Source organism: Thioalkalivibrio sp. ALMg9 (assembly GCF_000380625.1).
Taxonomy (GTDB): domain Bacteria; phylum Pseudomonadota; class Gammaproteobacteria; order Ectothiorhodospirales; family Ectothiorhodospiraceae; genus Thioalkalivibrio; species Thioalkalivibrio versutus.
On the sequence record NZ_AQYC01000007.1, the window covers coordinates 228,012 to 285,074 of the forward strand.

Sequence of the window (57,063 nt, forward strand, 5' to 3'; positions counted from 1 at the left end):
GCACCCTGTCCAGTGCCGTGGCCGCCGGCATCGAGGGCTTCCACGTGGATGGCAAGGTGGACGGCTTCATCTGGCTGAATGACCGCCCGATCAACGGTGAACTGCCGCCGCACCTGCTGCACGACGAAGTGACCCCGTTCCCCAATATGTTCATCCGCAACAACGGCGTTCCTCCGGAGAAGGCCGGGATCGACGCATCTGCATGGACCCTGACGGTCCACGGCGAAGCGGCGAACGAGGAGAAGTCCTACACCATCGCGGACCTCAAGGAGAAGTTCGAGCACCACACCCTGCAGATCTGGATCGAGTGTGGTGGCAACGGGCGTGCCGCGTTCGAGCCGTCCCCGCGCGGTAACCAGTGGGATCTCGGTGCGGTCGGCTGCCCGACCTGGACGGGTGTGCGTCTGCGCGACGTGCTGGAAGACGTCGGTTACGACGCCGACAAGGCCGAGTACATTGGCTTCAAGGCGGGTGACGCGCACCTGAGCGGCCGTGATGATCTGGATGCGCTGTCGCGTGGCTGCCCCATGCGCAAGGCCGTGGAAGACGAGACCCTCATTGTCTGGGCGATGAATGGTGAAGACATCCCGGAACAGCACGGCTATCCGCTGCGCCTGATCACTCCGGGCTTCCCGGGTTCCGCCAGCGGCAAGTGGCTGACCGAGATCCTCGTCCGTGATCGCGAGCATGACGGTCAGGGCATGACCGGCCACAGCTATCGCGTACCGCGTCATCCGGTGGAGCCGGGTGCCGACGTCCCGAACGAGGACATGGTCGTCCTCGAGGAAATGCCGGTGAAGTCCCTGATCACCTATCCGCAGACCGGTGCCGAGACCTCCGTTGGCAGTACGCTGAAGGTTGCGGGCAAGGCCTGGGATGGTCACGGCGATGTCGAGGAGCTTCATGTCTCGACCGACTTCGGGGTGACCTGGCAGAAGGCCGACCTGAAGCGTCCGGTGAACAAGTTCGCCTGGCAGACCTGGGAAGCGGATATCGAGTTCTCCGAACCCGGTTTCCATCAGGTGTGGGCCGTGGCCACCAACAGCAAGGGCGATCGTCAGCCGATGGTGCTGCCGGGCTGGAACCCGCGGGGCTACGGCAACAACAAGGCCCACCACATCGATGTCCGCGTCAAAGCGTAAGGAGCACCAATGAAGCCGAAGATGGTCCTGTTGTTGCCGGCCATCCTCGGCCTCCTCTGGGGGGCGCCTGCATTGTCGGGCGACCACGTCGAGGCTGCCGAGGAGTACAAGACCGACTCGGAAACCGGGCTGATCAAGGCCCCGGGATTCGATACGGTCAAGAACAATTGCACGGTATGTCACTCGGCCCGGTTGTTCACCAGCCGTGGGTACACGCGCAAGATCTGGCTGGAACAGATCCGCTGGATGCAGGACACCCAGGGGCTCTGGGAGTTCTCCCCCGAAGTGGAGGAGGAGATCCTGGATTACCTGGAAACCTTCTACCCACCGCGTTGATCGTGACACGGTGAAGACAAAACGCCCCGGGGTTTCCCGGGGCGTTTTTGTGTGTGTGCCCTGTGCAGGGCTGGGCGCCGTTGCCCTCGGCGGCCAGCCCCTCTAGCCGCGGCCTGCGTGCGTGATGGCCCAGCAACGATGGGGCGGGGGCGGGCGTCGGTAGTCCTCGTCCAGCGTCTCGCGCGTGATGTCGCGGGCCTCGAGTCCGGTCAGGGCCTCGTGGTCCAGCTCGAAGCGGCGGCGGTTGGTGGAGAAGTAGAGCACGCCATCCGGGGTGAGCAGGCGCGCGGCCAGGAGGATCAGGTGGGCATGGTCGCGCTGCACCTCGAAGTCGTCCTCGGTGCGCTTGGAGTTGGAGAAGGTGGGCGGGTCCAGGAAGATCCGCTCGAACACCATGCCGGGGGTGTCCGTGGCCCCTTCCAGCCAGTGGATCACGTCCTCGCGCAGCAGGGCGTGGGTGCCGGGCTGGCGCCGGCTGCGGCCATCGCGGATCTCGGCCTCCAGACCGTTGGCGCGGAAGTTGTCCTCGGCCCACTCCAGGTAGGTGTTGGACAGATCGACTGATACGGTCTGGCGTGCGCCGCCCACCGCGGCATGCACGCTGACCGCGGCGGTGTAGCAGAACAGATTCAGCAGGCGCAGGCCACGGCATTCCTGTTGCAGGCGCAGTCGCATCGGCCGGTGGTCCAGGAACAGCCCGCTGTCGAGGTAGGCATCCAGGTCGACCCACAGGCGGCAGCCGTGCTCGTGCACCGGAAACGGAGCGGGCTGGGCGGTCTCCGCGCGCTGGTACTGCGAGCGTCCCTTCTGTGCCCGGCGCTGCTTGTAATGCAGGTGGGCGGGCTCGACGCCGGTAACCTCCAGCATCGCGGCCAGTGCGCCGCGCAGACGCGCCTCGGCGCGTGCGGGATCGACGCTGGCGGGCGCGGCAAACTCCTGCACATGCAGGTGAACCGTGCCGTCCTCGGCCTCGTAGCGGTCGATCTGCAGGGGGTATTCGGCCAGATCCGTGTCGTAGATGCGATAGCAGGTGATCTCCTGGCGCCGCGCCCAGCGAGCCAGGTGACGCAGGTTCTTCTGCAGGCGGTTGGCGAAATCCGGCGCCGGGGCCGCGGCCGGCTCGTCGCGCCGATGGATCTCGAACTGCAGCAGGTGGCAGGCAAGGGTGCCGTTGTAGAAGCGGTGCTTGTGGCTGGCGCGCAGGCCCAGGCGTTGCGAGTCGGTGGTGTCCGCCACCAGCAGGGCGACATGCCAGCCGCCGAAGGCGCTGCGCAGGCGCTCGCCCAGCAGGCTGTAGAGCTTGATCAGTTCCGGGGTGTTGCCGATGCGCTCGCCGTAGGGCGGGTTGCTGACCAGCATGCCGTGGTCGGCCGGGGGCTCCAGGGTCAGGGCCTCGGCCTGCTCGAAGCGCGTGCAGTCGCGCACGCCGGCGGTCTGGGCCGCCTTGCGGGCGGCGGCCACCGCCCCCCGGTCGCGGTCGCTGCCCCGCAGCGGCGGGCCCTGCCAGGGGCGCACCGCGTCCCGCGCCTCGGCCACGCAGCGGTCCCAGAGCCCGGCATCGTGGCCGGACCAGCCGTGGGGGCGGAAACCCTCGCGCAGCAGGCCGGGGGCGGTACGGGTGGCCATCAGGGCGGCTTCGATCACCAGGGTGCCGCTGCCGCAGAAGGGGTCGAGGAACTGCGCGTCGGGATGGGTCTCCAGGTGTTCCGGCCAGCCGGCACGCATCAGCAGCGCGGCGGCGAGGTTCTCGCGTAGCGGGGCCTCGCCGCCGCTGCCGCGATAGCCGCGACGGTGCAGGCCACCGTTGCCGAGGTCCAGGCTGATCTGGGCCTGTCGGCCCTGCAGTTGCAGCAGCACGCGCACGTCCGGATCGGCGGCGTCCACGTCGGGGCGTTCGCCGGTGGCGTCGCGGAAGGCGTCGGCGATGCCATCCTTCACGCGCACCCCGGCGAAATGGGTATGCCCGATGTGCGAACTCTTGCCGGTCACATCCACCGCAAAGGTGGCGTCGAGCCCGAACAGGGCGGGCCAGTCCAGGGCCCGGCTGGCGACGTAGCAGGCATCGCCGTCGGGTTCGTCGAAGCGTACCAGCGGCAGCAGGATGCGGCTGGCCACGCGGCTGCCGAGCAGGCAGCGGTACAGCGTGGCGAGATCCGCGTGAAAGTGGATGCCGGCGCGGTCTTCGCGCAGGTCCAGGGCACCGAATCCCTCCAGCTCGCGAGCGACCAGCGGGGCGAGCCCGCCGGCGGCCGTGGCCAGATACTCGCGGTGGTCGGCCGTCGGGTCGAAGGGGGCAATCGGTTCGCCGGAGGGAGACTCGGTCATCGTGGGCTCGGGCTGGCTGGGAAGCCCGACATTCTGGCACAACCGGGTGCCGTGCCGGAGCGGGACTGGAGACTCGCGGCGTTCAGCGCAGCAGGCGCCGGCGGATCAGGTAGGTGGCCAGGATGATGGCGCTCCCGCCGTAGGCGGTAATCACGGCCAGGTGCGGCAGCCAGGCCGCGGGCCAGGTGCCGGTCATCAGCGGACGCACGATCTCCAGTACATGCGCCAGTGGCAGGGCCAGGGCCAGGCCCTGCACCCAGCCGGGCAGTTCGGTCAGCGGAAAGAACACCCCGGACAGCAGCAACATCGGCGTGACGGCCAGGGTGAAGTAGTAGAGGAAGAAGTCGTAGCTGCGCGCCAGGGCGGTGATGACCAGGGCCAGCGCGCCGAAGGTGAACGCGGCGAGGAAGATCACCGGCAGCGCGAGCAGGGCGCGGGCATCGGCCACCAGCCCCAGCACGCTGGCGACGATCAGGATGGTAATGGCGCTGATCAGGCCCTTGGTCGCGGCCCAGACGGCCTCGGCGAAGACGATGTCGTCCAGCGTGAGCGGGGTGGCCAGCATGCCCAGCCAGGTGTTCTGTTCCGCCATGCGGGTGTAGGCGGAATACATGCCCTCGAAGCTGGCGGTGAACATCGCGGAGGAGCAGATGATGCCCGAGGCGATGAACACCATGTAGCGCATGCCGTCGAGATCGCCCACCAGGCTGCCGAAGCCGTAGCCGAAGGCCAGCAGATACAGGATCGGTTCGCCGAAATTGCCCAGCATTGAGGGCACGATCAGCTTGCGCCAGACCAGAAGGTTGCGCCGCCAGACGGCGACGAAGCGCAGGCTGGGGCGGGGCAGGATGGGGTGGTCGCCGGACATGGGCTCAGTCCCTCAGCTCGTGGCCGGTGAGTTTCAGGAAGACGTCTTCCAGATCCGCCTCGCGCAGGGTGGGCTCGTGGCCGAGCGCGCGCAGGCGCTCGCGCAGCCGGTCCGGCTCGGCGGTGTAGACCAGCCAGGTGTCGGCGACCTGGTGGGCCCGGTCCTTCGGGCCCAGCTCGCGCTGCAGGACCTCGCCGGCGTCCGTGCCGCCAACGGTCAGGACCCAGGGCTCGATGTGTTCCGCGATCAGCCGGCTCGGGGCATCACAGGCGATGATGCGGCCGTGGTCGATGATCGCGATGCGGTCGCACAGTTCCTCGGCCTCTTCCATGTAGTGGGTGGTCAGCACGAGGGTGACGCCCGAGGCACGCAGCGCCCGAAGCTGGCGCCACAGATGATGCCGGGCCTGCGGGTCGAGACCGGTGGTGGGCTCGTCCAGCACCACCACCTCGGGTTCGTTGATCAGCGCACGGGCCAGGGTCAGGCGCCGCTTCATGCCGCCGGACAGGGCATTGATGCGCGCGCCGCGCTTGTCGTTCAGGTTGACCTGCGCCAGTAGCCGGTCGATGCGCGAATCCACCTCCGGCCCGGCCATTCCGAAATAGGCGGCGTAGGTGCGCATGTTCTCGATCACCGTGAAGTCGGGATCGAGGGTGTCGAACTGGGGCACGATGCCGAGGCGTTCGCGCACGGCGCGTTCGCCTTCCGGCATGGGCAGGCCCAGGACCTCGACCTGCCCGCCGTCGATCGGCGTCATGCCCAGCAGCATGCGCAGGGTGGTGGTCTTGCCAGCACCGTTGGGACCCAGCAGGCCGAAGAACTCGCCGGGGGCAATCTCCAGATCCACGCCGTCCACGACCGCAACGCCGTCGTACGCCTTGTACAGCTGCTGAATGCGGATGGCGGACACGGCGGGACTCGTGGCGGATGGAGAGTGCATACCATACCGATTCGCGGCGGCACCCCCAATGTCCCCCTGTGATGCCATGAAAAAGGCCCGGATCTCGCGATCCGGGCCGATCTTTCGGCACGTTTTCGGAATCTGTTAGGGCCGGCTGTAGGTATAGCCCTGGTGTTGCAGCCAGGAGATGTGCGCCACGCCGCTCGGGATTACGTCGTCTTCGGAGGCGTCGAAGAGTTCTTCGAGGGCGATATTGCGTCCGCGCAGGGTGTTCGCACAGACCTGGAACTCCACGTTCTGCATCTTTAGGTTCTCGATGCGGCCGCGCAGGTTCTCGTTGGTGTTGGCAGTTTGCAGCAGCCCGAGGCCGTCCCCGTGCATCACCACCTTGATCTCCATGTTGTCGGCGCCCACGGCGTTGATATGGTTCTGGATGTTGCCCATCGCGGCCATGTAGCGCCGCTCGTCGTCGTAGTTCACGTGGTAGATCACTTTGTGCGTGCCATAGTCGAAGTCGCTCGCGGCCGCCAGGCCGGGGATGCCGAGCACCATGGCGAGCAGGGCGGGAAGGAGCAGTTTCATTGCGTTCATTGCACAGGTTCCTCCTGAAACAACAACGAACCCGGGCGGGTTTGAGGTGCGCCACGGGGCCTTGCGCCGGGGTTGGCGCGCTGCGATCGGGGACTTCGCGGTGAAGGCGATCGACAGGTATGAGTAAGACGCATCAGCCATGCGCCTATTCCCGTCTGCAGCGCCACAAAAAGGGTCATGTGCCGTGTAGGGCGGGTTTACGAGAGGAGTCTAGTTGCACAAAGAAAAGGGCCCGGGAGACCCGGGCCCGAAGCGACGACCGGGAGATGGCGGTCGCCGGGTCCTTGCTGCAGGGGTATTACGGACGCACGTAGGTGTAGCCCTGCTGCTGCAGGTGCGACAGGTGGGCCACACCGCTCGGGATGATGTCGTCCTCGGACGCGTCGTAGAGATCGTTGGCGACATCGATGTTCCGGCCAACGACGGTGTTGTTGCACACCTGGAAGTCCACGTCCTGCATCTTCAGCTGATCGACGAAGGCCTTCAGGTCCTCGTTCGACTTGGCGTGCTGCAGCAGGCTGAGCCCGTTGCCGTGCATCACGACCTTGATGCTCATGCGGTCGGCGCCCACGGCGTTGATGTGGTTCTGGATGTTGCGCATCGCGCCGATCTGCCGCTGTTCGTTGTCGTGGTTCACGTGATAGACGACTTTCTGCTCGGAATAGTAGCTATCCGCGAGGGCGGTACCCGGCAGGGCGAATACGGCGGCGGCCATGGCCAGCGGAAGGATGAAGCGTTTGTTCATGATCGGGCTCCTGCGTTTGTTCCCGTGTTTTGTTTTCGATACGCCCGGGGCGTATGCCGCGTTGCAATCAGAGACCGGATCCAGGGCGGCGTCCATGCCTCTGGTGTCCGGTTATGGGTAAGACGGGAACCGTTGGCGATTATTCCGATCAAATGCAAGATAAGCATTTGATATAAAGTCGAAAATTAGAATATTAGAGTGAGCTTTATTGGTGCATTGCCCAGGTTGCATGCACGGCCAGGGTGAGCAGGACCAGGCCGCCGGCCAGTAGCGTGAGGGTGCCGGGGGCCTCGGCCAGGAACAGCCAGACCCAGAGGGTGCCGAACACCGCCTCCAGCACCAGGAACAGGGCTACCTCGCCGGCCGGCAAAAAGCGGGTCGACAGGGCGATCAGGGTCAGCGCCAGGGGGAGCTGGACGAGGCCCATGATCGCCAGGACTGCGAGGCTGTCGAGCCCGACCGCGAGTGGCGTCGCCAGCGGCCATGCGATCAGCGCGGCCAGCATCCCGCCCGCCGCGATCACGGCCAGCCGGTCCACTCGGGGCGCGCGGCGCAGCAGGGTCAGGTTGATGCCGACCACCAGGGCCGCCAGCAGCGCCAGGGCGTCGCCCAGCCAGCCCCCGGCCTCCAGCGAGCCGGCCAACACCACGGCAATCCCGCCGATACAGATCAGCATGGCGATCCAGGTCCGCAGTGGCACCCATTCGCGCAGCAGCAGTCCGGAGAACACGGCCGCGAACAGCGGCGAGGCCGCCAGGATGACCACCACGTTGGCGACCGTGGTGTGCAGGATGGCGAGTACGAACAGGATGGTGGTCGCCGCGAACCCGGCCGCGACCCAGCCGGCATCGCGCCCGCCCAGTCGCAGGTGGGTCCAGGCCCAGCGCCCGTCGAGGATCCGCAGCAGCAGGGTCAGGGCGAGGGCCATCAGCAACCCGCGCCAGAAGACGATATCCATGCCCTGGGTGTTGGCCAGGCGCACCAGCAGTCCGTCGAAGCTGAGCGCCATCACGCCGGTGAAGGCGAGCAGGGAGCCGTGCAGGTGTTCGCGTTGCATGATCCGGTTCACCCTCCATGTGCCGCGGGTTCGACGGGATTGCTGGGGAAACACGCAGCAATGTAACCACTCGCGTGGGTGCCCCAGGTTTTCCGAGACTAGGCGTGACGCGTGGCGGGTAGGGGTTCTACTCGCCCGTTCTCGATCTATTCGGGGCGCAACGCAGCACCGGGGAACCTGGGGCACCAACCCAAGGGCCTCGGCCGCCCGTTGTTGATGAAAACAGGCGCGCGAATGGCGTTGCGGGTCGCATATGCAGCTCGGCTACACTGCGCCCACCGCGCCTTGTTCGCACGCAGAAGCGACTCGAGCGCGCGTGGTTGCATTGCTCGGTGTTTCCCTTGTGCCCGATATTGTTCCAGGAGAGTCGCATGTCCGTATCCAGCCTGCCGCCCGAACTCCAGCCGATCGGGGCCATTGGCCTCGGCATCATGGGGGCGCCCATGACCCGCAACCTCCTCGCCGCCGGGGCCGACGTCCAGGTCTGGGCGCGCCGGCCGGAGACGGCGGAAGCACTCGCGCAGGATGGGGCGCAGCCATGCACGAGCCTCCCGGAGCTGGTTCGCGGCGTGAGGGTGCTGGTGCTGAATGTCTCCGATACGCCGGATGTCGAGGCGCTGATGCTGGGGCCGGACGGGGTCCTGGAGCACGCCCGCCCCGGCCTGATCGTGATCGATCACAGCACCATCGACCCGATGCGCACCCGCGCCATCGCCCGCGCGGCTGCCGAACGCGAGGTGACCTTCGTGGATGCCCCGGTTTCGGGCGGGGAGCCGGGCGCGCGGGCCGGGACGCTGAGCCTGATGGTGGGCGGGCCGGTCGATGTTGTCGAGAGGCTGCGACCGATCTTCGAAGTGGTGGGCTCCACCCTGACCCACGTGGGCGACAGCGGCGCGGGGCAGATCGCCAAGGCCTGCAACCAGCTGGTGGTGGGCGAGACCCTGGTCGCGGTGGGCGAGGCCTTTGCCCTGGCGGAGCAGTCCGGTGTCGACCCGGCGCGGGTGCGCGAGGCGCTGATGGGCGGGTTTGCCTCTTCGCGCATCCTCGAGGTGCACGGGCAGCGCCTGCTGGACGGCGACTTCGAGCCCGGGTTCCAGGTCGGCCTGTACCACAAGGATCTGGGGATTATCGCCGATCTGAGCCGCGACCTCGGGCTGGCGACGGAGGGGCTCACGCCTGTGCGCGAGGCCGTGGATGCGGCGCTCGAGGCCGGACAGGCGCGGCACGACGTGGCCATCCTGGCGCGATTCTGTGTGCGTGCCAGCGAACCGGCTGCCTGACGAGCTGCCCCGGCGCTTCAGAGCCCGAAGCGCCAGACCAGCCAGGCCAGCGAGAACCCGCCGAGGAAGACGAGGCCGGCCCAGGCCAGGCCACGCAGGCCGGGACCCGGTTTCGCGGCGGCCGGCACGTCCGGTGACATCACCGCGCGGAAGGTGAGCCAGGCGAGGATCGGAGCGGACAGGAACGACAGGGTGGTGGCGATGTCGACGAAGCGCGTGAACTGCTCGCCGGCCAGCCAGATCAGGGCCAGCGCTCCGGCCGCGACGATCAGCAGGGCGATGCGATAGCCCCACCAGTCCAGCCCGCGCTCGCCCCGGGGGGCGGGTTCCATGTCCTGCGCCTGGTGGCCGTTCTCTCGCAGGGTGCGGATGATCGCCATGATGACCCGCGGATAGGCGTCGGTGACCGCCAGGGTGGTGGAGAACATGGTGGTCAGTGCCGCGATGGCGATCAGGGATCGGCTCCACTCGCCCAGGCTGTGGGCGTAGAGATCCACCAGCTGCGCCGAAAAGGCGGCGGCCCCCGGGGCGAAACCGACGCCGGTGCCGTACATCAGCAATGCCCCCAGCAGCATGAATGCAAGCGCCAGCAGGGTCGCCCCGAGGTAGCCCAGGCGGAAGTCGAAGACCGCCTCGCGCACGCTGGGATGGTGCCCGGTCATGCGGGCGCGTTCCTGGGTCCAGACCGAGTGCCAGGCGGCGACATCCAGCGGGATCGGCATCCAGCCGAGCAAGGCCAGAACGAAGGCCAATCCGGCCAGGGTCCACAGGTTCGACCATTCCGGTGCGCCGGATAGGGCCTGCCAGTCCGGCGCTTCCTGAAAGGCGAGCGCGACGGCGACGACGGTGGAGATGCTCAGGGCAGCCATGATGACCTTCATGCCCAGGTCCAGGCCCTTGTAGGCCTCGATCATCAGGAACCCGATACAGGCGGCCAGGATCAGCGCGGACAGTGCGACCATCGACAGGTCCAGCCCGAACACCAGCGCGAACAGGCCTGCGGTGGTCAGCGTCACTACGGCCTGAATGATGAACAGCGTCCCCAGGGTGACGGCGATATAGAGTCCCAGGGCCCAGTTGCCAAGGCGGTGGTAGCCGGTGAGCAGGTTGTGTCCGGTGGCCGCGGCGTAGCGCGGGCCGAATTCCAGGAAGGGGTACTTGAACAGGCAGGCCAGCAGCACGATCGGGATCAGCAGCAGACCGTATTCGGCCCCGCCCCGGGTGGCCTGGACCAGATGCGAGACGCCCACCGCCGCTCCGGCCATCAGCAGGCCCGGTCCGATGGCGGCGCGCAGGGAGGCGCGGGTGGTAGCGGTCATGGGCCTGGGTCCGGGGGTAAGGGTGTGGGGGTACGGATTCTAGGGAAACACTGATCAATGTACACGTGCGTTTGGGTGTCCCATGTTCCCGATCCTGCCTCGGTTCTGATGGATGGACAGCGGATCGCAGGACGCCAAGGCCCGCACAGCGCGCCTTGTCTCGAGAAACTTGGGGATCAACGCGACTCATCAGCGTCGCCCAGGGAAGACGAGGGCGTGCCCTGACCGCGCCCGCCACGCTTCAGAGCGATAGCGGGACGCGACGGTAGACTTGCGGTGCGTTGGGGATATGGTCGCTGCTTGCGGGGAAGCGCTGGATCAACTTGTCGTAATAGCTGCGAATGTTCTGCACGTAGAGCACCGGCTCCCAGCCGCGGGCGTAGCCATAGCGGGTTTGCTCATGCCATTCGCGTTCCGCCAGGCGTGGCAGCCACTGCATTACGTCCAGCCAGCGATCCGGATCGTCGCCGTTGGCATCGGCCAGGCGCCGGGCGTCATGCAGGTGCCCCAGCCCCACGTTGTAGGCCGCCAGCGTCATCCAGGTGCGGTCCGGTTCCGGGATGCGTTCCGGTAGGCGCTCACGCAGGTCCAGCAGGTAGCGGGTGCCGCCGTCGACGCTGGATGCCGGATCGGTGCGGTCCTCGACGCCGAGGCCGGACGCGGTGTTCTGGGTCAGCATCATCAGCCCGCGCACCCCGGTGGGGGAGATGGCCTCCGCGTTCCAGTGAGACTCCTGGTAGGCCACCGCGGCGATGAAGCGCCAGTCCAGGCCGTATTCGGCGCCGGCGCGTTCGAACAGGCCGCGAAAGCGATCCAGCTGGTTATCCACGCGCCGGGCGAAGGTCAGGGCGTCCACCAGGTCGTGGGTCTCCAGATGGCCCAGGTAGCGGTCGATCATCAGTTCCAGGTCACGGTTCCCTCGCAGGCGGTCAATGTAGGCCTCCGCCGCGTCGATCAGGCTGCGGTCGAAGCCGGCCGGGAACAGCCAGGTGACGGCCACCCCGCGCTCGAATTCATAGGCGGTACGCAGATCGGGATGCAAGCGTTGCAGCCGGCCGAACTCCAGGGAGCTCATCAGGGCATAGTCGATTTGGCCCGCGGCCAATGCCTGGCGTTGCGCTTCGGCGGTCCCGATGGGTACCAGCTCGACCGGCGGGTCTCGCGGCTCGTACCCGAGGGTCTCGAACAGGCCCGGATTCGGGGTCTCGGACTCCGGATCCCCTGCCCGGACCGATACCTGTTGCCTCGCCGCGTCGGCGTGGGCCAGATGGGCCCGCAGGCGTTCCGGCAGCGGCGACTGTGCGGTGAGTCCGAGTCGGGTTCCGGCGGGCAGGCTGGCGAGGGCGGGCAGTGCAGCGGTGGATTCGTTGCCGCGCCAGAAGGCGAGAACCTGCTGGATGGCGAGGATCTCCGGACCGCGTTCGATCGTCGGTTCATCGGGGTCGACCAGCAGCCCGGCGGCCAGGTCCGCCCGGTGTTCGCGCAGGCGGCGGTGGGCCTCGGCGGCGGTCTCCACGCGGGTTACGCGAATGCGCGTGCCCAGTTCCTTCGCGAAGCCATGCAGCAGGGCCAGTTCCAGTTGGTCGTGGCCATTAGTGGCCGCCAGCTCCGAGCGCCCCAAAGGCGCTTCGACCAGCACTACCTGCAGTTCCTCGCGGAAGGTCAATTGCTGCAGGGCCGAGGGCGGCTGGAACCAGACCCGCAGGCCGATCATCACCAGCAATACGATGAACACGCCGAGCTCGATCTGGCGCCAGGTCGAACTCGGGGGGCGAAGGTGGAGGTGCGGGAACATGACCCGATGATACCCAATCGGCCGTGCAGGCAGTGCTAGCCGACGACCGGCGCAGGGCGAGATGGTGACCCTATCGCCAGTTCAGGACCAGGCCCTGGGCGCGGAGGATCTGCAGTGCGGGGTCGACACAGGTATCGATGAAGGCGGCCCGGCGTGGGTTGTCGCGCGCCAGACGGCGGTAGTGAGGGCCCGCGGGCAGGCCCGCGAGCTGGTAGATATCCGCCGTGGGGTAGTAGAAGGCGTGCACGAACTGGCGGAACACCCGCCGCATCAGCGGGCGATAGGCCGCCTTCTGCCAGGCCGGAAGGGTATCCAGGTAGCTTTCCAGCGTGTCGCGGGCATGTGCCATGTGGCGCGCTTCGTCGATCATGTGGGTGGAGACGACGTCATGCACCGTGGGGCTGATCTGGTCACGGCGCTGGTGGATCAGACGGTTCATCCGGTCCGGGACCTCCTCGCCGATCATCACCGCGATCCAGAAGATCGAGGACTCGAAGGGGGCAAAGCGGCCGACCAGGGTGGCGAGCCTTGGTTTCGGGAAGCGCCGTTCCGGCAGCTCCAGCCCGCTGCGGCGCATGAACTCGATGAACATCAGGCTGTGACCGGCCTCTTCGCGCAGCTCGTGCAGGCGGTAGTTCAGCCGGTCCAGGCGGCCGGTCGAGTGCATGGAGATGCGCGAGATGCGTTCCATGAACAGGCCTTCCAGCCACAGCGCGCCACTGATGAAATAGAGAAATTCGTACTGCGAGAGGCGCCGCTTCTGCTCGCCCGACAGCGCGGAATATTCGGGCGTGCCGAACAGCGAGATGGCCTCTTCCGGGATCCAGTAGTCCTCCGAAGACAGCGCATCCCAGCGAACCCGCATGAGCGGATCCTGGTACGGCGAGCTGTTGCGGCTCAAATGATCGAGCAGCTCCTGGGAGGAATTCATCGTTGGCGTGCCGGGACCCATGCGGATAACGCCCGGAATCATACCGACTCTGGCGCTCCGGACCAACGCCAACCCGTTGCAATCTGCGGTTGCTCCCCCATGATGGAGCCCATGGACAAGAATCTGCGGTACCGAATCAATTTTCTGAACAACGGAAAAACGTACGAGCTGTACGCCCGTGACGTTTACCAGGACGAGCTTTACGGTTTCGTCACCATCGAGGGCCTGCTGTTCGGCGAGCGCACGCAGGTGGTGGTGGACCCCTCGGAGGAGCGCTTGCGCACCGAGTTCGAGGGTGTGGAGCGCTTCCATGTGCCGATGCATGCGTTGATCCGGATCGACGAGGTCACGGCAGTGGGTACCCCGCGCATTCACGATGCGGGAACTGCCGGGGGCAATGTGCACGCTTTTCCCGGTCTGCCGGGCAAGGGCGGTTCCTGATCCCGCAAGCTGCTGTTTTTCGTCCCCTCCATTGCGCCGCTGCCGCGCCTGGTTTAGGATTCCGCGCTTCGTGACCGTCCAGCGGTTGCGGAAAACGGAGAGGTGGCCGAGCGGTCGAAGGCGCACGCCTGGAAAGTGTGTATACGGTAACCCCGTATCGAGGGTTCGAATCCCTCCCTCTCCGCCAGATTCAAGCAAAGGGGCCAGGTTGGCCCCTTTTGCATTTCCAGCCCCTGGCGTATCGGGATTCGAACCCTCGATCGATCAAGATGGATGATGGTTCGACGGGTGCCGTGCAGCGGTACCTTTCGCATCTGCGGCCTCGGGGATCCTGCTTGTCCGTGGGTGGCTGGGTCCTGGTTCGTCCTCCGGTGTTTACGGTGCCTTCGGTCCGCCGCCTGCCTTGTTGTGGCTGGCCCCGGTTCGTCGTTGGGTGTTTACGTGCCTTCGTCCGGCCGCCTGCCAGGCGCTGTCTCGCCAGCGCGCCGCGAGGTACTTTCTTGCTTGCCCAAGAAAGTACCCAAAGAAGGGCCCCCGGATTTCGCCCCGGAACCTTGCTCCAGGGCCCTCGGGCCGGCGGCGCTGAACTCGCTGCGCCTTCGGCTCCGCTCAGACATCCAGCGCCTTCTTCCGGCCCGAGGACCCTTCCGCAAGGGGCTCCATACGGGAGGGGAAGGTCAAAACCAACGGTACCCCGTAGGGTGCGGTTGAGCGCAGCGAAACGCACCGTTCCCCACGCCGTGCGACACCCTGATGCGATTCGCTACGCTCATCGGCATCCTACGCTCCCCGGCGCCCGCTACACGGGCGCGGCACGCAACGGCCAAAGGCCGAGCGTGCCGAAGATGTCCGAAAGCCTAGCCATCATCCACTGGCAAGAACGCCGGGATCGCCGTTGTTTGGACCTGCCTCCCCGTTGTCGTCGCGCCGAGTGGAGAGGCTTTTCGCGGGATTCAAGGCGCTGGATGTCTGAGCGGAGCCGAAGGCGTAGCGAGTTCAGCGCCGCCCGCGAAAAGCCTCGGAGCGAGGGAAACCCCGGCCCGCGCAGCGGGCCGGGGTCGCGGCAGTCGGGCGTGTTTCTTGGTTACTTCTTTGCACGAGCAAAGAAGTAACTCGGGGCGCGCTGGCGAGTCAGCGCATGGCAGGTGGCGGACCGAAAGTACGGAAACACAGAGGACGAACCGGGGCCAGCCTGACCGGGCAGGCGGCTGGATGGAGGCACGTAAACACTGGCGACGAACCAGGGCCAGCCACCGCAGGTGCAGGTGCAGGCGAAAGCGATCGGGGCTCGAAAAATGGCCGTCCAGTGCCCGGGGGCTAGCTGCGGGGCTTGAAGCCGGGTGGGTGGCGGGCGATCCAAGCGATAAAATCCTGTACCACTGGTTCGGCGAGGAGCGCCTCGCGGGTGTTCAGGCGTTCCGCCAGGGTTTGTTCGTCGAAGTGTTTGTGGATGTGGTCATGGCAGGGGCGGCAGACCCACAGGATGCGGGCCGCGCGCTCGGCGCGGCTGAATCGCCGGCGGATGCGCTTGCGCCGGTGCTGCTTGCGCGGGATCAGGTGGTGGCGGGTCAGCGCGTCCATCTTGCGGCCACACAGTTCGCAGGCGGCCGCGGGTCCCGGTTCAGGCTCGCCGGATCCGATCACGGCATCTGCAGGCGGCAGCGCGGCGGCGGCCGGGTGATGGCGTAATCGGGTTCGGCCAGGTCCATGAGGCAGGGCGCACCCTCCGGATCAATGATGCGCGTGGCGATGGCACGGATCGCGTCTTCACGCGGGCCCGTCTCGCGGACCTGGCGGCTGGTGATGGGTTGCCAGTCGCCGTCGCGTTCCTCGGCGATCTCGAAGCCGAAGGGGAAGTAGCCGGGTGCGCCGAGGCGCAGGTCGGTGACGACCAGCCGGTCGGGGGCGTCGGTGTGCTCGGCCCGGTGGAAGCGCAGCAAGTCGCCGGCGAACCATTGCAGACGCTGGCCGTCCTCCAGGGCCAGGGCCTCGTCCTGCAGGTGCGCGCCGCGCTCGAAGGCCTCGAAGTCCGGCCGGATCGGCTGGTCGAGGATGCCCACCCATGCCTCCAGGAATTGGTCATCATCCACGACGGTGATGCGCCACAGCAGGAGGTTGAACGGGGTAGGCTGCACCATGCGGGGCTGGTCCTGCAGGTCCATCGCGATGAGGGTGGGCTGGATGCGGTGGTCGATCCAGGCCTTCAGCGCCAGGCCCGAGCCCGCATAGGCGGTGGACAGGACCAGCCCGGCCACCAGCAGCCTGGGGGCGAAGCGGTAGAACAGCGCGCCGATCGCGGCGACCAGCAGGGGCAGGGTGTAGAGCGGGTCGATCACGAAGATCGAGGCTGTCCCCACAGGTCCGGCGAAGGGCCACAGGAGTTGGGTGCCGTAGGTGGTGAGCGCATCCAGCAGCACATGCGTGGACAGCACCAGGAACAGGAACCACCACCAGCGTCCGAAGCCGATATCGCGGGTGGCCGGAATGCGTGCGAGCAGGCCCGCTACGCCCGTCGCGACCAGCAGATGGACCAGCAGGGAGTGGCTGAAGCCGCGGTGATGGATGAAATCGGAGACGTCGTCCCCGTAGGCTATAAGCACGTCCAGGTCCGGGACGATGGCCACGGTGGCGCCCAGCAGGATGGCCTTGCGGCCCAGGCGTGATCCGAGGGTCAGGCCGCCGACAACGGCGCCCAGGCTGGCTTGGGTGACGGGATCCATGCGGGAGCATTTCCTTTTAGGTGACGCGCTTGCGACTGGCGCGCGGCGCCCGAGTTCACGTGATCAAACCAGAGCGGCAAACATGACTCAAGCCGGAACCGACAACCAATGGCAGTTCTGGGTGGATCGCGGCGGCACCTTCACCGACCTGGTCGCACGCGACCCGGAAGGCCGCCTGCATACCCGCAAGCTGCTGTCGGACAACCCGCAGGCGTATGCCGACGCCGCGGTGCAGGGCGTCCGCGACCTCCTCGGGCTGGCCGCCGGCGCCGCGATACCCGCCGGGGTGATCCACGAGCTGCGCATGGGCACCACGGTGGCGACCAACGCGCTACTGGAGCGCAAGGGCGAGCCGACCCTGCTGGTGATTACCGCGGGGTTGGAGGACGCACTGGCGATCGGGCACCAGGCGCGGCCGGAGCTGTTTGCGCGCGTCATCCGCCTGCCACAGCCGATCTATGCGCAGGTGGTCGCGGTGCGCGAGCGGTTGAACGCGGCCGGGGAGGTGCTGCAGCCAGTGGATCTCGAGGACCTACGGCCGCGTCTGCAGGCGGCGCTGGACGACGGTATTCGCGCGGTGGCGATCGTCTGCATCCACGGCTATCGCTATCCGGCGCATGAGCAGGCCATCGCGGCGCTCGCGCGGGAGATGGGCTTTGCCGAGGTGGCGACCAGCCACGCGACCAGCCCGCTGATCAAGCTGGTGCCGCGTGGCGAGACCACGGTGGTGGATGCCTACCTGTCGCCCGTGCTGCGCCGCTATGTCGATCAGGTGGCCGGCGAACTGGGGGATGTGCCGCTGCGCTTCATGCAGTCGCATGGCGGGCTGGTGGACGCGGTACATTTTCGCGGCCGTGACGCGATCCTGTCGGGGCCGGCCGGCGGCATCGTCGGTGCGCTGAAGACCGCCGCGCCGCTCGGCTTCGAGCGCCTGATCACCTTCGATATGGGCGGGACCTCCACCGACGTCGCACACCTGGCGGGCGAGCTGGAACGCCGCCAGGAGAGCGAGGTGGCGGGTGCGCGTCTGCGCGTGCCGATGCTGGATATCCATACCGTGGCCGCTGGCGGTGGGTCGGTCTGCCGCTTCGACGGCATCCGCCTGCGGGTCGGGCCGGAGTCCGCCGGGGCGCAGCCCGGTCCGGCCTGTTACGGCCAGGGTGGGCCGTTGACGGTGACCGATTGCAATGTGCTGCTGGGGCGCTTGCGACCGGAGTATTTCCCGGCCGTGTTCGGCCCCGAGCGCGACCGTCCGCTGGACCCGGAGCCGGTCCGGAAGCAGTTCGATGAGCTGGCGGTTCAGGTCATGTCGATGACGGCTGAACGGGTGACGCCGGAGGGGCTGGCCGAGGGGTTGTTGCAGATCGCGGTGGAGCACATGGCCCAGGCGATCAAGACCATCTCGGTGCAGCGGGGCCATGACGTGTCGCGCTATGCCCTGGTCTGCTTTGGCGGGGCGGGTGGGCAGCATGCCTGCCGGGTCGCGGAGCAATTGGGCATGCGCCACATCCTGTTCCATCCGCTGGGGGGCGTGCTGTCCGCCTACGGGATGGGGCTGGGGGAACTGCGGGCTCTGCGCGAGCGCAGCCTGGAGTGGCCCCTGGACGAGGAGCATGTCGCAGCGATCGAGGCCGCGCTGGACGATCAGGCCACGGCGGCGGCCGCGGCCCTGGCGGAACAGGGGGTGGAACCTGGGGGCATGCGCATCGAGCGGCGGTTGCATCTGCGGCTAGCCGGCTCGGATACGGCGCTGGAGGTCCCGGCCGGCCCCACTCATTCTCTGATGGAGGCCTTCGCTGCGGCTTATCGCGGGCGCTACGGCTTCGCCCCGCCGGATCGCGAGCTGGTGGTGGCGGTCGCAGCGGGCGAGGCCATCGCCACCGGGACCGAGTTGCCGCCGGACCGGGTACCGGAAACGCTGGTCGAGCGTCCCGCACCGGAGGCGGATACGGTCGCAATGGTCGTGGCGGGCGAGATGCGCGACGTACCCCTGTACCGGCGCGAGGCCCTGGGCCCCGGGATGACGCTGGCAGGGCCGGCACTGGTGATCGAGGCCACCGCCACGCTGGTGCTGGAGCCGGGCTGGCGGGGTCGCATCGAGCACGAGGGCACGTTGCGCCTGGAGCGCGAGGTGGGCGCCGGTCGGCGGGGGGCAGCCGAGACAGCCGAGACCACCGATGCGGACGCGATCCCGCGCGACCCCATCCTGCTGGAGGTCTTCAATAATCGCTTCATGGCGATCGCCGACCAGATGGGGTTCACCCTGCGCAATACCGCCCATTCGGTGAACATCAAGGAGCGCCTGGATTTCTCCTGTGCGCTGTTCGATGCCAGCGGGAACCTGGTCGCCAATGCTCCGCACATGCCGGTGCATCTGGGCTCGATGGGCGCCAGCGTGCGCGCGGTGGTCGCGGCGGCGGATGGAGATATACGTCCCGGAGACGCCTGGGTGCTGAACGATCCCTACAACGGCGGCACTCATCTGCCGGACATTACCGTGGTCACACCGGTCTTCGTGGGCCCCGGGGATGCAGTGACGGAGGATCCGCAGGCCGGGATCGCGCAACCGGCGTTTTTCGTGGCCTCGCGCGGCCACCATGCCGATGTCGGCGGCATTACGCCGGGCTCGATGCCGGCCTTCTCCCGTCGGCTGGAAGAAGAGGGCGTGCTGATCCCACCGACCCTTCTTGTGCGCGATGGGCGCTTCGCGACCGGGGAGATGCGGACGCTACTGGGATCGGGCGAGTGGCCGGCACGCAACCCGGAGCAGAATCTGGCCGATCTGGAGGCCCAGGTGGCGGCCAACCGCAAGGGGCTCGAAGAGCTGGGCCGGCTGCTGGACGAATATGGTGCGGCCACGGTGGCGGCCTACATGCGGCATGTGCAGGACAACGCCACCGAGGCGGTACAACGGCTGATCGCGGGCCTGGAGGGTGGCACGTTCACCTATGCGCTGGACAACGGGGCCGAGATCCGGGTGGCCGTGGCCCCCGATCCGGGAGCGCGCCGCCTGCGGATCGATTTCGCGGGGACCTCGCCGGCCCGCGAGGACAACTTCAACGCCCCGGGCTCCATCGTCCGTGCGGCGGTGCTGTACGTGCTGCGCACGCTGCTGGAGGACGAGATTCCCCTGAACGATGGCTGCCTGGCGCCGGTGGATCTGGCGATCCCGGGGGGGTGCCTGCTGAACCCGGCCCCACCCGCTGCCGTGGTGGCGGGTAACGTCGAGACCTCGCAGGTGGTGACCGACGCGCTGTTCGGCGCCCTCGGCGTGCAGGCCGCGGCCCAGGGCACGATGAACAACCTGACTTTCGGCGATGCCGAGCGGCAGTACTACGAGACCATTGCCGGTGGCGCCGGGGCCGGACCCGGCTATGACGGGGCCAGCGCCGTACAGACGCACATGACCAATTCGCGCCTGACCGATCCCGAGGTGCTGGAGAGTCGTTTCCCGGTGCGGGTGGAGCAGTTCGGCTATCGCCGGGGCTCCGGTGGCCGGGGGCAGCGCCGGGGTGGCGACGGTGTGATCCGGCGGCTGGGTTTCGATGCGGCGATGGAGGTGGTGTTACTGGCCAATCGGCGTCGCGTGCCCCCGTTCGGGCTGGAGGGTGGCGAGCCGGGGGCGCTGGGCGAGGATGCCATCCTGCGCGCGGATGGCACGCGCGAGTCGATGGCCGGCTGTGATCGCCAGTCGGTGGCGCCGGGGGATGCGGTGGAGATCCGGACTCCGGGCGGCGGCGGCTACGGGCGCGTCAGGGATTAGGCCCCCCCCCGCAGCACGGGGGCGTCAGTCGTCCCAGCGCTGGGGTACGCGCTGGATCTCGTCGGTGTCGTAGCCGAGCTCGTCCAGGTAGGCGAGGATGGCCTGGTAGTCGTCCTCGGGCATCGCCGGCTCGCGCGCCATGATCCAGACGTAGTCGCGCTTGCTGCGGCCGATGACCGTCTGGCTGTAGGCCTCGTCGAGATAGACGATCAGAAACTCGGCCTTGAACGGCCACAGGAAGCGCATGCCCCATTCGGCGTTGTCCTCGCTCTGCACGAAGCCCGTCGGGTTGTACTCGCGGCGCGGCCCGTCAAAGCCGCCCTTGTTGAACGAGAAGGTGGTGGCGATGGTCCCGTCGTCGTTCAGCGCGTACTGCTCCAGCGCGTTGTAGGCATCGCGCTCGAGGAAAGTCGGGATATTCGCGATCACGTACCAGTCGCCCATGTAGCGGTCGAGGTCGACGTGGTCCACGGTCGGCATCTTCTGCGGGCTGCTGCATCCGGTCATCAGGATCCCCAGTACCAGGCCCGCGAACAGGGCCGCTAGTGAGCGCGTCATCGGTGTCGTCCGTATGGTCCTGGAAGATGGACCGCCGCGGCGCGGGAAAGGTCCGCGTGGATCCACCGTTTGGGGCGGCGGGCACTCAGGCGGTCTGGCCGAGGCGCTGGTCCATCAGGTGATCGAACAGCGATTCTTCCGGAATGATCTGGGCGCGCCCGCTGCGGAATTCGTGCGCCAGACCCTGAATACTGTGCTGGCGCTTGGCCCGTCCGGCGGCATCAGTGAACAGCAGGCGTCCGGCGTGACTGCCGCGCCAGACCAGCTTCATGCGCGTGACCTTGGTGCCGGCGGGGGAGGTGAACTGGATCCAGGTGCCGGAGATCAGGTTGTCGGCATGCTCGACATGCTCGTCGTCATGGTCGCGCATCAGGGACGGGTCGTCGTCCGGATGGCGCGGTGAACTGCCGAAGATGGAACCCGGGCGGGCGCTGGCTCGCTTGCGCGCCGGCTGCTCGGACCGTTCTTCGCTGGTGCCAGACTCGCCGGTTGGCCCAGTCGGCGCCTGTTCGGCTGGCGACTGCCGATCGGCGGTGGCGGAACGGCGTTTCCCGGCGGCGACCAGGTGGGCACTGACCAGGTCCTGCTTGATGCGGGCGCGCTCTTCCTTCGACAGCGGGGCGCGATCGAGGAAGGCGCGGATGCGGGCCAGGAGCGGGGCGGAGGACTGGAAGTCCGGCTCCTTCTGCATCAGCGCCAGCAGTTCGTGCAGCAGAGCCATCCCATCGTTGTCCGGGTTCGCCGGGTCCGCGGGGGCATCAGAGGACGCCGAAGTCTCGGCGTCTGCGGTCTTCTGGGCCGTCATCAGGGGTACCCAGGCATCCATCAGCTGCTCGCGCGCCTCGTCGGGGATGTCCTGGCCCATGGAGATCACGGTGCGCTCCACCGTGGATTCGACGCTGTAACGGATCTCCAGCGTGCGCTCTTCCTGCTGTGCCTCGGCCTGCTCGCTTGCTGCCTGGTGAACGATCTGCTCCTCGGCTGTCGCGAGTTCGTCCCGCAGTCGGTTCAGGGCCTCGTCAAAGGCAGCGCTGTCGCTAAGACCACCGTTGCGCACGCGCTCCACGTTCTCGAACACCAGGCGGGTGAGCGGCAGCTGTCGGGCCTCGTCCAGGGGCAGGTCGGGGTCGATGCGCAGCGCGATGTTCAGTAGCAGGCCGGTTATCTGGCGCGCCGGGTGTGTGCGATCGCGGAAGAAGTGGGTTTCGCGCATCGCGATACGCACCAGTGGCAGCTGCAGGTCGGCAAGCGGTTCGCGCAGGGCCGGGTTGAGGTCGTCCCGTTTCAGGATCAGGTCGAACAGACCCTGCAGCAGATCCATGATGAACGGTTCCAGCGTGCTGGCCGGGGATGTGTTCAACACGGTCGTGATGGCCTCGACCGGGCTGCCGGCGGGCACCTGTCCGGTTGCAGTCATTACCTGGCCGGCGAGCGGTACCTGGTACCCGAACTGGCCCCAGTGGCCCGATGCGGTGCCGGTCCCGCACAAGTCGGTCCCCGGCGGGGCGCCGGTGGGGGCGGTTTGTCCCGCGTTGGGGTCGCTGCGACCGGCCGGCCTGCGTGTCGTCTGGCGCACCTGGGGAACCGTGAAGCCGGCCTCGCGGAAGTCCTGCAGCAGCGCCTGCATTTCGGGCTGCATTTCCCGGAGCATGTCACGATCGAACCAGTGCAGGAGCAGCAGGCATTCGTCGGCGGACAGCGGGACGGCCTCCATAGCCTCGAGGAACGCCTCGCCCAGTGCGTGGGGGTGCCAGGGCGCGGCTTCGGGCGGCGTGGCCAGGTCATAATCCCGAGTGACCGTCTCCAGCGCGTCGATCTCCTCGGACAGGCTGGAGCGCGCGCTGGTGACGAGCTTGCGCAGGGCAACTTCACGTTCGGTGTCGGCGTCATCCATCAGGGACAATTCCAGGCCGTCACCGGTGAGGTCGCCTGCGCCCTCTGTTTCGTCAACAGAGATCAGGGCCGCGTGTAGTCGCTCGCGGAAGTGTTGCCTGATCGTCGAGCTCCCCATTCGAACCTGTCGCGACAGGGCGAAATTCTGGGCCGCCCGCTGCGAATCGATGGCCCGTTCGGAGGCCTCCATCAGGCGGTCGTCGAGGTCATTCAGAAAGGCGTCGTGTCGCTCCTGGACCGCCTTGAAAAAAGGTGCCCAGATGCGGTGGAGGGTGCGGGCCGGGATCCGTTGGGGTTGCGCCATGTCGGTTCAGTAGCTGAGATCAAGGTTGCCAATCTAGCACCCCGGCAAGCAAAGGTGTCAGTCACCCGCGACGTGTCCCTGGCTTGACGGGGAAACGCATGTTGGGCCCCGGGTCAACGAGGTTGATGTTGATTCATTCGCACGTTGGCGTTGATCCTTCTATCTTTCTACAAGCCCCGGCGCGGCGGGTGCCGGAGCTAGCACGCAAGGCCGACTCGAACGCCAAAGTGCGAACGGGTCAGTGTCTCCCTGAATATTGCAACAGAGGCCGACAGATGCAGCGGATGATCGAATGGGCGGAACAGGGACGGGTGCCGGACCCGCTCGTGCGGGCGGGGATTCGTCGGCTGCTGGCCGAGCGGCTGCGCGCGAGTGGTGCCCCGGCCGAAGAGGCGATGGAGCGGCGCTATGCGTTGATCGAGGCGATGCGCGCCGCGCCCGTGGCGTTGTCCACCGAGGTGGCGAACGAGCAGCACTACGAGGTTCCGACCGAATATTTCGAGCGTTGCCTCGGGCCGTGGCTGAAATACTCCTGCGCCTGGTGGCCAGAGGGCGTGGATGACCTGCGCGGGGCGGAGGCGGCCATGCTGCAGCTGACCTGCGAACGGGCAGGCCTCGAGAATGGGCAGCAGGTCCTGGAGTTGGGCTGTGGCTGGGGTTCGCTGTCGCTCTGGATGGCGGAGCAATACCCGCGGTCGCGCATCGTCTCGGTGTCCAACTCGGCGACCCAGCGGGCCTCGATCGAGGCCCGGCGGGATGCGCGCGGGCTGGAAAACCTGACGATCATGACCGCGGACATGAACACCTTTGCGCCGGAGCAGACCGGGTTCGACCGCGTGGTGTCGGTGGAGATGTTCGAGCACATGCGCAACTGGCCCGAGCTGTTGCGGCGCGTGGCGACCTGGTTGCGTCCGGGCGGGCAGTTGTTCATGCATGTCTTCGCCCATCGCGAGTTCGCCTACTTCTTCGAGAGCGAGGGCAAACACGACTGGATGGGGCAGTACTTCTTCCGCGACGGGTTGATGCCATCGGATGATCTGGCGCGGCATTTTCAGGAGGATCTGCGCGTGGTGCGCCAGTGGCGGGTGAACGGCCACCACTACGCGCGCACCCTGAACGCCTGGCTGGCGCGCCAGGACGCCGCGCGGGACGAGCTGATGCCATTGTTCGAACAGACCTACGGCGCACAGGATGCCGCGCTGTGGTTCCAGCGCTGGCGCATGTTCTACATGGCCTGCGCCGAATTGTTCGATTATCGCGGCGGGAACGAGTGGTTCGTGTCGCATATCCTGTTTCGCCGGCCCGAGGCCTAGCGGATGGCCGGTTGGGTGATGTTCCTGGTCGGGTTCGGCGCGGCGCTGGCCCTGATGACGGGGGTCTGGGCGACGAGCGTGCTGCGGCGCGACGCGAGCCTGGTGGACCGCTACTGGGGTCTGGGTTTCGTCCTGGTCACGCTGGTGTGGTGGGGGCTGGCCGGGTGGCCTCTGCTGGGGCTGTGGATCGTGATCCCGGTGCTGTTGTGGGGGCTGCGGCTGTCCGCCTTTATTACCTGGCGCAATTGGGACCACGGCGAGGACGGGCGTTACACGGACATGCGTGCGGGCCGAAGCGAGGGTGCCTTTGCCGCGCGCAGTTTGGTCACGATCTTCTGGTTGCAGGGCGCACTGGTGGCGGTGATCGGTCTGCCCATGCTGGCCGTGGTGCGGGCCGAGGTGGTGTGGTGGCCGCTGGCCGTCGCCGGGTTGCTGTTCTGGGCGGTGGGACTTTTTTTCGAGACGGTGGCGGATGCGCAGATGGCACGTTTTCGCGCCGATCCGGGCAATCGCGGGCAGGTGATGGATCGTGGCCTGTGGCGCTACAGCCGTCACCCCAACTATTTCGGGGAGATTGTGGTCTGGGTCGGGTTCGGCCTGCTCGCCCTGGCGGCGGGCGGCTGGTGGGCCGTTCCCTCGGCGGTGCTGATGATCCTGCTGATCCTGCGTGTGTCCGGTGTCACGTTGCTGGAAAGTCGTCTGCATGAATCCCGCCCCGGTTATGCCGACTACGTGCGCCGCACCAACACGCTGATCCCGGGCCCGCCGCGCAGCTGATGTGGCGGCAGGAGTGATCCCGCACCCTTGCTGTGCTTTCCCTGTCCGCGCTATAAAGCGCACGTCCTGTCCGGCGCTCCAGATGCCGGACGCCGCCCCTGTTTTGTGCACGTCACCGCCAGCGAGCCAGCCGATCCGATGAGCGCGTCCCCGAGTTCTGTCCAGGCCATTGAATTGAAAGGCCGCATGATGCTGGTCTCTGTGCTGCGCGTGTACCAGACCGATCCGCAGGTTCTGGGCGAGGTGCTGGCCGCGCGGCGCGACCAGGCCCCGGATCTGATGCGCGACATGCCCATCGTGCTCGATTTGGAGGCAGTGGCCGAGAGCCCGGAGTCCGACCTGCAGGCAACCATCGAGCGCGTACGCGCCGAGGGCTTCAAGCTGATCGGCCTGCAGGCAGGCGCCGCCGCCGAGCGCCTGCAGAGCTATGCCGAACTGTTCGACGTCCTGCCGGTGCTGCAACTGGGCGGGCGTGGCGGCGCACCCTCCGGCGAGGTGCCGCTGGAAGACGAGCCCCCGGCGCAGGACAAGGCCGTCGAGCCCGAGCAGGAACGCCCGCCGACCGCCGTGGCGGCGGTCCACAGCGCGACTCGTATCGTCGATCAACCGGTGCGTTCCGGGCAGCAGATCTACGCCCGCGGGGGGGACCTGATCGTGACCGGCGCAGTCTCGCCGGGCGCCGAACTGCTGGCGGACGGGCATATCCATGTGCTGGGTCCGTTACGTGGGCGTGCGCTGGCCGGGGTGCGCGGTCTGGTGACCGCGCGTATCTTCTGTCGGCGCCTGGACGCCGAGCTGTTGTCCATCGCCGGACACTACCGGATCGCCGAAGACATCACGGAAGCCGAACGCGGCGAGAATCGGCTGGTGACACTGGACGACGAAAGCCTCAAGATCGCGGAGATCTGACCGGCCACCTGCCGGTCACGAATGACAGGAACCCGTCCGCACGCCCCGGGAACACCGGGCGCGTGCAAGACGACAAGGAGCTACCGCCAACATGGCACGTATCGTAGTGATTACCTCCGGCAAGGGCGGGGTGGGCAAGACCACCACCTCGGCCGCGATTGCCACTGGCCTGGCCCAGCGCGGTCACAAGACCGTCGTGATCGATTTCGACGTCGGTCTGCGCAACCTCGATCTGATCATGGGCTGCGAGCGGCGCGTGGTGTACGACTTCGTCAACGTGATCAACGGCGATGCGAACCTGAAGCAGGCCCTGATCCGCGACAAGCGTGTGGACAACCTCTACATCCTTCCCGCCTCGCAGACCCGCGACAAGGACGCCCTGAGCCAGGATGGCGTGGAGCGCGTGCTGAACGAATTGTCCGGCGACTTTGACTTTATCGTCTGCGACAGCCCGGCCGGGATCGAGCGCGGCGCACTGATGGCCGCCTACTTTGCCGACGAGGCGATCGTGGTGACCAACCCCGAGGTTTCCTCGGTGCGCGACTCCGACCGCATCCTCGGCATCCTGGCGAGCAAGACGCGCAAGGTGGAGCAAGGCGGTGAGCCGATCGAGGGCAAGCTGCTGCTGACGCGTTACTCCGCCGAGCGCGCCGAACGCGGCGAGATGCTGAGCATCGAGGATGTCGGCGAGATCCTGGCGATCGAACTCCTGGGCGTGATCCCGGAATCCCAGGCGGTGCTGAATGCCTCGAACGCCGGACAGCCGGTGGTGCTGGACGAGGAATCCGACGCCGGGCAGGCCTACCAGGACGCGGTGGACCGGTTCCTGGGCGAGGAACGCCCGCTGCGCTTTGTCGATGTACCGAAGAAGGGCTTCTTCGGGCGCCTGTTCAAGGGTTGATCATGGGGATTTTCGATTACTTCCGTCAGCCGCGGCAGAAGAGCGCCAGCGTTGCCAAAGAGCGCCTGCAGATCATCGTGGCGCGCGAGCGTGCGGCGCGCTCCGGGCCCGACTACCTCCCGGCCATGCAGCAGGAGCTGCTGCAGGTGATCCGCAAATACGTTCAGGTGGACGACGAGGCCGTGCAGATGAACGTGGACCGCGAAGGGGACTGCGAGGTCCTCGAGCTGAACATTACCCTGCCGGACGACCAGGACTAACGCGATGAAAGTTCTTGTGACCGGCTCGGCCGGCTTCATCGGCAGCGCCCTGAGCCTGCGCCTGCTGGAGCGTGGCGACCAGGTGGTCGGCGTCGACAATCTGAATGACTACTACGACGTCTCGCTGAAGGAGGCGCGCCTGGCGCGCACCCAGGACCACCCGAACTTCACCGAGGTGCGCGAGGACATCGCCGATCGCGCCGCGATGGAGCGGGTGTTCCGCGAGCACCGCCCGCAGCGGGTGGTGAACCTGGCGGCCCAGGCCGGCGTGCGCTATTCGCTGGAGAACCCGGCGGCCTATGTCGACACCAACCTGGTCGGTTTCGGCAACATCCTGGAAGGCTGCCGGCATAACGGCGTCGAGCACCTGGTCTATGCCAGCTCGAGCTCGGTCTACGGCGCCAACACCACCATGCCGTTCTCGGTGCACGACAACGTCGATCACCCGCTGAGCCTGTACGCCGCCAGCAAGAAGGCCAACGAGCTGATGGCGCATACCTACAGCCATCTCTACGATCTGCCGGTGACCGGGCTGCGCTTCTTCACTGTCTACGGCCCCTGGGGCCGCCCGGACATGGCGCTGTTCATGTTCACCAAGAAGATCCTGGCGGGCGAGCCGATCGACGTCTTCAACTACGGCCACCACCGGCGCGACTTCACCTACATCGATGACATCGTCGAGGGTGTGATCCGCACCCTGGATCACGTGGCCCCGCGCAACCCCGACTGGAACGGGGCCGAGCCCGACTCGGCCACCAGCGCAGCCCCCTACCGCCTGTACAACATCGGCAACCACGAGCCGGTGGAGCTGATGCGCTACATCGAGGTGCTCGAAGAGTGCCTGGGCAAGAAGGCCGAGAAGAACCTCCTGCCGCTGCAGCCGGGGGATGTGCCGGACACCTATGCCGATGTCGAGGCCCTGCGTCAGGACGTGGGCTATGCCCCCGCGACCGCGGTGGAAGATGGCATCGCCCGCTTCGTCGAGTGGTATCGCGAGTACTACCGCGTCTGATGCCCAGCCCGCGGCTATCCGGCCGCGCGGTTCTTCGGGTCTCTCGTTTGCTTGATCCTTCCGCGTCTGTTTTTCGCCGTCAGACTCGCTGCTCGTTCACCCAGGCCTTGCACACCAGGAACCTGTAGCCGGCCGGCGAGTCCACCGGAGACATGGATGCAAGGAGACAAGGGATGAGCCAGACGATTCTGATGGTAGTAACCAGTCACGGCGAGATCGCTCCAGGCCAGGCGACGGGCGTATGGTTCGACGAGTTCGCCGAGCCTTATGATCGCTTTCGCAAGGCGGGTTTCGAGGTCAAGGTGGCCAGTCCGAAGGGCGGCCCCGTGCCGCTGGATCCGAAAAGCCTGGAGGCCAGTCATGCGGGCCCCGCGGCGGTGGCCGCGCAGGAGGCCCTGGATGACACCATCGCGCTGACTGAGCACACGAACCATGGGGCCTATGCCGCGATCTTCTTTCCCGGCGGTCACGGCACCATGTTCGATCTGCCGGACAACCCGCATGTCCAGCGGCTGGTCGCGGAATTCATGGACAACGACAAGGTGGTTGGCGCCGTCTGTCACGGGCCGGCCTGTCTGGTCGGTGCGATGCTGGCGGATGGCACTTCCGCGGTGAAGGGGCGCAAGGTGGCGGCCTTCACCAACAGCGAGGAGAAGGCGGTCCAGCTGGACACTGCGATGCCGTTCCTGCTGCAGGACAAGCTGCAGGAGCTCGGCGGCGAGGTGGATACCGCCGACGACTGGGCCGATCACGTGGTGGTGGACGGCAAGCTGGTGACCGGGCAAAACCCGCAGTCCAGCAAGAGTGTCGCCGACGCGATCGTGCGGCTGTTGCGCGAGACGGGCTGAATACTCGAATCGGGGGGCCGGGGCATGCTGTCCCCGGCCTTTTTCGGGACCTAACTCGAATCGGGTTCAAAAAACGTAGTGGGTTCGATATGCTGAGCGCCATGACTACCGGGGATCGCAAACGCCGCGAGCGCGAGACGCGCGAGGCGCTGTTCATCGAGCGGGCGCACGAGCGCATCCGCGAGGAGGGCCTGCTGGCCCTGCAGATGTCGAAGCTGGCGGCGGACTGCGAGTATGCGACCGGTACGCTGTACCAGCACTTCGAGTCGAAAGAGGATCTGCTGGCGGCGGTCGCGGCACGCACCACGCTGCAACGGGCGGCGCTTTTCCGGGCCATCCCCGAGCTCTCCCTGGGCACGCGCTCGCGCATGCTGGCGATCGTGCTGACCGACATCGATTTTGCCGCGCAAAACCCCGACTACTATCGCCTGACCCAGTACCTGGTGACCGAGGTGGTCTGGGCGAATGTGTCGGCTCCGCGCCGCATGGCATTGCTGGAGGCCGGGAAGCCGATCAGCGAGGCGGTGCATGCGGTGGTGGCCGAGGCGCGTGACCGCGGCGACCTGCCGCCGGCCCGCGAGATCTCCGAAGACGAGATGGGGCTGGGCCCCTGGGCGCTGAACGTGGGGATGCAGAGCCTTGCCAATGCGCAGGGGTTGCTGGATGCCTACGACATCCATCGGCCCTATGACCACCTCATCCGGCATTTCCATGCCCTGATGACCGGCTGGCGCTGGGAGCCGCGGCTGGATCCGGACGAGCCCACGGTGGTTCGGGCGGAGACGGCGCGCGTGCGTGCCGCCCTGCGCGATGCAGGTCTCTGCGACCCGGGCGCTGTTTAGAGTCCGGCGACGGGCGAGTCTGTTGAACTCATTTCATGATGCCGGTGGGAATGCCCCCGCCGGTGTCTCCAGGAGACCCTGATGAAGCGTTTTATCCTCATGCTGGTGGCGGTGGCCATCGTGCTCGGCGGTATTTTCGGCTTCAAGGCCTTTGTCGATCAGCAGATCGCAGAGTACTTCGAAGATATGCCGGAGCCCGTGGTGACCATCAACGCCGCAGAGGTGTCGACGGACTCCTGGACTCCGCAGGTGCGTGCGATCGGTAGCCTGGAGGCCGTGCAGGGCGCGACCCTGAGCTTCGAGGCGCAGGGCATTGTCCAGGCGATCCACTTCGAGAACGGGGCGCGGGTCGAGGCCGGCGATCCGCTGGTGGACCTGGATACCACCCTGGACGAGGCCGAGCTCGACAACCTGCGGGCCGGCGAGCGCCTGGCGCGCCGCGAGCTGGAGCGCGCCAGGGGCCTGATCGAGCGCAACGACATCTCGGATTCGGAATTTCAGCGCCGGGTCGCCGAGGCCGAGCAGGCCCAGGCCTCGGTGAAGGCGCAGGAGGCGCGCATCCGGCAGAAGAGCCTGCGCGCGCCGTTCGCGGGCGAGCTGGGTATCCGCGAGGTGAGCGTCGGGCAGTTCGTCGGGCCCGGGGATCCGATCGTGGTGCTGGAGGCGTTGCAGCCGCTGTATGTGAATTTCACCCTGCCGGAGCGCCGCCTGGGCGAGATCGCCCTGGGTCAGGACGTCCGTGTGGAGGTGGATGCCTTTGGCGAAGAGTTCACCGGCGAGGTCACGGCCATCGAGCCGCGGGTCCGCGCGGCCTCGCGCATGTTCCGCGTGCAGGCCCTGCTGGAAAACGAACAGGGTCGCCTGCGTGCGGGGCAGTTCGCCCGGGTGACGCTGGATCGCGGGGAGTCCGAGGAGGCGGTGGTCGCGCCGCAGACCGCGATCCGCTTTGCGCCCTGGGGGCAATCGGTATTCGTGATCGCGGAGGACGACGAAGGCCAGCTGCGGGTGGAACAACGCCTGATCGAGACCGGCGCGCGCCGCGGTGATCTGGTGCAGGTCCTTGACGGGCTGGAGCCGGGTGAGCGTATCGCGGCCAGTGGCCTGCTCAAGCTGCAAAACGACTCCCCGGTCGAGATCACCGAGGATGCCCAGCCCGATGCCGAGCGCGACCCGCGCCCGGCGAACCGCTAGAGCGGGGTCGCTGGCATGCGCTTTACCGATATCTTCATCCAGAAGCCGGTGCTCGCCACGGTGGTGAGTCTGTTCATCCTGTTGTTCGGGGTGCGCGCGGTATTTGACCTGAACGTGCGCCAGTTCCCCGAGGTGCAGAACGCGGTGGTGACCGTCAGCACCGCGTATATCGGCGCGGATGCCGATCTGGTGCAGGGCTTCATCACCACGCCGATGGAGCGCGAGGTGGCCGAGGCCGAGGGGATCGATTACCTCGTCTCCACCAGCCGCGCGGGGATCAGCATCGTCGAGGCCCATCTGGAGCTGGACTACGATCCCAACGTGGCCCTGACGCAGATCGCGGCCCAGGTGGACAAGATTCGCAGCGACCTGCCGGCGGAGGCCGAGGACTCGGTGGTGGATCTGTCCGTGGGGCAGGACGTGGCCGCAATGTACATGTCGTTCTACTCCGAACGGCTGTCCAACAACCAGACCACCGATTACCTGATCCGCGAGGTGCAGCCGGAACTGGCGACCATCAACGGCGTGCAGCGAGCCGAGATCCTGGGTGCCCAGAGCTTTGCGATGCGCGCCTGGCTGGATGCCGATCGCATGGCCGCCTTCGGTGTGACCGGGCGCGACGTGCGCGAGGCCCTGGAGCGCAACAATGTGCTGTCCGCCGTGGGCCAGACGCGGGGTTCCATGGTTGGGCTGGACCTGACGGCGGATACCGATCTGAGTCGTCCGGAGGAGTTCGAGCAGTTGATCCTGTTCGAGACCGACGGCGACCTGGTGCGCCTGGGCGACGTGGCCGAGGTGGAGCTGGGCTCGGAGAATTACGACACCTCGGTGCGCTTCAATGGCGAGGCGGCCACCTTCGTCGGTATCGAGATGGCGCCGGATGCCAACGCCCTGGACGTGATTGCCGAGGTCCGCGACGTATTCGACGAGCGCATCCTGCCGCGCCTGCCCTCGGGGCTGGAAGGGGAGATCGTCTACGACTCCACGGACTACATCCAGAGTGCGATCGACGAGGTGCTGGTGACCATCGGCCTGGCGCTGGGGATCGTGCTGGTGGTGATCTACCTGTTCCTCGGCTCGTTGCGCAGCGTGATTATCCCGGCCGTAGCGGTGCCGCTGTCGCTGGTGGGCACCTTCATGCTGATGCTGCTGATGGGGTTCTCGCTGAACCTGTTGACCCTGCTGGCGATGGTGCTGGCCATCGGCATCGTGGTGGATGACGCCATCATCATGCTGGAGAACATCTCCCGCCATATCGAGGAGGGGATGTCGCGCATGGACGCGGCGATCCAGGGGGCGCGCGAACTCGCCTGGCCGATCGTGGCGATGTCGACCACCCTGGTGGCGGTGTTCCTGCCGCTGGGCTTCATCGGCGGGCTGACCGGGACGCTCTTCATCGAGTTCGCGTTCACCCTGGCGGCGACTGTCGTGATCTCGGGCATTGTCGCGATCACGTTGTCGCCGATGATGTGCTCGAAGATCCTGCGCGATGGCGCCACCGAGAAGCGCGGACGGATCGAAGGCTGGCTGGATGCACGCTTCGACTCCCTCCAGCAACGCTATCGTCGGCGCCTGCATGGGGCGCTGAATGACCGCTTCACCATCGCGGTGTTCGGTGCCATCGTGCTGGTGTCCTGCTACTTCCTGTTCGTCACCTCGCAGAGCGAGCTGGAGCCGCCGGAGGACCAGGGCTTCGCGTTCTCCATCATGGAAGGCGACGCCTACATGGGCCTGGACTGGCTGGAACGCAACACCGAGTTGACCGACCGCTTCTTCGACGAAATCCCGGAGCTCGATAACATCTTTATCGTGAACGGTTTTGGCGGAGGCCCGGGCATCGCCGGTGCCGGCAACCAGGCCCTGGGCGGTTTCGTCCTCGCACCCTGGGATCAGCGTGATCGGGATACCGAGACCATCCTGCAGGAGGAGCTGCAGCCACGCCTGGACCGCATCCCGGCGCTGGAGGTGTTCGCGATCCAGCCGCCGCAGCTGCCCACTCCGGGCGACGGTGCACCGGTCAGTGTGGTCCTCGGCTCCACCGGTTCGTTCGAGGAGCTGGAGCAGTTCGCCAGCGAGATCATGCAGCGGGCGATGGCGACCGGGCGCTTTATCTTCATGGACTCCGATCTCGACTTCGATCAGCCGCAGGTGGATCTCAAGATCGACCGCGAACGCGCCGCCCAGCTCGGGATCGACATGGCCACGCTCAATGCCGATCTGGCAACCATGCTGTCTGGCGGGTTTGCCGGGCGCTTCGCGATGGAGAACCGCAGCTATCGCGTGATCCCCCAGGTGCAGCGCAGCGAGCGCCTGAATCCGGAGCAGCTGGAAGAGTTGTTCACGCGTACCCGTGACGGCGAGCCGATCCCGTTATCCAGCATCGTGACACTGGAAGAAACGGTGACCCCGCGCTCGCTCAAGCGCTTCCAGCAGCTCAATGCCGTGACCCTGTCGGGCGTGCCGCGGCCGGGGGTGACCCTGGGCGAGGCGCTGGACATCGTCGACGAGATTGCCGCCGACGTGCTCCCACCGGATGTCAGTGTCGACTATGCCGGACAGTCGCGTCAGCTGAAGGCCGAGGGCAGTGAGCTGGTGGTCACCTTCTTCTTTGCCCTGTTGGTGATCTTCCTGGTCCTGGCTGCTCAGTTCGAGTCATTCCGCGACCCGTTGATCATTCTGACCACGGTGCCGATGTCGATCGCCGGGGCACTGATCTTCATCAGCCTTGGGGTGACTTCGCTGAATATCTATACCCAGGTGGGCCTGCTGACCCTGATCGGCCTGATTGCCAAGCACGGCATTCTGATCGTGGAGTTCGCCAACCAGCTGCAACGCCAGGGCCGGACGCTGCGCGAAGCCATCGAGGAGGCGTCGGCCCTGCGCCTGCGGCCGATCCTGATGACCACCACCGCGACCGTGGTGGCGATGGTGCCCTTGCTGATGGCCGCCGGGGCCGGTGCCGGCTCGCGTTTCGCGATGGGCCTGGTGATCGCGAGCGGCATGGCGATCGGGACACTGTTCACCCTGTTCGTGGTGCCCGCCATCTATCTCTACCTGGCGCGGGATCACCATGCCGCCGGTGACGGAGAGCCCGCCACTGCCTCCACGTCCTGATACCCGGGGTCGTTGCTGCGTGACGGGGCGTTCCCGGCGGCCCGTCACAGGGCCTGTGCGGCGGGTCGCGCCGAAGGCATGCAACGGCTACGGTCTTCGACTACAATCGACGTCCGCAATGGGTCGCGGTCGGCGTTTCGGCGCCTGACTGCATCCTTGCGAACCCGAACCCCTGCCGGTCAGCGGCCCTCCCGCTGCCCGGCTTTTATATAAACGATTGTCTATCGGTCGCATCTAGATTATTTATTTGTTATTAGTGATTGCCCTCCCTAATCTAGGCGACCATCACGATTAACCAACGCGTAGGAGAAGGCCACATGTCTGCCGCCAAGAAGTACTCCGCGGGCGTCAAGGATTACCGCGAAACATACTGGATGCCCGAATACACGCCGCTGGATACTGACCTGCTGGCGTGTTTCAAGATTACCCCGCAGCCCGGTATCGACCGCGAAGAAGCTGCCGCCGCTGTGGCAGCCGAGTCCTCCACCGGTACCTGGACCACGGTGTGGACCGACCTCCTGACCGACATGGATTACTACAAGGGTCGGGCGTACATGATCGAGGACGTCCCGGGTGACGACGAGTCCTTCTACGCGTTCATCGCCTACCCGATCGACCTGTTCGAAGAAGGCTCCATGGTGAACGTGTTCACCTCCCTGGTCGGTAACGTGTTCGGCTTCAAGGCCGTGCGTATGCTGCGCCTGGAAGACGTGCGCTTCCCGATCGCCTACGTGAAGACCTGTGGCGGTCCGCCCATGGGTATCCAGGTCGAGCGTGATCGCCTGAACAAGTACGGCCGCCCGATGCTGGGTTGCACCATCAAGCCGAAGCTGGGTCTGTCCGCGAAGAACTACGGCCGTGCCGTCTACGAGTGCCTGCGTGGCGGTCTCGACTTCACCAAGGACGACGAAAACGTCAACTCCCAGCCGTTCATGCGCTGGCGTGACCGCTTCGATTTCGTCCAGGAAGCGACCGAAAAGGCCGAAGCCGAGACCGGCGAGCGCAAGGGTCACTACCTGAACGTCACCGCGCCGACCCCGGAAGAAATGTACAAGCGTGCCGAGTACGCCAAGGAAATTGGCGCACCGATCATCATGCACGACTACATCACCGGCGGTTTCTGTGCCAACACCGGCCTGGCCAACTGGTGCCGCGACAACGGCATGCTGCTGCACATCCACCGTGCCATGCACGCGGTTATCGACCGTCATCCGAAGCACGGTATCCACTTCCGTGTGCTCGCCAAGATCCTGCGTCTGTCCGGCGGCGACCACCTCCACACCGGCACCGTGGTCGGCAAGCTGGAAGGCGACCGCGCCGCGACGCTTGGCTGGATCGATCTGCTGCGTGAATCCTTCATCCCGGAAGACCGCTCGCGCGGCATCTTCTTCGATCAGGACTGGGGTTCCATGCCGGGCGTGTTCGCCGTGGCCTCCGGTGGTATCCACGTCTGGCACATGCCGGCCCTGGTCTCCATCTTCGGCGACGACTCCGTGCTGCAGTTCGGTGGCGGCACCCTGGGCCACCCGTGGGGCAATGCTCCGGGCGCGACCGCCAACCGCGTGGCCGTCGAGGCCTGCGTCCAGGCGCGGAACGAGGGTCGCGAGATCGAGAAGGAAGGCAAGGAGATCCTGACCCAGGCCGCCCAGCACAGTCCCGAACTGAAGATCGCCATGGAAACGTGGAAGGAAATCAAGTTCGAGTTCGACACCACCGACAAGCTGGACGTCCAACACAAGTGATCGTCCGTGTGCGGGCGGCCTGAGTGGCTGCCCGCACCTTCAGAGAACAAGCGCATAGGATTAACGACATGTCCGATATTCAGAACTTCAAGCCGGTGCAGAAGTACGAGACCTTCTCCTACCTGCCCGAGATGAACGCCGATCAGGTTCGCCGTCAGATCGAATACGCCATTGCCCAGGGCTGGAATCCGGCGGTCGAGTACAGCGAAAAAGAACACGCCATGTCCAACTACTGGTACATGTGGAAGCTCCCGATGTTCGGCGAGCAGTCCGTCGAGACCGTGCTGAGCGAGATCGAGCAGTGCCGCCGTGCCAACCCCGGCATGATGGTTCGCTTCCTCGCCTACGATAACTACGCCCAGAGTCAGGGCACGGCCTTCGTGGTCGATCGCGGTCGCTAATTAGGGCCCGGTACCTGCCGGGTCCGCCTTCGGGCCCGGCAGTTCAGTAAAGCGTTATTTACCGTTGCTGCCGCCAACTGTAAGGAAGTGCCATGAGTAATCCGACATCTGCGTCTGAAGGTCTCTCGGGGCGTGAACGTGCCCTGGAACGGCGCAAAGCCATGTCTCGCAATGGCAAGGCTGCCGTGAAGTCGACCGACCAAACCAAAGGGAGCAGCCGCTCCGCTGGGGCTGCGCGAGATGCGCGCCAGGCGAAGGCGGACCCTGCCCCGGCACCCCAGGCGCGGGAGCCGGAGATGCACTCCAGTGAATCCTCGTCGCAGGTCTCCGTCGAGACCCGCGACACCACCCCCGAGCGCCGCCCGGAACCGGGCGCGCACACGGGTATCTCGAATGGCCGCCAGGCCGCCCTTGAGCGCCGCCAGAAGATGGCGCGCCAGGGCAAGAAGGCTGTGGGCCGAACCAACACGCGTGCGCAGGCCGCGGGTGGCATGGCCCCCGCCGGCGCCGAACGTTCGCGCCAGCTGGAAGCGCTGGCCCAGTCGCAGAACGTCGAGGTCGATTGCTCGAACATGAGCGGTCGCGAGATCTGCCGCCTGCGGCGTCAGGCGCTTTCCACGGAAGGGAAGAAGGCCGTTGCGCCGGAACCGCGCCGTGGGGATCGCATCAAGGGATCGGAACCGGTGGCTGCCGCGACCCAGGAATCCAAGAAGGATTGCGGCTGCGGCTGCAAGGGCGAGAAGGCCGAGCGCGATGCGTCGGTAAACAGCGCCCCGAGCCGCGACGCCGCGGTGGTCGAAAGCGGCTTGGACCAGCTGTGCCACAAGGTCGAGTCCGGGGGCGAAGCCGCCGGTCCGCATCCGATGATCTCGGAGGTTCGCGCGATCTGTATGGCGCGCCGGGATGCCATGGCGCAGAGCGGCAAGAAGGCCCAGCGTCGGCGTTTTAACGGCGGTCAGGCCCGCGGCACCATGCCGCAGGAAGGCGCCTGGAAGGCCGCCAAGCGCCAAGGGATGTCCGCCCGCGAAGTCGCTCGGCAGCGCCGTGAAGAACTGTGCAAGCTGGGCCGTGGCTCCTCCGAGCCGGGGCGTCCCTGTGGCCGGCCACGCCCCGTCGAGGGCGATGTGCCGCCGAAGGTTGAAGAGGGCACCACGCTCGCCGGCAGCCACGTCAGTGGCACGCAAGTCGAGCGGAGCTCCGGCGTTACCGGCACCGAGGCGGGCAGCTGCTCGTCGGTCACCGGGACCGAATACCTTGGGGTGGAACATTACGAGCGTTACTGTGGCGTGTCCCCCGCAGGTAATCCGCCTAAGGTGGGCGCTTCGCACACGGCGCACGGCCAGTCCGTCAGTGGCACCGAAGTAGGGCGGTCGAACCGTGTGACCGGCGACGAGCGTGGGTCCTGCGAGACGATCACCGGCACCGAATATCTCAGTACCGAACAATACGAAGGCTTCTGCGGCACGCGTCCGCAGGCCGGGCCGGCCCGAACCAGCGTGATGGTCACCCGTCAAGGGGAAGGCGTATCGGGCACCTCGGTCGGGCGTAGCCCGAGCGTTACCGGCGACGAAGCCGGCTCTTGCCGCGATGTGACCGGTACTGAGTACCTGAACACCGCGGCCAGCGAGGTTCCCTGTAACACGGGAAAGTCGAACGGGGCGCCGGCGAAGGTTGGCGTAATGCATACGCTTCGCGGTCGTGAGCTGACCGGTTCCGAAGTCGGGCGCTCCGTGAACGTAACCGGCAACGAATATGGCAGCTGCAAACCGGTGACCGGGACCGAGTATCTGGGCACCGAGCAGTTCCAGGGCTTTTGCGGTACTCGCCCGGAGCCGGCCCCGGCCAAGGTCCAGGAGTCGCACACCATGGAAGACCAGAGCGTGACGGGTGTGGCCGTGGGGCGTAGCCGGCATGTAACCGGCGACGAGCGCGGCTCCTGTGCCTCGCTGACCGGTACGCCGTACTACAACAAGTCCGACTTTGGTGAACTGTGCGAGCGCCCGGACGCCGGGGGCGTCCCCAAGGTCGGTGTAATGCACACCCTGCGGGGTCGCGAGGTTTCCGGTACCCAGGTGGATCATTCGATCCACGTGACGGGTGACGAATATGGTGGTTGCAAGCCGATCACCGGCACGGAATATGCCGGCTCCGAGCACTATGACGCCTTTTGTGGCGGTCAGCGCCCGGAAGCCAGCCCGGAGAAAGTGACTGTGGGCCGTACCTGGAATCAGCAGATTGTGTCCGGCTCGGCGATCGGGCGTTCCTCGCGGGTCACCGGTGACGAATATGGCGCCTGCAAGCCGGTGAGCGGCACGGCCTATATCGGTCCGGATCAGTACGACCAGTTCTGCGATACGCAGGATTCGAAGGAGGCCGGGACCCGTGTGGCCGAGCGCCAGTCCACGCCGGGGCACTCGCTGTCCGGCAGCCAACCGGGCTACGACAAGCGCGTGACCGGTACCGAACGGGGCGCCTGTCAGGACGTGTCCGGTTCCCCGTATGTGGGCGGTAACGAATTTGCCAAGAGTTGCGCCAGTGCCGCGAGCAGTCTGCATCCGCGTCTGCGCCCGGAAGGGATGGGCATGCAGGCCGCGCCGGCGCAGCCAGTGGCGCAAGCCGCTTCTCGCCCGATGCCCAACGCCGGCTTCAGCGTGGACACCCCGGCGCGGGTCGCCGCAGAGCGTCGGGAGCGCGTGACGGGGACGGCCTATGGCAGTAGCGGAAGCCTGACCGGTTCCATTAACAAGGCGATGGGTCTGGTCTCCGGCACCGAAGAGTTCCGTTATGGCGCCAGCAAGCAGTCCGTGGCCGCGGAGCCGGTGGAAGAAGCGGAGAAGGTCGGTGCCAACCGGGTGACGCTGAACGGCAGCAGCAATGGCGTCTCCATTACCGGCGACGACTGGGGGCGCGGTGACCACGTGACCGGGACCGAGGGCTTCTCGACGCGCCGCAACCAGACGCAGAAGGGTAACCCGCGTGGTGAAGGCCGCAGCGCTTATATCAATCGGGAACTCGAGCGCAAGGAAGCGCCCACGAGCAGGATCACGGGTTCCTCCGGGAACAGCGACGCCGGTTCTCTGGTGACGCTGTCCGGCGGGGCGCGCGGTTAAGGACAGGCGAGGACTCTGAAGAACGTCATGGTGCGTGGTCGCCGCAAAAACAGCTCCATGGGCTCGCGCTTCGCGAAGTCCCGGATTGCGGCTGCGCGCGCCGCGGCGCCGAGTAGTGCGGTCCCGGTGTCCGCGGTGCCGGCCTGCGGCTCGTCGTCTCCGGACATGGCGCGCGAACTGACCGCGGGTCACGCGTTGGCGGATGTCCCGATGAACGAGCGGTTGCACGCCTTCGAGCAGGGGTTCCGGGAGCGCTTCGCGCAGCTGGTTCCGGTGCTCAAGGAGGTGCATGCGCTGCAGCACGAGCGGGACTTCGAGGCGCGGGCGCAGGCGATCGTCGAGGAGCGCCTGGGGTATCAGCTGCCGCAAAAGGCGCTGGAAGATGCCTGGATCAACGATCTGGATACGCGCGAACTGTATCTGCACGGGACGTTCGAGCTGTTCGATCAGGTGGTCAACGAATACTGGGCCGGCCGTGATGACCTGGTCGCCGAAGCGGAAAGCGCAATTGCGTATTTCCTCGACTGCGACTTCCACGAAGTGGACATCTCCCCGTGCTCGGACGGCCGACTGCTGGGGTTGCGCCGCTTCATCCTGCGGCTTCCTGATCTCGCGGTGCGAGTGAAGAGTTACGCCGGGGCGCAGTTCGACATCGAAGAGGACGTACGTCACTGGACCAAACGCGAACTACTGCGCTTCCGTGAGGGGCGGCCGACCACGGCCGATGTCCCCAGCCGCTATCTGAAGATTGCGGCTTACCACTACAGTGGCGCGGATCCGCTGCATCAGGGCTGCGCGGCGCACGGCAACAGCGAGCGCGATGCGGCGGACGGCGCCCTGCACCAGCTGCGCGCGTTTCGTCAGGCGATCGAGAACACCTACTGCTGTGGGGCCTCGGTCGACACGCTGCTAATCGGGGTGGATACCGATACGGATGCGATCAAGATCCACATCCCGGACGCGGACACACGGATGAGCCTGTATCGCTTCGTGGAAAGCGCGGAGTTGTACCGGGCGACGCAGGGGCTGGACGAACAGACCGCATCGCTGCGGGTGTATCAGGCGATCCAGGACACGATTCACCAGCAGGGCTGGGGGCGCGGTAACGGCGCGCCGCATGAAGGGATGCTGCGCCTGATCTCGCGGCTGCTGCTGAGCAATATTTCGCAGCTGGATTATGTGGCGCGCTATCACGGAGGCCATTACGCCGATGTCGGCCACCGCGAGCGTGTGATTATCGTCGGCCAGGAAATCGAGGAGATGCAGGTTCGCAACTTCGCGTACTTCGCTCACCTGGAGACGATGGAAGAGGGCGCCGAGGGGATGGATGTCGGCGTGAACAAGATTTTTCGCAAGCTGAATGTCGAGCGCGGCCTGCCAATTCCGGTGGTGGTGCATTACCGCTACGACCGCAAGGTGCCGGGATCGCGGGAGCGGGTCGAGGCGCGTTGTCGCCGGATTCGCAACACGATCATGGATCGCTATCGCGACCTGGCTGAAAAGGGCCTGATCGGCTGCCACATGGTGATCCGCGACAAACGCAGCGGAAGCCGTCTGGAACCACTGGCCGCCTGACGCACACGGGAACGGGAATGAAGATCTGCAAGGTTGAGAAGACGCTGGTTTCGACCAACCGCATCCGCGATCTGGGGCACCGGCCGTTGCTGGTGGTTCAGGAAAAGGCGGGTGGGCCGCGCACCGTGGCGGTCGATGCGGTCGGGTGCGTGCCCGGGGACTGGGTCATCGTAGTGGGCAGCTCGGCGGCGCGCGAAGCGGCCGGTGACAAGTCCTACCCGAGTGACGCGACGATCGTCGGGATCATCGATTACTGGGAGGAGCAGTAGCTCCATGGAAATCATGCAGGTGCAGGATGAACTGGTGGTGACCCGTCGCGTCGACGGGTTGAGCACCATTTCGCTGCGCGTGCTGGTCGACCAGAAGGGCGCGCTCAGTGTGGCCGTGGATCCGGTCGGGGCGCATCCGGGTAACTGGGTATTCACCATCAGCGGGTCGGCCGCGCGGCTCGCGCTGGACGACAACACTATCCAGACCGATTTGACGATCGGCGGCATCATCGACCACTGGGACGATGGTGGTAAGAAGACGGAAGGGTCGAAGGACGTGGCAGGACAAGACCAGACCGATGCACAGCGCTCTGCTGGTTCCCGCAAGGCGGCGTGAGCGTCATTTTTGTTTTAAAAAACCGTAAATCCAGGAGAGAAGACAATGGCAACTGAACGTTTTGGTGTGGCGCTGGGCATGATCGAGACCCGTGGTCTGGTGCCGGCGATTGAAGCGGCCGATGCAATGACCAAGGCCTCCGAAGTGCGTCTGATCGGTCGCCAGTTCGTCGGTGGCGGCTACGTGACCGTGCTGGTCCGTGGCGAAACCGGTGCCGTTAACGCCGCTGTGCGTGCCGGTGCGGATTCCTGCGAGCGCGTGGGTGACGGCCTGGTGGCCGCGCACATCATCGCCCGCGTGCATTCCGAAGTGGAAAGCATCCTGCCCGAGCAGGTTGAAAAGTAAATAATCAGTAACGCTTGATAGGAGTTGAGTAATGGCTAGCGAAAACTTTGGTGTGGCACTCGGCATGATCGAGACCCGTGGTCTGGTGCCGGCGATCGAGGCCGCGGACGCAATGACCAAGGCCTCCGAGGTGCGTCTGATCGGGCGTCAGTTCGTGGGTGGTGGTTACGTGACCGTGCTGGTCCGTGGCGAAACCGGTGCCGTGAACGCCGCCGTGCGTGCCGGTGCGGATTCCTGCGAGCGTGTCGGTGACGGCCTGGTGGCTGCGCACATCATTGCTCGCGTCCATTCCGAGGTGGAAAACATCCTCCCGGAAAAGCCGTAACTCACGGCGGCCGAACCCCGTCGGGCCCGGATCGGGCCCGACGGCTTTTTCATGAAGAGGTAGATGATGGCTAACGAAATTTCTGGTGTGGCCCTTGGCATGATCGAGACCCGTGGTCTGGTCCCGGCGATCGAAGCCGCGGATGCGATGACCAAGGCCGCCGAAGTGCGCCTGATCGGTCGTGAATTTGTCGGTGGCGGTTACGTGACCGTCCTGGTCCGTGGTGAAACCGGTGCCGTGAACGCCGCTGTGCGTGCGGGCGCGGATTCTTGCGAGCGTGTGGGTGACGGCCTGGTGGCTGCGCACATCATTGCTCGCGTGCATTCGGAAGTGGAAGGGATCCTGCCGACGGCACCGACTGCCGGCGGTTCGGCCAGCTGAGGCGACATCCATGTCCGATCCACGGATCGTGGGGTACCTGAACCGGGCGGTGGCACACGAGCTGTCGGCGGTGCAGCAATACCTGGCCCAGGCGCGGTTGACCGCGATGTGGGGGATGACTGACGTAAGCGACTGCCTGCGTCGGGACGCCCAGGAAGAGCTGGATCATGCGGATCGCTTCATGACTCGCATGTTCCACTACGGGGTGGCGCCGAACGGTAGCCAGCTGGCGCCGGTGCGGCTTGGTCGCTCCATGGCCGAGCTTTTGGCGCACTCGCGCGAGCTGGAGATGGAGGCGATTCGTCTGTACGACGAAGCAGCCGTCTATTGCCGGCGCGTCGGTGCGGTGGATGATGCGGCGCTGTTCGAGAGCATCCTCGAGGATGAACTGGAACACGTGCGCGAGATCGATGCCCAAGGCAGCACCGCGTGACGAGCGCGGACGCGGCAACACAAGCGGAGTAGGCAATGGCGGATACCGATCTCGTGGTTCCGGCCGGGTGGGAACCCGGCAAGGGGACCTCGGCGTCCATGAGCAAACAGTTCACGTTCGACCGCTACGGCATCACGCGGAAGTTTCTAGACCACGTGGCCGAGCTGTCGGAGCAGGATGGTTATCATCCGAACATCAGCTTCGGCACGACCTACGTGAACATCACGATCGACGCCCGTGATGGCGAACAGCTTGGGGAAGGCGACAAGGCCTTTGCCCTTGAAGTCGACCGCCTGGCCGATGCCACCACCGGCTGAGCCGGGGGATTCTTGATGGGCCGGGTTGAGCCCGGTCCCCTTCCGCAGGAGGCTGTTGCGTGGGTTCGAGGGTAATCGCGGTAGTCAATCAGAAGGGCGGCACTGGCAAGACCACCCTGACCATGAACCTGGCCGCGGGGCTGGCCCGGCGGGGCCGCACGCTGGTGGTCGACGCTGACCCTCAGGGTTCGGCCGGTCAATGGGCCCGCATGGCCTCCGAGGATCGTCCGTTTGCGGCGTCGGTGTTTGCGGTTGCCGGGCCCCTCGACCGCGAGTTGAAGGCCCTGCGCAAGGACTACGACCACATCGTGGTGGATTGCCCGCCGACGCTCGAGGGCGGGGCCGTCACCGGTGCCCTGGCGGCCGCGGACGAGGTCCTGATCCCGGTGCTTCCGTCGCCGGTGGATCTGTGGGGTAGCGTCCGTATGGGGCGCGGGCTCGAAGAGGCCAAGCTCAGGAATCCCGCCCTGCGCCCCTACATCGTGATTAATCAGCTCGAAGTCCGCAGTGCGCTGTCGCGTGCGATGAAACACGCACTGATGGAGATCGACATCCCCGCCCTGGAGCAGTCGCTCCGCCGGCGGGCCATATATCGGCGTTCTGCGCTGGAAGGCTGTTCCGTCTTTGATCTGGGCAAGCCGGGCGAGGCGGCGGCGGCGGAGATCGAAGCCATCATCGAGGAGGTGTCGCAATGAGCAATCTGCAAGACAAGCTGGCAGCCGGCGTGCGCAGTGCGCGCGAGGACCAGGACAAGGACAAGAGCCCGGACAACACGGCCACGGCCGACGCGCCGGCCGCGGCACAGAAGGACACGAGCCAGGAGCCGGCGAGCAGCAGCCCGCGGGCTGCCGCGAGTACCAAGGCGGCCGCCACCAAGAAGGCGGCGACCACGACCCGCAAGGCTCCGGCCCGCAAGGCGGCCACGGCGCGCAAGAAGCCGGCAGCGACGAGGAAGACGGGGACGACCGCCCAGTCGACCCAGGCCAAGGCAACCCCGGGCCGGAAAAAGCCGGCTGCAAAGAAGGAGCCGAAGGCGAACAAGGGCGGCAACGCGTTGCATCCGGATCGGGTTTGGCCTGACTGACGCCGATGCGTGCCGGTGGCCGGGGCTTGCGCCCCGGCCTTTCTGATTGAGGAGTCGAAACATGCAGGACGAACTACGCGATCACCTGATCACCGAGGAGCCTTACTATCAGTCCACGGCGGATGAGGTGGAGCTGTACGAGGCTGCCTATTCGGTGCGCATGCCGATGATGCTCAAGGGCCCCACGGGTTGCGGCAAGACGCGCTTTGTCGAGCACATGGCCTGGAAGCTGCGCAAGCCGCTGATTACCGTCTCGTGTAATGAGGACATGACCGCCTCGGATCTGGTGGGGCGCTATCTGCTGGATGCCAACGGCACGCGCTGGCAGGACGGCCCGCTGACCCAGGCGGCACGCCACGGGGCGATCTGCTACCTCGACGAGATCGTCGAGGCGCGCCAGGATACGACCGTCGTGATCCACCCGCTGACCGACAATCGTCGCATGCTCCCGCTGGAGAAGAAGGGCGAGATGGTCGAGGCGCATCCGGATTTTCAGGTGGTGATCTCGTACAACCCGGGCTATCAGAGCCTGATGAAGGATCTGAAGGAGTCGACCAAGCAGCGCTTCGGCGCGCTGGACTTCAACTACCCGGATCACGCAACCGAAACGCGGATTGTGGTCCACGAAGGCGGGGTCAACGAGGACATGGCCAGCAAGCTGGTCAGCGTCGCGGAGCGCGCGCGCAATCTGAAGGGCCACGGGCTGGACGAGGGGATCTCGACCCGCATGCTGGTGTACGCCGCGTCGCTGATTGCGAAGGGAGTCGCGCCGCTGGCCGCCTGCCGCATGGCCCTGGTGCGTCCGATCACGGACGATCCGGACATGCGCGACGCCCTCGACTCCGCCGTCACGACGTTCTTCTAGGCGCGTGCGCCGGACACGATGAGCATCCATCTGGAGGAATACCAGGACCTCCTCGAGGACCTCGGGGGGCAGGCCGCCGAGGTACTCGAGGCCTCGTGGCAGGAAGCGACGCGGGCCTTCAGTACGGGTGGTCTGAAGCGCTACTACCTGGAAGGCGCACGCAGCCTGCACTCCCTGGGGCGAGGTTCGGAGATGGTCGTGGCCTTCGTCCAGGAGGCGCCGGATCTGGCGCAGGAGCTGGGCGAGGATGCGGTCGGAGAGCTGGTGAGCTCGGCGATCAAGATGTACTCCAAGACGAGTGGGGCGGTCATTACCCTGCTGATCTCCACCAGCCCGATTGCGGCGCGACGCCTGGGCGACCTGCGCCTGTTCGGGGGATATCTGCGCCTGGTCGACAACCTGCTGGGGCAGGCGCCACGCGGCGTTCGGCCGATGCTGGAACGCCTCGACGAGTTGCTTTCGCAACTGACGCTGGGCGGGTTGCGCCGTTGGGCGACCTGGGGCGCGCAGGCCCACCGTACCGACCTCGAGGAACAGATCGCTTATTTTGGTCTGGAATCGCCCGAGTCCCGTTCAGTATTCCAGAAGGAGCGACGCGGCACGCTGTTCGTGGATGTGCAGCGGCGCATCAACCTCTACCTGCGTTCGCTCTGGGCGCGCGATTTCTTCATGCGGCCGACGAGTGGCGACTTCGAGTCGCGCGAGGGCTACAAGCCCTATATCGAGGGCTTCACGATCTTCCTGCCGGATGCCTTCGACGACTGGGAAGGCCTGACCGGGCTCGATCTCTACCGTGCGGCGGCGGCCCATGCCGCGGCCCATGTGGTCTACACGCGGGAAATGCAGCCAGAGGAGGCGCCGCGCGGCGTGACCGGCGTGCTGACCGAGTTGTTCGAGGATGCCCGCGTGGAGGCCCTGGCAAGCCAGGGTTTCCCGGGTTTGCGCAACCTCTGGACACCCCTGCATACCGCGACCCCGGACGACGGTGAAGCGCCGCAGGCCCTGCTGGCCCGCACCGCACGGGCCCTGCTGGACCCGGACTACCGCGACGACCATCCGTTCGTGACCAGGGCCCGTGCGGCGCTGGCCGAACGGACGGAGGATCTCGAGGCCCCCGGCCTGGCGCGCGCCCTGGCCGAGGCCCTGGCGCCGGAATTTCCGGAACAGGGCTACATGAACCCGCGGCAGGTCGCGCCGGATGTGCTCTACCGTGACGACAATCGCTACATGTGGGCGTTCGGGCGCGAGGAAGACGACTTCGAGACGCTGATGGCCAGCGGTTCGAACCAGGAACGCGTCTACGTGACCCCCATGGAGATGATCAACACCCTCGATGTCCCTGGCGCTGGGGACGATGCCCAGATGATCATGGTGCTGGCGACCGAATGGTTCCGGGACGGCGAAGAGGAAAGCATCAACCAGCAGGAGGGCAAGGAGCCGATCTCGCTGCCCTACCACTACCACGAGTGGGACTACCAGATGCAGCTGGAACGGCCGCACTGGGTCACCCTGCTGGAGCGGCGTCCGCAGAAGGGCGACGTGGCCGAGATCGACGCGATTAACGAAAAGCACAAGCCGCTGATCTCGCGCCTGAAGTTCCTGATCGAGGCGATGCAACCGCAGGGCGTCCAGCGCCTGCGCAAGCAGGCCGAGGGCGACGAGCTGGACTTGAACGCGCTGGTCGATGCACAGATCGATCTGCGCATGCGGCGGCAGCCCGACGAGCGCATCTACGTGCGCAATATCCGCCAGGTTCGCGATCTGTCGGTGCTGGTGCTGCTGGATCTGTCCGAGTCCACCAACGAGATGGTCCAGGGTACGGACACCAGTGTGGTTCAGCTGGCGCGCGAGGCTACCGCTCTGCTGGGCGGGGCAATCTCCAAGATTGGCGATCCCTTCGCCATCCACGGCTTTGCCTCGGATGGTCGCCACGATGTCGAGTACTACCGCTTCAAGGACTTCGGCGCCCCCTACGACGATCACGCCCGGGCACGACTGGCCGGGATGAAGGGGCAGCTTTCCACTCGCATGGGCGCGGCCGTTCGGCATGCCGGGCATCTGCTGCAGCAACAGGGGACGCAGAAGAAGCTGTTGCTGATCGTGACCGACGGCGAGCCGGCGGATACCGATGTGCGCGACCCGCAGTACCTGCGTCAGGACGCGAAGCGTGCGGTGGAAGAAGTGGGCAAGAACGGCGTCTACAGCTTCTGTATCAGCCTGGACCCGAACGCCGACGAGTACGTCGAACGGATCTTCGGGGCACAGCACTTCATGGTGCTGGATCGTATCGAACGGCTCCCGGAAAAGCTGCCGATGCTGTACGCCGGTCTCACCCGGTAGGGGTCACGGGTACTAGCATGGCCAGGAAAGGGACCGGCACGACACCGCAGAAGGAGTCCGGCCTTCCGCAGGTGATGCTGAAATCCGAACTGCCGGCGCACCTGATCCGGCACGCCACCCTGCGCCAGCTGCAGGTGTTCGAAGCGATCGTGCGCCTGGGTAGCTTTACCCGCGCGGCGGAAGAGCTCTACCTGACCCAGCCCACCGTCTCCATCCAGATCAAGAAGCTCTCCGGCGCCCTCGGCCTGCCGCTGTTCGAGTACGTTGGGCGCAAGGCCTTCCCCACCGAGGTCGGGCTGTTGCTGTACGACACCTGCCGCGAGATGCTCGGCGCGCTGACCAACCTGGAGATGAAGCTCGCGGAGATGCACGGGCTCAAGCGGGGGCGGCTGCGCCTGGCGGTGATCACCACCGCGCAGTACTTCGCGCCGACGATCCTCGGGCAGTTCGCCAAGCGCTATCCGGACATTGAACTGTCGCTGGAGGTCAGCAACTTCGACCGTGTGCTGCAGCGCCTGGCCAACAACGATGACGATCTGTACATCATTGGACACGTGCCCGAACGGCTGACCGACATCGCGGTGTATCCGTTCGCGCCGAACCCGCTGGTGGTGATGGCCAGCCGCGATCACCCGCTGGTCGGACAGCGCAACATCCCGATCGAACGCCTGGAACAGGAGACGTTCCTGATGCGCGAGCCGGGCTCCGGGATCCGCGAGGCAACCCTCAAGCTGTTCCAGGAGCACGGGATCAGCCCGACGGTGCGCATGGAGCTCGGCTCCAACGAGGCGATCAAGCAGGCGGTGATCGGCGGCCTGGGGATTGCGGTGCTGTCGTTGCACACCCTCAGCGCGGAGGGGGCGGGCGGGCCGGTAGCACTGCTGGATGTGGAGCACTTCCCGATTCACCGCCAGTGGCACATCGTTCACCCCAGGCAGAAGGTCCTGTCGGTGGTCGCGCAGACCTTTCTCGACTTCGCGATCCAGGACGAGGCGCGCGTGCGCGGCCAGGTCGAGGATCTCCTTGCGGCCTTCAAGGCCCAGGCGAGCTGACCACAAGCGGTCATTGCAAGCGCAGCGGCCCGATCTGCCGGGGGGCGCTGGCAGCGGCGGCATTCGGGGCGGGTCCGGAATGACAGGCCCGGGAGCGTACCTTACAATTCACGGATTACCCGGCCGCTAACGGCCGAACTCGGAGATCAGTCAGTGACCACGAGCAGCCGACCGCGTATCAGCGGCACCCAGTTCATCAACGCCGACCAGGCGCCGCGCGCGCGCCTGAGCCTGAGCGCCTCGCACCGCGACCAGCACCATCCGGTGACCGGGACCGGCGGTGATCCCCGGTTCGGCGCGATCGATACCCCGGCCAACGAGAGCTGCGTGGTCTGTGCGCCGGCGACCCGCCGACTGGCCGAGGAACTGTTCGAGGGCTGGAACGCGGCCCTGCAGACGGGTGACGCGCGCAAGGTCGCCGAGCGCTATGCCGAGGACGCTGTTCTGCTCCCGACCGTCTCCAACGTCCCGCGCACCACGCACGCCGAGATCCAGGACTACTTCGAGCACTTCCTGGAGAAGAAGCCCTTTGGGACGATCAACACCCGCAACGTGAAGCTTGGCTGCAACAAGCTCACCGATGCCGGCACCTACACCTTTCGCGTGACGGATGGCGGTGAGACCAAGGAAGTCCCCGCGCGCTACACCTTCGTCTACGAGAACCGTGACGGGGGATGGAAGATCGTCCATCACCACTCCTCGATGATGCCGACCGCCTGAAGAGGGTGTCTCCCCAGTACGGAGGCCTTTCGGGCCTCGGGCACCGCTTAACGTAAGTTGACTGTTCTCAACGCTCCCGGCTTCGCTCCAGCGCCCGCGCGAGCTTGATGCCGCTCGAAATCAGGCCGACGTGGCTGAACGCCTGCGGGAAGTTGCCGAGGAAAGCGCCGCTAGCGGGGTCGATCTGTTCCGGGAGCAGACCCAGCGCATTGGTGCGGTCGCACAGGGAGTCGTACAGCGCCTGGGCCTCCTCCAGTCGACCCTGCCCGACCAGATTGTCGACCAGCCAGAAGCTGCACAGCACAAACGCACCCTCGTGCCCGGGCAGTCCGTCCGGGGATTCCTCCGGCAGATAGCGGTAGAGCAGGCCGTTGCCGGCACCCAGGCGCCGGACGACGGCCTCGGTAGTGGCGACCATCTTCGGGTGATCCGCGGGGATGACGCCGCGTCCGGGTAGTGCCAGCAGACTCGCGTCGATGCCGCCGCCGCCCAGATGTTCGGTCAGGCTCTGGAGTTCGGGGTCCCAGGCCTGTTCCAGGATCGCCTCGTGGATCTGCCGCGCCTCGGAGCGCCAGAGCGCACTGTCGCCTTGCACGCCGTTGCTCTCGGCCAGCGCAGCCCCGCGCTCCAGCGCGACCGCGCACAGGGCGGCGGAGTAGGTAAACGGTCGTCCGGCTGTGCGGACCTCCCAGATCCCGTGGTCGGGGTTTTTCCATTCGGTCTTGGCGGACTCGACCAGGCGCCGCAGGCGCTGCCACAGGTGATCGTCCAGCGTGCCGCCCCAGCGTACCCAGCGCCAGGCGCAATCGAGGATCTCCCCGAACACGTCATGCTGGCGCTGTTCGACCGCGCCGTTCCCCCAGCGCACGGGCCCCGAACCACGGTAGCCCTCCAGTTCGGGATCGCTGCGCTCCGGTTGCGGGAGGTGGCCGTCCACGTCGTACAGCACCCGGGGCCAGCCCGCGCGATCGACGGCGTCCAGGGCCCAGCCGATAAACCCGGCGGCCTCGTGGGTCATGCCGATATCGCTCATCGCATACACCGAGAACGCCGCATCGCGGATCCACGCGTAGCGGTAATCCCAGTTGCGCGGGCCGCCGATCGCCTCCGGCAGGGAGGATGTCGGTGCCGCGATCATGGCCCCGGTCGCGGTGTAGTCCATCTGCTTGAGGGTGACAGCCGAGCGGCGGACGAGGTCTTCGCGAGGCCCTTCATAGCTGAAGTGCGTCATCCAGCGTCGCCAGACCAGCAGGGTGGCCTCGAGCAGGTCCTGCGGGGTGCGGGGCTGGAACCGATGCGTATGCGGCCCCCACCCGAGGAGCACGTGATGCTGCTCCCCGGCCTCCAGTTCATGCAGGCTGTCCGCGTCCTCCAGCGGCAGGGACGAGCTCAGGGCCAGTTCCAGGTCCGGCTGGCGGTGCAACGCCAGGCCCAGCCCGGCCCCGTGCGGATACAAATCCGCCCCGCCCCGGGGTGTGACGCGGACCCGCAGGTGTACCCGGCCCTCCAGCACCTCGATCCGGCGCAGCAGCTCGTTCCGTCCAGCGGGTGCGTCCTCGGAGAGGTCGGCCCCTGCGCGCAGGGGCAGGCAGTCGGTCACCCGGACGCGCCCCTCTGGTCCGGTCATCTCGGTGATCAGGACGGCGGTATCCGGAATATAGCGCTGGTGCGAGGTGACCAGGGGTTCCGGGGCCACGGTGAAGGCGCCGCCGCGCTGGTGATCCAGCAGCGCGCAGAACAAGGGTTCGGAGTCAAAGCGGGGGACGCACATCCAGGGGATGGTCCCGTCGCGACCGACCAGGGCGGCAGTCGTGCAGTTCCCGATCAGGCCGTGCTCCTCGATCGGCAGGTAGCCGTCAATGCGGTGTACGGGGCGGTCGGATACGGTCACTGGATCACTCCTTTGACATGGACGGTTGGCCGGGCAGGCAGGAGGGGGCAGGCGCGTCCAGGATCACGACGGACTCGCCGGGCAGCTCCAGGGTGTCCGGACCCACCACGATACCTGTATCGGACTGGAGCAGGAGGTGACCGGCCGCGGCGCCCGGGCACGCCAGCCGTTGCGGGGCAGGGTGCAGGTTGCACACCACCCGCAGTCCCGACCGGTGCACGATCAACCAGCGTGCCGCCTCGTCGAAATGCGCCTCGATCGCCTCCAGACGGTCGTCGCCGAACGCCGAGTGGGCATGCCTCAGGGCGATCAGGGCCCGGTACCACTGCAAGATGTCGGCATGCGGCTCGCGTTCGAGCTCGTCCCAGTCCAGGCGGGATTGTTCGAAGGTCTCGATGGATTGCGGGTCCGGGACGTTGCCGGGATCGGTGCCCCGGCGGAAGGCCGCGAACTCGCGCTGGCGGCCTTCGGTCACCGCGCGCCCCAGGTCGGCGTCCGTGTGATCGGTGAAATACAAAAACGGCGTCGCGGCCGCCCATTCCTCCCCCTGGAACAGCATGGGCACGAAGGGACTGGTCATCACCAGGGCTGCGCCAATCTTCAGTAGTCCCGGCGAGCCGCCTTCACTGATTCGGTCCCCCAGGGCCCGATTGCCAATCTGGTCGTGGTTTTGCAGGCAGCCGATGAAACGCCGTCCGGGCAGGTCGGAGGCTGGTCGCCCGTGGGTACGCCGGCGGTAGTGGGAGTAGCGCCCGTCATAGACGAGGCCGCGCGTCAGCGCCCGGGCGACATCCGCGAGGCGTCCGAAGTCCGCGTAGTACCCGTCGGATTCCCCGGTCAGCAGGGCATGCAGTGCGTGATGGAAGTCCTCGTTCCACTGCGCGTCCAGCCCGTAGCCGCCGGCCTCGACCGGCCGTGCCACGCGCGGGTCGTTGCGGTCGTTCTCCGCGATCACCACCAGGTGCCGCCCGCGCGCGCGCCCGAGGCGTTGCACCTCGGTGGCGAGCTGCTCGATGAAATGGGTGGCCGAGGTATCGACAATCGCGTGTACCGCGTCGATGCGCAGGCCGTCGATGTGGTAGTCGCGCAGCCACATCAGGGCGTTGTCGACGAAGAAGCGGCGCACGGGGTCACTGTCCGGGCCGTCGAGGTTCACCGCGTCGCCCCAGGGGGTTTGATAGTGGTCGGTGAAATAGGGCCCGAACTGCGCCAGGTAGTTGCCGTCCGGCCCGAGGTGGTTGTAGACCACGTCCAGCAGCACCGCGATGCCGCGGCGGTGGGAGGCATCCACCAGCCGTTTCAGGCCATCGGGGCCCCCGTAGGCGTGGTGCGGTGCGTACAGGTCGACCCCGTCGTAGCCCCAGCCGCGCTCGCCGGGGAATGCCGCCACCGGCATCAGCTCCAGGTGGGTGATGCCGAGGTCGACCAGGTGATCGAGGTGGTCGATCACGCCGTCGAAGCTGCCTTCCGGGGTAAAAGTGCCGACGTGGATCTCCTGGATCACCGCCGCGGCCAGCGGCGGCGCCTGCCAGCCGGCGTCGTTCCAGACGAAGCGGGAATGCTCCAGCCAGCGCGACGGGCCGTGCACGCCCTGCGGCTGCCAGGCGGAGCGCGGGTCGGGGAACGGGCCGTTGCCGTCGACGCGGAAGGCATAGTCGCTGCCGTGCACCACCCGCGAGGTCTGCAGCGACCACCAGCCGTCCGCGCGGCGGTCCATTGGCATGCGGCTGCCACCGCACTCCAGTTCGACCTGATGCGCCTCGGGGGCCCACACGCTAACGGTGGTCATGACGTGGCCTCCTCGCGTTCGAGCAGGGCCACCGGAAACGCATCGAGGATCTCCGCGACCGGGTAGTCGCCGCCTTGCAACGCCGCGCCGGACAGGCGGTTGTGCCAGGTGCCGGGTGGAACCGCAAGCCGGGTGCCGCCCCAGTCGCCCGCCAGCCCGAGTGTCAGGCGCGGCACCAGCACCAGCGCCCCTTCGCCGCGCAGGTAGGCGACCGCGTGCCCGGCGCGTTCGCCGCTGGCGCGCAGCGGGGTACAGGCCGCATCCGGGCGGAACCACTCCGGGTGGCGGCGGCGCAGGGCCAGGGCCTGGTGCACCACCCACTGCTTGGGCAGGCCCTCGTCGCCGCGGGCGTTGATCTGTGCCGGCGAGAGGTGCGCGAGTTCCTCCAGCAGGCGGGTCCGCGTGTCGAAGTCCACCGGGCGGCGGTTGTCCGGGTCGACCAGGCTCAGGTCCCACAGCTCGCTGCCCTGGTAGATGTCCGGGATGCCCGGTGCGGTGAGCTTGATCAGGGTCTGCGCCAGGCTGTTGGTGCGGCCGGGGCCGACCAGCGGCTGCAGGAACGACTCCAGCGATTCGCGAAACCCCGGGTCGTCCAGGGTGCCGGCCACGAAATCGCGTAGGGCCTGCTCGTAGTCCTCCTGCGGATGGGTCCAGCTGGTGTGCTGCTTGGCCTCGCGTGAGGCCTTTTCCATGTAGGCCGTCATGCGCTCGGCGTCGATCGGCCAGGCACCGAGCAGCGTCTGGTAGTACAGGTACTCGGTGGCCGGGTCCGGCCACCCGCCACTGCGGTGGCAGGCGTTGTGACGCATCCAGCGACGCACGCTCCTGGCCCAGGCCTCCGGCATCTCGGAGAGCAGCAGCAGGCGGGCGCGTACGTCCTCGCTGCGCTTGGTGTCATGGGTTGAGGTGGCCAGCATCGCCTCGGGGTGCAGCGCCCGGGCCCGGGCGCTGGCCTCGTGGAACTCGTCCACCGACAACCCGAAGCTTCCCGGGTCGCCGCCGACCTCGTTGAGTGCCGTCAGGCGGTGGAAGCGGTACAGCGCGGTATCCTCCACGCCCTTGGCCATCGCCGGGCCTGTCAGCTGCTGGAAGCGCAGGGCGAGCTCGGTCTCGCGCTCGCCCGGGATGCTTAGCAGGAGCAGGTTGCGCAGGAACTGCAGCAGCTCGCTGTCCAGCTCCGGGCGGCGCTCGGCGGCCTGCTGGATCGCGGTCTCCACGCAGCCGACGTCGGCCGCCGTCACGCCGCCTTCGCGTGGGGTGACATAGGTGCGGTAGACCGGGAAGCAGGCCGCCGCCTCCAGCAGGGCGAGGTACAGCTCGTGACGGGTGTAGTCGCGGTGGCGGCGGTGGCGTTCGCAGATATCCACGAACAGCGAGCTCAGGCGATTGAGTTCGCTGCCGAGCAGGTCCTTGAGTATCTGTCGCTTGGATTCGTAGATCAGTCCCGGGTAGTCGGCCTCCTCGCCGGTGAGCTCCGCGAACAGCCGTGTCAGCGGGGTCTCGCCGGCCGGGTCCGCGAACAGCCCCTGCACGCGGTTGAGGAAGTCGTAGCCGGTGGTGCCGGCGATTGGCCAGTCGTCCGGCAGCTGCTCGCCGGGCTCGAGGATCTTCTCGGCGACGATCCAGGTGTCCGGACAGGCGCGGTGCAACTGGCTGAAGTACTGCCGGGGGTCGCGCAGTCCGTCCGGGTGGTCGACCCGCAGGCCGTGCACCGAGCCTTCCGCCACCCAGCGGACCGGCAACGCATGCACGGCCTGGAAGACCTCCTCCTTCTCCTGCCGCAGCCCGGCCAGGTCGTTGATGTCGAAGAACCGCCGGTAGCCAAGGTCGCGGCCGGCGGTGCGCCACCAGGCCAGCCGGTAGTTCTGCTTCTCGATCAGCGCATCCAGGGCATCGGGGTCGGCGTTGATCCGCTCGACCTCGGTCGCGATCGCCTCGGCGGCCGCCGGGTTCTGGCGGGTCGTGTCGTCCAGAAGCTGGCGGATCACGTCCTGGTCGCGGTGGCGCCGTTGCACCGAATGGTGTGCGATCAGATGCGGCTGTGGCAGGCGTGCACAGGATTCCGCGAGAAAGCCCAGCAGTTCGATACCCGTGGCGCGACAGGCGCGGGCGAGCAGCTCGTTGAGAGAGGAGGGGTCCAGCGGGAAGCGGTGCTCGTAATAGGCGAGGTCGAACAGCCCGGCGCCATATTGCAGGCGGATCTCGCCGGCCTCGAGGACACGGCCGTAATGATCGCCCAGCACCGGGAGCAGGACCTTGTTTGGCCAGCGCTCCTCCGAGGACTCCCAGTCGACGTCGAAGTACGTCGCAAACGGGCTGGACGGGCCGTTCTCCAGCACATCCCACCACCACGGGTTCTGGTCCCCGGCCACCGCCATGTGATTGGGCACGATGTCCAGTACCAGGCCCATCCCGGCCGCCGCCAGCGCCGCGCACAGGCGCTGGCGTGCTGGCTCGCCGCCAAGCTCTTCGTTGACGCGCGAGGGGTCGACCACGTCATAGCCGTGGGTGCTGCCGCGCACCGCCTGCAGGATCGGCGAAAGATAGACATGCGAAACCCCCAGCCGCGCGAGATAGGGAACAATCGCGGCAGCGTCGTCCAGCGTGAACCCCGGGTGCAGCTGCAGGCGACAAGTCGCGATTCGCTCGGGTTGGGCCTGTCGTCTCTCGCGGCCGTCCGCGGACCCCGCGCTTCCTGTACTGCTGATGGATCCCTGCATCGCCCTCCGTCCCGAAGGCAGGCCGGCCGGGCAATCCGGCCGCTAACCCGAATATGGACCACATCCCGAACGAAGGGAATCCGCATCGCCGGCCAACGACCAGAAACTGGGGCACGGCCGTCGGGATGGACCGCATGGCAGGAGGCAGGAGCTTCGCGGGGTGATGGGGTAAGCTTCCGGCATACCCCCACCCATGCGAAGGAGCTTCCGTATGCGTCGAGCGCTGGTCCTGCCCGCCTGTCTGGTCTCGTTGTTTTCCGTTGCGCTGGTTTCCGGGAATGCCCACGCGGCCGGGGCCGCGACACTGGTCCTGGAGGGCGATGAGTACGTGCTGGAGATGGAGGTCTGTGATTTCTCGGGTGAGTCGGATGACCGCTACCAGACGCTGGTGGCGCGCGCGGATACGGATCGCGGCCCGCTGCGGGTATTCGCCTCGCGCAATGCGGTTGCGGGGATGCTGACGCACTCGGTGTCGCTGCAGTTTGGGGACTTTCGTGCGGGTGGCGAGGTGCTGGAGGCCAATCGGACCCGCATGGGCCAGCAGTGGATTAGTGCCGCCGGAGGTGCTGCCGAGCCGCTGATCCAGATCGACGGCAGCGAACTGCAGGCCGACGGCCGATTCGCGGATATGGAGATGACGGGGGAGCCGGTGGACGGGCGCCTGACCGCGACCTGCGATCGCCGGTAGGCTTGGCGGGCCAAGCGCAGCCGTTGCATTATTTTCGGGTGGTTGGGCGCGCACCCGCCTGACCACCTGACGTATCGAGTTTCAGGAGGCGGCCGGAATGATCAAGGAGTCGGACTGGAAGCGGTTCAGCCGGTTGAAGGAAACCGCGCTGGATCGTTACTGCGAACGAGCCCTGGCCGATTGTCGGGCGACGATGGAACAGGACGACCGGTCGAATCACGAACGCTTTCTGGACCTGTACGAGCAAATGCGCGCAGCGGACAAGCGGCTTGCGTTCATCTTCGATGGCCACGCCCGCTCGAAGGCGCTGGACCAGTTCACGTGCATGCGGCGCGAGGGGCTGATCGAGGATGCGGAGCTGGCAGCGTTTACCGAAGAATTTGTCGAGAACACCCGGCCGCGGGGCGGGTAGTCTCTGGCTGGGTCGGGCGCCCAACGCGCAGGCGTATGCGCTGTATGCGAAGCGTCTCGGACCACCGGGCCGCATGCGCCCGCGCGTCCTTCACACAGCAACGCTCTGACCCCGGCGCCTCGCAGGTGACT

50 protein-coding genes, 1 tRNA gene and 1 pseudogene (1 of these 52 cut by a window edge) are annotated in these 57,063 nt (G+C 66.7%); 35 read left to right on the forward strand and 17 right to left on the reverse strand.

Going from position 1 to position 57,063, the window contains the following annotated elements; all coding sequences use genetic code 11:
* Both F792_RS0104635 and F792_RS0104640 read left to right on the forward strand, forming a co-directional pair.
* Positions 1-1,142, forward strand: the 3' portion of a protein-coding gene (locus F792_RS0104635; protein WP_018168565.1) for a sulfite oxidase. 190 nt of this gene lie to the left of the window's left edge; the window shows 1,142 of its 1,332 coding nt (coding positions 191-1,332); its start codon lies off the left edge, out of view; the stop codon is at positions 1,140-1,142.
* A 9-nt stretch (positions 1,143-1,151) separates the two neighbouring features.
* The gene (locus F792_RS0104640; protein WP_018168566.1) at positions 1,152-1,478 is read left to right on the forward strand and encodes a hypothetical protein; all 327 of its coding nucleotides are present in this window, start codon (positions 1,152-1,154) and stop codon (positions 1,476-1,478) included.
* Positions 1,479-1,580: 102 nt separating this feature from the next.
* Here the strand turns inward: F792_RS0104640 and rlmKL are convergent, their stop codons facing one another.
* From rlmKL to F792_RS0104675, 6 genes are all read right to left on the reverse strand, one after another.
* Complete coding sequence (gene rlmKL / locus F792_RS0104645) at positions 1,581-3,803, reverse strand: bifunctional 23S rRNA (guanine(2069)-N(7))-methyltransferase RlmK/23S rRNA (guanine(2445)-N(2))-methyltransferase RlmL (protein ID WP_018168567.1); 2,223 nt, start codon at positions 3,801-3,803, stop codon at positions 1,581-1,583.
* Positions 3,804-3,885: 82 nt separating this feature from the next.
* Complete coding sequence (locus tag F792_RS0104650) at positions 3,886-4,671, reverse strand: ABC transporter permease (protein WP_018168568.1); 786 nt, start codon at positions 4,669-4,671, stop codon at positions 3,886-3,888.
* Between the two features lie 4 nt (positions 4,672-4,675).
* A complete protein-coding gene (locus F792_RS0104655; protein WP_018168569.1) occupies positions 4,676-5,581 on the reverse strand; it encodes an ABC transporter ATP-binding protein in 906 nt (301 codons plus the stop codon).
* A 135-nt stretch (positions 5,582-5,716) separates the two neighbouring features.
* Positions 5,717-6,163 (reverse strand): DsrE family protein, encoded by a 447-nt coding sequence (locus F792_RS0104660; RefSeq protein WP_018168570.1) that lies wholly within the window; start codon positions 6,161-6,163, stop codon positions 5,717-5,719.
* Positions 6,164-6,461: 298 nt separating this feature from the next.
* Complete coding sequence (locus F792_RS0104665) at positions 6,462-6,908, reverse strand: DsrE family protein (protein WP_018168571.1); 447 nt, start codon at positions 6,906-6,908, stop codon at positions 6,462-6,464.
* Positions 6,909-7,113: 205 nt separating this feature from the next.
* On the reverse strand, positions 7,114-7,965 hold the full coding sequence (locus F792_RS0104675) for a DMT family transporter (protein WP_018168573.1): 852 nt from the start codon (positions 7,963-7,965) through the stop codon (positions 7,114-7,116).
* A 371-nt stretch (positions 7,966-8,336) separates the two neighbouring features.
* Between F792_RS0104675 and F792_RS0104680 the strand changes: the two genes are divergently transcribed.
* Positions 8,337-9,245, forward strand: coding sequence for an NAD(P)-dependent oxidoreductase (locus tag F792_RS0104680; protein ID WP_018168574.1), 909 nt, complete (start codon positions 8,337-8,339; stop codon positions 9,243-9,245).
* A 17-nt stretch (positions 9,246-9,262) separates the two neighbouring features.
* Here the strand turns inward: F792_RS0104680 and F792_RS0104685 are convergent, their stop codons facing one another.
* From F792_RS0104685 to F792_RS0104695, 3 genes are all read right to left on the reverse strand, one after another.
* Positions 9,263-10,564 (reverse strand): NRAMP family divalent metal transporter, encoded by a 1,302-nt coding sequence (locus F792_RS0104685; RefSeq protein WP_018168575.1) that lies wholly within the window; start codon positions 10,562-10,564, stop codon positions 9,263-9,265.
* Between the two features lie 241 nt (positions 10,565-10,805).
* Positions 10,806-12,359: a membrane-bound lytic murein transglycosylase MltF gene (gene mltF, locus F792_RS0104690; RefSeq protein WP_018168576.1), complete on the reverse strand. Its 1,554-nt coding sequence runs from the start codon at positions 12,357-12,359 to the stop codon at positions 10,806-10,808.
* Positions 12,360-12,429: 70 nt separating this feature from the next.
* Complete coding sequence (locus F792_RS0104695; RefSeq protein ID WP_018168577.1) at positions 12,430-13,290, reverse strand: diiron oxygenase; 861 nt, start codon at positions 13,288-13,290, stop codon at positions 12,430-12,432.
* A 111-nt stretch (positions 13,291-13,401) separates the two neighbouring features.
* Between F792_RS0104695 and F792_RS0104700 the strand changes: the two genes are divergently transcribed.
* Both F792_RS0104700 and F792_RS0104705 read left to right on the forward strand, forming a co-directional pair.
* A complete protein-coding gene (locus F792_RS0104700) occupies positions 13,402-13,731 on the forward strand; it encodes a DUF1820 family protein (RefSeq protein WP_018144371.1) in 330 nt (109 codons plus the stop codon).
* A 96-nt stretch (positions 13,732-13,827) separates the two neighbouring features.
* Positions 13,828-13,918, forward strand: a tRNA-Ser gene (locus F792_RS0104705).
* A 422-nt stretch (positions 13,919-14,340) separates the two neighbouring features.
* Here the strand turns inward: F792_RS0104705 and F792_RS15075 are convergent.
* The 3 genes and pseudogenes from F792_RS15075 to F792_RS0104715 form a co-directional block, all read right to left on the reverse strand.
* Positions 14,341-14,599: pseudogene (locus F792_RS15075) on the reverse strand (hypothetical protein).
* A gap of 449 nt (positions 14,600-15,048) precedes the next feature.
* Positions 15,049-15,375 carry a hypothetical protein gene (locus F792_RS0104710; protein WP_018168578.1) on the reverse strand — a complete coding sequence of 109 codons (327 nt, stop codon included), beginning with the start codon at positions 15,373-15,375 and terminating at the stop codon, positions 15,049-15,051.
* Positions 15,372-16,451 (reverse strand): metal-dependent hydrolase, encoded by a 1,080-nt coding sequence (locus tag F792_RS0104715; RefSeq protein WP_018168579.1) that lies wholly within the window; start codon positions 16,449-16,451, stop codon positions 15,372-15,374. The genes F792_RS0104710 and F792_RS0104715 overlap by 4 nt, the downstream gene beginning before the upstream one ends.
* 82 nt (positions 16,452-16,533) lie before the next feature.
* Here F792_RS0104715 and F792_RS0104720 point away from each other — a divergent pair, with 82 nt between their 5' ends.
* Positions 16,534-20,214, forward strand: a complete 3,681-nt coding sequence (locus tag F792_RS0104720; RefSeq protein ID WP_018168580.1) for a hydantoinase B/oxoprolinase family protein — start codon at positions 16,534-16,536, stop codon at positions 20,212-20,214.
* A gap of 24 nt (positions 20,215-20,238) precedes the next feature.
* Here F792_RS0104720 and F792_RS0104725 read toward each other — a convergent pair whose 3' ends face one another.
* Both F792_RS0104725 and F792_RS0104730 read right to left on the reverse strand, forming a co-directional pair.
* Positions 20,239-20,772, reverse strand: a complete 534-nt coding sequence (locus F792_RS0104725) for a lipocalin family protein (protein ID WP_018168581.1) — start codon at positions 20,770-20,772, stop codon at positions 20,239-20,241.
* 85 nt (positions 20,773-20,857) lie between these two features.
* Entirely contained in the window at positions 20,858-22,969 is a 2,112-nt protein-coding gene (locus F792_RS0104730) for a DUF1631 family protein (RefSeq protein WP_018168582.1), read from the reverse strand.
* 275 nt (positions 22,970-23,244) lie between these two features.
* On the opposite strand from F792_RS0104730, the gene F792_RS0104735 reads away from it, so the two are divergent.
* From F792_RS0104735 to F792_RS0104870, 27 genes are all read left to right on the forward strand, one after another.
* A complete protein-coding gene (locus tag F792_RS0104735) occupies positions 23,245-24,282 on the forward strand; it encodes a cyclopropane-fatty-acyl-phospholipid synthase family protein (RefSeq protein WP_018168583.1) in 1,038 nt (345 codons plus the stop codon).
* Positions 24,283-24,285: 3 nt separating this feature from the next.
* On the forward strand, positions 24,286-25,059 hold the full coding sequence (locus tag F792_RS0104740) for a DUF1295 domain-containing protein (protein WP_018168584.1): 774 nt from the start codon (positions 24,286-24,288) through the stop codon (positions 25,057-25,059).
* A 186-nt stretch (positions 25,060-25,245) separates the two neighbouring features.
* Positions 25,246-25,968 carry a septum site-determining protein MinC gene (gene minC / locus F792_RS0104745; protein WP_018168585.1) on the forward strand — a complete coding sequence of 241 codons (723 nt, stop codon included), beginning with the start codon at positions 25,246-25,248 and terminating at the stop codon, positions 25,966-25,968.
* 91 nt (positions 25,969-26,059) lie between these two features.
* The gene (minD, locus tag F792_RS0104750; protein ID WP_018144362.1) at positions 26,060-26,869 is read left to right on the forward strand and encodes a septum site-determining protein MinD; all 810 of its coding nucleotides are present in this window, start codon (positions 26,060-26,062) and stop codon (positions 26,867-26,869) included.
* Positions 26,870-26,871: 2 nt separating this feature from the next.
* Positions 26,872-27,129, forward strand: a complete 258-nt coding sequence (minE, locus tag F792_RS0104755; RefSeq protein ID WP_018937842.1) for a cell division topological specificity factor MinE — start codon at positions 26,872-26,874, stop codon at positions 27,127-27,129.
* A gap of 4 nt (positions 27,130-27,133) precedes the next feature.
* Complete coding sequence (locus F792_RS0104760) at positions 27,134-28,141, forward strand: NAD-dependent epimerase (protein ID WP_018168586.1); 1,008 nt, start codon at positions 27,134-27,136, stop codon at positions 28,139-28,141.
* A 173-nt stretch (positions 28,142-28,314) separates the two neighbouring features.
* Positions 28,315-28,989, forward strand: coding sequence for a type 1 glutamine amidotransferase domain-containing protein (locus F792_RS0104765; RefSeq protein WP_018168587.1), 675 nt, complete (start codon positions 28,315-28,317; stop codon positions 28,987-28,989).
* Positions 28,990-29,078: 89 nt separating this feature from the next.
* Positions 29,079-29,831, forward strand: a complete 753-nt coding sequence (locus tag F792_RS0104770) for a TetR/AcrR family transcriptional regulator (RefSeq protein WP_018168588.1) — start codon at positions 29,079-29,081, stop codon at positions 29,829-29,831.
* An 81-nt stretch (positions 29,832-29,912) separates the two neighbouring features.
* Positions 29,913-31,022, forward strand: coding sequence for an efflux RND transporter periplasmic adaptor subunit (locus F792_RS0104775; protein WP_018168589.1), 1,110 nt, complete (start codon positions 29,913-29,915; stop codon positions 31,020-31,022).
* Positions 31,023-31,037: 15 nt separating this feature from the next.
* Positions 31,038-34,136, forward strand: a complete 3,099-nt coding sequence (locus tag F792_RS0104780; protein ID WP_018168590.1) for an efflux RND transporter permease subunit — start codon at positions 31,038-31,040, stop codon at positions 34,134-34,136.
* 317 nt (positions 34,137-34,453) lie between these two features.
* Positions 34,454-35,878, forward strand: a complete 1,425-nt coding sequence (locus tag F792_RS0104785; RefSeq protein WP_018168591.1) for a form I ribulose bisphosphate carboxylase large subunit — start codon at positions 34,454-34,456, stop codon at positions 35,876-35,878.
* Positions 35,879-35,946: 68 nt separating this feature from the next.
* Positions 35,947-36,279 (forward strand): ribulose bisphosphate carboxylase small subunit, encoded by a 333-nt coding sequence (locus F792_RS0104790; protein ID WP_018168592.1) that lies wholly within the window; start codon positions 35,947-35,949, stop codon positions 36,277-36,279.
* Positions 36,280-36,440: 161 nt separating this feature from the next.
* Complete coding sequence (locus F792_RS0104795) at positions 36,441-39,389, forward strand: CsoS2 family carboxysome shell protein (protein ID WP_026304847.1); 2,949 nt, start codon at positions 36,441-36,443, stop codon at positions 39,387-39,389.
* A gap of 165 nt (positions 39,390-39,554) precedes the next feature.
* Entirely contained in the window at positions 39,555-40,964 is a 1,410-nt protein-coding gene (locus F792_RS0104805) for a carboxysome shell carbonic anhydrase (RefSeq protein ID WP_018168595.1), read from the forward strand.
* A gap of 17 nt (positions 40,965-40,981) precedes the next feature.
* Positions 40,982-41,233, forward strand: coding sequence for a carboxysome peptide A (locus F792_RS0104810; protein ID WP_017940626.1), 252 nt, complete (start codon positions 40,982-40,984; stop codon positions 41,231-41,233).
* Positions 41,234-41,237: 4 nt separating this feature from the next.
* Positions 41,238-41,570 (forward strand): carboxysome peptide B, encoded by a 333-nt coding sequence (locus tag F792_RS0104815; protein ID WP_018168596.1) that lies wholly within the window; start codon positions 41,238-41,240, stop codon positions 41,568-41,570.
* A 45-nt stretch (positions 41,571-41,615) separates the two neighbouring features.
* Complete coding sequence (locus tag F792_RS0104820; RefSeq protein WP_012982275.1) at positions 41,616-41,915, forward strand: BMC domain-containing protein; 300 nt, start codon at positions 41,616-41,618, stop codon at positions 41,913-41,915.
* Positions 41,916-41,946: 31 nt separating this feature from the next.
* Positions 41,947-42,240, forward strand: coding sequence for a BMC domain-containing protein (locus tag F792_RS0104825; RefSeq protein ID WP_012982276.1), 294 nt, complete (start codon positions 41,947-41,949; stop codon positions 42,238-42,240).
* A 66-nt stretch (positions 42,241-42,306) separates the two neighbouring features.
* The gene (locus tag F792_RS0104830; protein ID WP_026289304.1) at positions 42,307-42,621 is read left to right on the forward strand and encodes a BMC domain-containing protein; all 315 of its coding nucleotides are present in this window, start codon (positions 42,307-42,309) and stop codon (positions 42,619-42,621) included.
* A 10-nt stretch (positions 42,622-42,631) separates the two neighbouring features.
* Positions 42,632-43,054 (forward strand): bacterioferritin, encoded by a 423-nt coding sequence (locus F792_RS0104835; protein ID WP_018168598.1) that lies wholly within the window; start codon positions 42,632-42,634, stop codon positions 43,052-43,054.
* 35 nt (positions 43,055-43,089) lie between these two features.
* A complete protein-coding gene (locus F792_RS0104840; protein ID WP_018168599.1) occupies positions 43,090-43,371 on the forward strand; it encodes a 4a-hydroxytetrahydrobiopterin dehydratase in 282 nt (93 codons plus the stop codon).
* A 59-nt stretch (positions 43,372-43,430) separates the two neighbouring features.
* Entirely contained in the window at positions 43,431-44,066 is a 636-nt protein-coding gene (gene parA, locus F792_RS0104845) for a ParA family partition ATPase (RefSeq protein WP_018168600.1), read from the forward strand.
* Positions 44,063-44,455: a hypothetical protein gene (locus F792_RS0104850; RefSeq protein WP_018168601.1), complete on the forward strand. Its 393-nt coding sequence runs from the start codon at positions 44,063-44,065 to the stop codon at positions 44,453-44,455. Before parA ends, F792_RS0104850 begins: the two co-directional genes overlap by 4 nt.
* Before the next feature lie 61 nt (positions 44,456-44,516).
* A complete protein-coding gene (locus F792_RS0104855) occupies positions 44,517-45,320 on the forward strand; it encodes a CbbQ/NirQ/NorQ/GpvN family protein (protein WP_018144344.1) in 804 nt (267 codons plus the stop codon).
* Between the two features lie 18 nt (positions 45,321-45,338).
* Entirely contained in the window at positions 45,339-47,660 is a 2,322-nt protein-coding gene (locus F792_RS0104860) for a nitric oxide reductase activation protein NorD (RefSeq protein ID WP_018168602.1), read from the forward strand.
* A gap of 74 nt (positions 47,661-47,734) precedes the next feature.
* Positions 47,735-48,712, forward strand: coding sequence for a LysR family transcriptional regulator (locus F792_RS0104865; RefSeq protein ID WP_018168603.1), 978 nt, complete (start codon positions 47,735-47,737; stop codon positions 48,710-48,712).
* A 153-nt stretch (positions 48,713-48,865) separates the two neighbouring features.
* On the forward strand, positions 48,866-49,432 hold the full coding sequence (locus tag F792_RS0104870; RefSeq protein WP_018168604.1) for an SgcJ/EcaC family oxidoreductase: 567 nt from the start codon (positions 48,866-48,868) through the stop codon (positions 49,430-49,432).
* Between the two features lie 67 nt (positions 49,433-49,499).
* Here the strand turns inward: F792_RS0104870 and F792_RS0104875 are convergent, their stop codons facing one another.
* Genes F792_RS0104875 through treY form a run of 3 tightly spaced genes read right to left on the reverse strand, consistent with a single transcriptional unit; the run spans position 49,500 to position 55,832 of the window.
* Complete coding sequence (locus F792_RS0104875; protein ID WP_018168605.1) at positions 49,500-51,323, reverse strand: glycoside hydrolase family 15 protein; 1,824 nt, start codon at positions 51,321-51,323, stop codon at positions 49,500-49,502.
* A gap of 4 nt (positions 51,324-51,327) precedes the next feature.
* Positions 51,328-53,112: a malto-oligosyltrehalose trehalohydrolase gene (gene treZ, locus F792_RS0104880; protein ID WP_018168606.1), complete on the reverse strand. Its 1,785-nt coding sequence runs from the start codon at positions 53,110-53,112 to the stop codon at positions 51,328-51,330.
* Complete coding sequence (gene treY, locus F792_RS0104885) at positions 53,109-55,832, reverse strand: malto-oligosyltrehalose synthase (RefSeq protein WP_018168607.1); 2,724 nt, start codon at positions 55,830-55,832, stop codon at positions 53,109-53,111. Before treY ends, treZ begins: the two co-directional genes overlap by 4 nt.
* Positions 55,833-56,043: 211 nt before the next feature.
* Here treY and F792_RS0104890 point away from each other — a divergent pair, with 211 nt between their 5' ends.
* Together F792_RS0104890 and F792_RS0104895 are read left to right on the forward strand one after the other, a co-directional pair.
* A complete protein-coding gene (locus F792_RS0104890) occupies positions 56,044-56,520 on the forward strand; it encodes a hypothetical protein (RefSeq protein WP_018168608.1) in 477 nt (158 codons plus the stop codon).
* Positions 56,521-56,617: 97 nt separating this feature from the next.
* Positions 56,618-56,932 (forward strand): hypothetical protein, encoded by a 315-nt coding sequence (locus tag F792_RS0104895; RefSeq protein ID WP_018168609.1) that lies wholly within the window; start codon positions 56,618-56,620, stop codon positions 56,930-56,932.
* Positions 56,933-57,063: the final 131 nt, after the last annotated feature.

Excerpts from the sequence above, each read along its gene's own strand:
- F792_RS0104640 (WP_018168566.1), top strand. The coding sequence starts at position 1,152 with ATGAAGCCGAAGATGGTCCTGTTGTTGCCGGCCATCCTCGGCCTCCTC.
- rlmKL (WP_018168567.1), bottom strand. The coding sequence starts at position 3,803 with ATGACCGAGTCTCCCTCCGGCGAACCGATTGCCCCCTTCGACCCGACG.
- F792_RS0104650 (WP_018168568.1), bottom strand. The coding sequence starts at position 4,671 with ATGTCCGGCGACCACCCCATCCTGCCCCGCCCCAGCCTGCGCTTCGTC.
- F792_RS0104660 (WP_018168570.1), bottom strand. The coding sequence starts at position 6,163 with ATGAACGCAATGAAACTGCTCCTTCCCGCCCTGCTCGCCATGGTGCTC.
- F792_RS0104665 (WP_018168571.1), bottom strand. The coding sequence starts at position 6,908 with ATGAACAAACGCTTCATCCTTCCGCTGGCCATGGCCGCCGCCGTATTC.
- F792_RS0104675 (WP_018168573.1), bottom strand. The coding sequence starts at position 7,965 with ATGCAACGCGAACACCTGCACGGCTCCCTGCTCGCCTTCACCGGCGTG.
- F792_RS0104680 (WP_018168574.1), top strand. The coding sequence starts at position 8,337 with ATGTCCGTATCCAGCCTGCCGCCCGAACTCCAGCCGATCGGGGCCATT.
- F792_RS0104685 (WP_018168575.1), bottom strand. The coding sequence starts at position 10,564 with ATGACCGCTACCACCCGCGCCTCCCTGCGCGCCGCCATCGGACCGGGC.
- mltF (WP_018168576.1), bottom strand. The coding sequence starts at position 12,359 with ATGTTCCCGCACCTCCACCTTCGCCCCCCGAGTTCGACCTGGCGCCAG.
- F792_RS0104695 (WP_018168577.1), bottom strand. The coding sequence starts at position 13,290 with ATGAATTCCTCCCAGGAGCTGCTCGATCATTTGAGCCGCAACAGCTCG.
- F792_RS0104700 (WP_018144371.1), top strand. The coding sequence starts at position 13,402 with ATGGACAAGAATCTGCGGTACCGAATCAATTTTCTGAACAACGGAAAA.
- F792_RS0104715 (WP_018168579.1), bottom strand. The coding sequence starts at position 16,451 with ATGGATCCCGTCACCCAAGCCAGCCTGGGCGCCGTTGTCGGCGGCCTG.
- F792_RS0104720 (WP_018168580.1), top strand. The coding sequence starts at position 16,534 with ATGACTCAAGCCGGAACCGACAACCAATGGCAGTTCTGGGTGGATCGC.
- F792_RS0104725 (WP_018168581.1), bottom strand. The coding sequence starts at position 20,772 with ATGACGCGCTCACTAGCGGCCCTGTTCGCGGGCCTGGTACTGGGGATC.
- F792_RS0104730 (WP_018168582.1), bottom strand. The coding sequence starts at position 22,969 with ATGGCGCAACCCCAACGGATCCCGGCCCGCACCCTCCACCGCATCTGG.
- F792_RS0104735 (WP_018168583.1), top strand. The coding sequence starts at position 23,245 with ATGCAGCGGATGATCGAATGGGCGGAACAGGGACGGGTGCCGGACCCG.
- F792_RS0104740 (WP_018168584.1), top strand. The coding sequence starts at position 24,286 with ATGGCCGGTTGGGTGATGTTCCTGGTCGGGTTCGGCGCGGCGCTGGCC.
- minC (WP_018168585.1), top strand. The coding sequence starts at position 25,246 with ATGATGCTGGTCTCTGTGCTGCGCGTGTACCAGACCGATCCGCAGGTT.
- minD (WP_018144362.1), top strand. The coding sequence starts at position 26,060 with ATGGCACGTATCGTAGTGATTACCTCCGGCAAGGGCGGGGTGGGCAAG.
- minE (WP_018937842.1), top strand. The coding sequence starts at position 26,872 with ATGGGGATTTTCGATTACTTCCGTCAGCCGCGGCAGAAGAGCGCCAGC.
- F792_RS0104760 (WP_018168586.1), top strand. The coding sequence starts at position 27,134 with ATGAAAGTTCTTGTGACCGGCTCGGCCGGCTTCATCGGCAGCGCCCTG.
- F792_RS0104765 (WP_018168587.1), top strand. The coding sequence starts at position 28,315 with ATGAGCCAGACGATTCTGATGGTAGTAACCAGTCACGGCGAGATCGCT.
- F792_RS0104770 (WP_018168588.1), top strand. The coding sequence starts at position 29,079 with ATGCTGAGCGCCATGACTACCGGGGATCGCAAACGCCGCGAGCGCGAG.
- F792_RS0104775 (WP_018168589.1), top strand. The coding sequence starts at position 29,913 with ATGAAGCGTTTTATCCTCATGCTGGTGGCGGTGGCCATCGTGCTCGGC.
- F792_RS0104780 (WP_018168590.1), top strand. The coding sequence starts at position 31,038 with ATGCGCTTTACCGATATCTTCATCCAGAAGCCGGTGCTCGCCACGGTG.
- F792_RS0104785 (WP_018168591.1), top strand. The coding sequence starts at position 34,454 with ATGTCTGCCGCCAAGAAGTACTCCGCGGGCGTCAAGGATTACCGCGAA.
- F792_RS0104790 (WP_018168592.1), top strand. The coding sequence starts at position 35,947 with ATGTCCGATATTCAGAACTTCAAGCCGGTGCAGAAGTACGAGACCTTC.
- F792_RS0104795 (WP_026304847.1), top strand. The coding sequence starts at position 36,441 with ATGTCTCGCAATGGCAAGGCTGCCGTGAAGTCGACCGACCAAACCAAA.
- F792_RS0104805 (WP_018168595.1), top strand. The coding sequence starts at position 39,555 with ATGGCGCGCGAACTGACCGCGGGTCACGCGTTGGCGGATGTCCCGATG.
- F792_RS0104810 (WP_017940626.1), top strand. The coding sequence starts at position 40,982 with ATGAAGATCTGCAAGGTTGAGAAGACGCTGGTTTCGACCAACCGCATC.
- F792_RS0104815 (WP_018168596.1), top strand. The coding sequence starts at position 41,238 with ATGGAAATCATGCAGGTGCAGGATGAACTGGTGGTGACCCGTCGCGTC.
- F792_RS0104820 (WP_012982275.1), top strand. The coding sequence starts at position 41,616 with ATGGCAACTGAACGTTTTGGTGTGGCGCTGGGCATGATCGAGACCCGT.
- F792_RS0104825 (WP_012982276.1), top strand. The coding sequence starts at position 41,947 with ATGGCTAGCGAAAACTTTGGTGTGGCACTCGGCATGATCGAGACCCGT.
- F792_RS0104830 (WP_026289304.1), top strand. The coding sequence starts at position 42,307 with ATGGCTAACGAAATTTCTGGTGTGGCCCTTGGCATGATCGAGACCCGT.
- F792_RS0104835 (WP_018168598.1), top strand. The coding sequence starts at position 42,632 with ATGTCCGATCCACGGATCGTGGGGTACCTGAACCGGGCGGTGGCACAC.
- F792_RS0104840 (WP_018168599.1), top strand. The coding sequence starts at position 43,090 with ATGGCGGATACCGATCTCGTGGTTCCGGCCGGGTGGGAACCCGGCAAG.
- F792_RS0104850 (WP_018168601.1), top strand. The coding sequence starts at position 44,063 with ATGAGCAATCTGCAAGACAAGCTGGCAGCCGGCGTGCGCAGTGCGCGC.
- F792_RS0104855 (WP_018144344.1), top strand. The coding sequence starts at position 44,517 with ATGCAGGACGAACTACGCGATCACCTGATCACCGAGGAGCCTTACTAT.
- F792_RS0104860 (WP_018168602.1), top strand. The coding sequence starts at position 45,339 with ATGAGCATCCATCTGGAGGAATACCAGGACCTCCTCGAGGACCTCGGG.
- F792_RS0104865 (WP_018168603.1), top strand. The coding sequence starts at position 47,735 with ATGCTGAAATCCGAACTGCCGGCGCACCTGATCCGGCACGCCACCCTG.
- treZ (WP_018168606.1), bottom strand. The coding sequence starts at position 53,112 with ATGACCACCGTTAGCGTGTGGGCCCCCGAGGCGCATCAGGTCGAACTG.
- treY (WP_018168607.1), bottom strand. The coding sequence starts at position 55,832 with ATGCAGGGATCCATCAGCAGTACAGGAAGCGCGGGGTCCGCGGACGGC.
- F792_RS0104890 (WP_018168608.1), top strand. The coding sequence starts at position 56,044 with ATGCGTCGAGCGCTGGTCCTGCCCGCCTGTCTGGTCTCGTTGTTTTCC.
- F792_RS0104895 (WP_018168609.1), top strand. The coding sequence starts at position 56,618 with ATGATCAAGGAGTCGGACTGGAAGCGGTTCAGCCGGTTGAAGGAAACC.